Below are 57,671 nucleotides of genomic sequence, written 5' to 3' on the forward strand. Positions count from 1 at the left end.
GTAGAGATAGGCTGCGGTGATCACTACCTTCTCCTCGTCGCGGCCGGAGACTTGGCGGCTGCCGATTGTTTGCGGGCTCCCTAGCAGGAACTTGGACGAGGCCTCGACCCGCACTCCGCCCCGGGCCTCTGCCCGATTGTCGAATTTGTAGCCGAGCTGGACGAAGGAGGGATCATCCAGGATCGGCTCGATCTTGAAGCTCATCTCCTCGCCATCGCGCGTGCCGTAAAGGGCGGCGCTTTCCCCGGATCTCGCGGTCAGGCCCCAGCCGCCGGATTCGGGATTGCTGGAGAGCCATACATCGTTGCGGATGTAACAACCAATCCCATCAACAAGCAGTTCGAAAAGATCATGATCCAAGGAGGCCCCGAAGAGGAGGACGCTGTGCGTGCGCGGGTTCATAACCGCAAAGTCGCCCTCACGGTCGAGGCTCATGCCTTTGCCCTTCATCACCGCGCGGAGATCAATGAACTCGCCCTGCAGCCATCCATCCCATCCACCGGGCAAGGACGGAGCTCCAACCTGTGGAGTAGCGGGTGCTTCTTCGGGGCCGAAGGGGTCCGGCGCGGCAGCCCCGCCCGCTTTTTCAATCCCTGCACTGGGTCCCGCGAAAAAATCCGGAGCCACATGGTAGATTCGCAGGTTCGGCGAATCGCCCGCCTTGGAGGCTTCGAACCCCTCCCTTCCAGCTTCAAGCGGCCAGCGCTCGATCCCCTTCTCCGTCTCCCGCCCGCGCGACTCGGAGACCGGGACGCCGTGGAAGAACTCGCGTGTGATGGTCGCAAATAGCTCCCAGCGTTCCTCGCCTGTGCCATGTGCGGCGATCCGGGTCCGCTCACCGTAGTGCACGGTGAAGCTCGTCTCCACGGCCCATCGCTCTCCATTCACTTCCCAAGCCCCCTTGAGGGCCGCATCGCCATAGCCGTGATGCCCGGGATCGAGCAGTCTTGCTTCCATCTCCAATCCCTCGCCCTCCGCAGTGGCCTGCTCCCCGCTCTGAGCTGCGAGTGCCACCGTCCGCAGCTTCTCCGCAGAACCGGTGGAAAGCTCAAAGCGTGCGCGCAGGGTGACCGGCAGATTGGCGAAGTTCATCAGCTCCCCCGCCATCAGGATGTCCGTCTCCGAGCCGCGGGCGACCAGCATCCCGGAGCGGGCATTCCATACCAGCCACTTGCCCGGCCACTTGCGGAAGCCGCGGAGGTCTCCGGGCTCAAAGCGTTCAGGCCGTTTATCGAGAATGCCTTCACCATCGTCCGGCAGCCTCGCACCCATGAAACCCCGTGAGAGATCCCACAGCTCGTCCCCCGGCTGGAAAAAGGCGGACTGGCCCGGCGGCTTCTTCAGCTTGGGAGTATTCCCCCACGACTCGTGGCTTGGAGCCACGTAGTCCAAGGGCACGCTCCAGGCGGCTGTGATCTCCGCGGCCTTCAGCAGCAGCGGGAAGATGAGCAGCACAAGCGCGAGGAGCCGGAGCTTCATGATCGCATGGTGGCTTTGCCGCGTTTTCCGTTCAAGCCGCGCTTTTGCGAGGCGCTCCCTGCATTTCGAATGTCCCGACGGAGGGTGTGAAACAGGGTCCGGGTTGCCAAAGCAGGAGCTTAGGCCGTGGAACAAGCGCGGAAATCATCCCAGTGGAAGGAGCTTGTGGCCGTGGTCGGGCGCGCCGTTCAGCGTGGACCAATCATACGCAACGCCTTTGGCGTAGATGGATTCTCTTGGCCGTTACCCGGGGTAGCTCGTTCCTCGCACCCCCCCGGGCTTTGTTAGGTAGTTCCGTTGGGACAAAGAGAGTCCACTCCGAGAAGGTCCCAGCTACGTAAAATCCCGCATGAGGCGGCAGGTGACGATTCCTTACGCCAACAATAAAACGCGGAATCGAGTTGTTAGACAGATTTAGACTAAACCCTTTTGGTTCGGCGGCAGTATAGAGGCCGACCCGGGTGGACAGCGTCCACCGATAAACCCTCGCGGTCTGATTCCGGGCATTTTGCAGTCCGGTCTCGACCGAAAACCTCGACCTCGACAAACCCCGAAAAACCCATGCGACACTTCCGCTCCCGGATGGTGCCATCGCCGCGTACTGCGCTGGCGGCACTGACCTTTCTAACCGCGTCGGCCCATGCCGGCACCTACAGCAATGATTTCAGCTCGGATCCCTTCTCGGCGGCCCTCCCGGCCAGCCAGAAGCTGACCGTCTTCTCGAACCAGGCGGCCGCCAGCCCGGACCGGCCGAGCTGGGTAGCCACCAATGGCAATCCCGGCGGCTACCTGAAGCTCACCGATGCGATCGGCAGCATCCGCTCGACCATCGTCTTCCCGGACTTTGAGCCCGGTTTCCCGGTCGCTGGCTTCCACTTCGCCATCGACTGCCGGATCGGCGGCGGCGGCGCGGCCCCCGCGGACGGCTTCAGCATCAACTTCGCCCGCGCGACCGACCCGGTCATCACCACGGGCACGCCCTATGCCGGCACGAACAATGTCGGCCACACCGAGGCAGACCGGCATGAGGAAGGCACCGCCAGCGGCTTGGGCATCGGCTTCGACGCCTACAACAGCGGCGGCGAGGACGTGATCGGCATCAGCGTGCGGGTGGACAACAACTTGCTCATCCAAGTCCCGGCGACGACCCTCAACGGTCTGGTCACCGATGCCACCTCGCTCCAGACCGGCCCGCTGATCACCGGCACCGCCGCGGAACGTGTGGCCGCGCTCGGCTGGGCCCGCTTCGAGGCCAATCTGGACCCCGTCACCGGCAAGCTCGACGTCTTCTGGAAGGGCACCAAGGTCATCGATGGGCTTGAAACCAATTTCTCTCCCAGCCCCGGCCGCCTCGTCTTCGGCGCCCGCACCGGCGGCCAGAACCAGGTCCACCACTTCGATAACGTCGAACTCCAGACCTTTCCGGTAGAGAAGGCCGCTGTCACCTCGTCCCGGGTGGGCCATGACGGCTACTTCTTCGAGATCACAGACTACAACACCACCTCGGTGGTCACGACTTCGGACATCGACTTCCTGCTGATCAACGGCGAGGAAGTCTCGCCGACCCAAGTGAGCAAGACTGGCGCCGTCACAACGGTGAAGTATGTGCCGCCGACGCCGCTCGCGCCCCACGCCTCCATCCCCTTCACGATCGAGGCCTCGGACCAGAACGCGAATCCGGTGACCCTGAATGGCACCTTGGTCACGCCGGTCTTCCCGCAGACCTTCTTCATCACGGACACGCCTACCCTCAACCAGTGGAACGTCCGCCAGCTCCGCGGCGGCACGGTATCGGGCAATCCCGTGATTAATAGCGCCCTCGCCATCGCGACGACTCCCCCGGGGACCGTCACGAATGTGACCGCACCCTACTTCAACTACTCCGACGACGCGAGCTTCGGTGCCCGCGGCTTCTTCAAGCGCGACGCGCTGATCCCGGCCAACGTCGCGGGGAACGAAGACAACATCGTCACCCTCGGCAAAACCAAGATCCAGATCACCCAGCCAGGCGACTACACCTTCTGGGTGCAGAGCGACGATGGCTTCGCACTGCGCATCAATGGCCAGACCTTCAGCAAGGTCGCCGGGAACGGTCTCATCGATCCCTCGGATTCTTCCACCATCGCCTTCTTCAATGGCACCGGGAACTCGAACACCCGTGGCGTGGTGAGCCTTGCCGCCGGAGAGTATGTCCTCGATTTCCTCTGGTTTGAAGGCACCAGCGACTCCTACGCGGAAGTCGCTTGGGCTCCCGGCGATCAAGCCGCGGATCCCGCCACCGGCAAGTGGTCGCTCGTCGGCGGTGCCGGCGATACGCCCTACTTCCCTGCTGCGCCGCTCGCCGCTCCGGCGACCGTTCCGAACGCCTGGGCAGTCCGCAACTACTACAATGCGGGTACCGTGGCGAGCCTCCGCGCAGCCTTCACCCTGATCGCAAGTCCGGGTGCCGCCAGCGTCACCGATGCCACCCCCCCGATCGTCAACTTCCGCGATCCGCAGAATGCTGGTGCCGATGGCATCTTCCGCAATAACATCCCCTTCCCGATGGAAGCGTCGGTGCCCGGAGTGGATGACAACCAGTTCGTCACCGTCGCACGCTACGAGTTCACGGCTCCGGCAGCAGGTGATTACAGCTTCGGCGTCACCGCGGACGATGGCGTGGCCTTCCGCATGCTCGGCGGCCCCTACCTGATCAATGGTGCCGGCCCAACGAACCTCAACAGCGGAATCGATCCCCTCGACAGCACCGCCTTCCTGAACTCCGGCGCCAGCGGCGAAACCAGCTTCGGCGTTTACCGGATCGCTGCCCCCGGCACCTACACCATCGAGGTCGTCCAAGTCGAGCAAACCGGCGGTGCCTCGATGGAAGTGGTATGGACCCAAGGGAACTTCGTGACCGTCAACTCCACCTCATCCTGGAAGCTGCTCGGCAATGCAGCCGATCCTTCCGTGCCGGTGGCCGCGCCGATCCTGCCTGTGAACCTGTTCGATCCGCTGGGTCTGGCACCCGCGAATAACTGGGCAGTCCGCTTCTACTACTCGCCGACCACGATCGCCAGCCTCACGGCAGCGATCACGGCGATCCAGACTCCCTCGACGCCCTTCCAGTCGGGCACCACGCCTGCGCTGAACTACCGCAATTTCGTGGCGGCCGGACAGACTGAGGGGACCTGGGTGAGTGGTATCTTCTACGCCACTAGTACTACGGTCGCCTATCAGACTCCGCCGGAGACCCAGTTCATCGGTGCTCCCGGACTGGTCGACAACGCCGCTGCCATCGCCACCTCGCGGATCGTGATTCCGACCACCGGGCTCTACACCTTCGGGGTCAACTCGGATGACAGCTTCGCCCTGAGGATCCTGAATGCGCCGACCGGCTTCATCAAGACCAACGGCAATGCCACCATCGACTCCGCGCAGACCAACACGGTCTACCGCTTGACCGGCACTTCCAACGCCCGCTCGGTGATCAACCTGCCGGCTGGCCAGTATGACCTGGAGTTCGCCTACTATGAAGGCACGGGCAATGCCCAGTTCGAGCTCTACGCCGTCGCCGGGGATGTGACGAACGATGCGGATACCACCAACTGGCGCCTCATCGGTGGCACCGGCGGCCTGGCCCTGGTGGCCCAGCCCTCCGACACGCCTCCGACCATCGGTACCGTCGGAATGAACGCCCAGACCGGAGCCTTCAGCTTCTCTTGGAACTCCCAGGCAGGCGCGACCTACAAGATCCAGTACTCGGCCAACCTGAGCGCTTGGTTCGACTTGGAAGCCGCTTACCCCGGCCAAGCGGGCACCACCACCTACAGCGGCAACATCTCCGCCCTCACCCAGACGCCGGACAAGCAGAAGATCTTCTTCCGCCTCTCGCAGAACTGAGCTGAAGCGCTAGAGACCAAGTTCCCATACATCCCCGATCCGCCGAAGCGCGCGGGTCGGGGATTTTTTTGCCGCACCTCGCCCTTCACCGATGCTCCTTCTCTTTTTCCTCTTGGGTCTTGTATCGGGCCACCAGCGTTACCTTTTGCTCCTCCTTTCCCGGCAGCACCAAGCCGGCGATTGGCAGCGGCTGGTCCCGTAACAAGCTAGCGGTGGATTCCAAACGCTGGAACTTGCCGGGGCTCATCTCGATATCGCTGCGAAAGCGGAGGTCCACGATGAAATCGCCACTCCCGATGGTCGGCTCGATCTCGAAGACACGCTCCTCTTCCCCCCGCGAGCTCATCAGGGTAGCCTTCTCTCCCGAGCGGCTTACCACCCCACAGCTCTCGCCTCCGCTGGCGCTAGCTTCGATCCAAAGGACGACGGGCAGATAGTGGCAGCCACCATCAACGAGGACTTGGAGAAGCTTCCAATCCTCCAGATTCGTTGCCGTGAACAATCTACCGCTCGAAGTCTGGAACCCGGCAAATGCACCTGGTTCGCTGAGCTTGAACCCCTTTTCGCGCAAGGGATTACGGGCATCCACCACCGGTTCCTTCGCCCATCTGTCAAAGAATGCTGGCACTTCAGTCGTAGGAAGCTTCCCACGATCCGCACCAAGGCGCTCCAACCAGTCCGGTGCCAAGTGGTACATCCCCACCACTAACCCGTTTTCATTCAGCTCGGGCGGATCTCCTCCCGCGGGCCGCGGCCAGATAGCGAGAGCCCCGGCACTTTCCTGCCACCGGCTGCTGGCCACGGGCACGCCGTGCAGGTACTCTACCGTAGGAGTGGCGAATAGCTCCCAACTGCCCGTCGCGTCCGTATGACGGGCAATCCGCACACGCTCGCCATCCCGCACGGTAAAGGCGCAATTGAGAGTCCAATTCGTTTCGCCCGCCGACCATTTCAGCGCCAGCCGTTCATCCACGTAATCGGAATCCCCGATGGTTCCCTCCACTACCATTTCCGAATGATTGGAGATCATCGAGCCCTTCTCTCCGCTCCGCGATGCGAGGGAAGCGCTGGCAGTCTTGCCATCCGCTCCGTTCACCATCTCCACCTTGGTGCGCAGCAGCTTCGGCAAATACCTCGCCTCGACGATCATATCGATCATGCCGAGATCCGGCTTCTCGCCACGCGCGACGATCATCCCTGAACGCGCATTCCATACCACCCACTGTCCCGGCCACTTCTCAGGCTCGGCGGGTTCGGCGTCAAAAGGCTCGGCATTGATATAACCCAGCGATGATCCCTTGATCACACCCGAGAGATCCCACAGCTCGTCGCCGGGCCGGAAGAAGGGGGAGGCCGAGGGAGGTTTGTCGAGCTTGCGGACCCCCTCAGTCTCATTGGGACTGATGCCAAAGGCCTGAATCGGCAGCTGCCAGCCTGCCGTCATCGCGGCGTGTACGAGAGCGCCCGGCAGGAGGAGCAGCGGCACGAGGAGGCTTGGGACGCGGAGCTTCATGCTCCCATCCTTCAACAGCCGTCAGCGTGAAGCAAGCAGCGGCTCGAGGCCCCGTCCTGGTCTTCAGCCGTTCAGCTTGGCCAACGACTTCGGCAGGAAGACGCCGTCCTTGCGGATCACCTTGCCGTCGAACTTGATCTCGCCGCCGCCGTAGTCCTTGCGCTGGATGCAGACCATGTCCCAGTGGACCTGCGAGCGGTTGCCATTGTCGGCTTCCTCGTAGGCTTGGCCGGGGGTGAAGTGGAAGGAGCCGCCGATCTTCTCGTCGAAGAGGATGTCGCGCATCGGATGCTTGATCGCGGCATTGTAGCCCAGTGCGAACTCACCGATGTAGCGGGCGCCCGGATCGCTATCCAGGATCTTGTTGATCTCCTTGGTCTTGCCCGGGGATTCCGCGGCCACGACCTTGCCCTTCTCGAAGGTCAGCTTGATCGAGTCGAAGGGGATGCCCTGATAGATGGTCGGCGCGTTGTAGGAGATCACGCCATTCACGGAATCCTTCACCGGCGCGGTGAAGACCTCGCCGTCGGGGATGTTGTGCTCGCCCGCGCAGACGATGGCGGGGATGTCCTTGATCGAGAATTTCAGGTCGGTGCCGGGGCCGGTGATATGGACCTCGTCGGTCTGGTCCATCAGCTTCTTCAGCGCGGTGGCGGCGGGGACCAGACTCTTGTAGTCCACCAGGCAGACGTTGAAGTAGAAGTCCTCAAAGGCCTCCGTGCTCATCCCGGCCTGCTGGGCCATGGAGGGGGTCGGCCAGCGCAGCACGCACCACTTGGTCTTCTTCACGCGGTGGTCGATCACCTGGCGCATGTGCTTCATCGCCAGCTTCATGTTCGCCGCCGGCACATCGGCGCTTTCGGCGATATTGTGGCTGCCGCGGACGGCGATGTAGGCGTCCATGTCCTTCATCTCCGCCAGCAGATGCTTGGAGATCAGCTTGTACTGATCCTCCTCCGCGCCCTTCAGCATTTCGCGGGTCAGGCGCGAGCTGTGGATGCGCAGCACCGGAAAGGCACCCTTCGCGCGCGCCTCGCGGACCAGCGCCAAGCCGATCGAGTCCGGCACGTCGTAGAGATCCAGCAGGATCTTCTCCCCCTTCTTCAGGGCGGTGGAGTAACGGACAAGCTGACGGGCGAGTTGGTCGATGCGCGGGTCGTGCATGCGTGTGCTTAAGCAAAGCTCCCCGAAACGCCCAATCCGAAAAGCAAGGTGCTTGGTTTTTAGATCGTTCCGGGCGAATCCGGCGGGGGCATCAGCCGGGAGATTGGCCCCCACAGCTTGCGGTGCCGGGCCACCCGTTCGGCTTCAATCTCCTGCTTAAGCCTCTCTCCTTCCTCTTTTGACAGCCCTTTGCCTCCTTGGAGCCATTCGAGAGCACGCAACGGGGATACCCCGCGGCGGTTCGGATCCGGCTTGTTTTGCGAGGGATCGATGGAGGCTTCTTTATCAGCTCCTCCTCAATCTCTCAAGCAACCTAGTCGCGGCCATGGAATCTCTTGGGAATCTTGGGGCCGACGTGATATAAAACCAAGGTGGCGCACGAACCCGGCAAGTGAGGTGGAGCAAGGCTCGGCGCGGCTATACTGGTGGGCTGCTGGCTCATCTCACAGCTGGGGCCTCTTTCCTATGTGGGCGCTTTTCTCCCTTTCGTTCTGGCCGCCTTGCTTTGGAGAAACCATCGCCGCTTGGCTTGGGTCTGCGCCCTGATCAATCCGCTGGCCTTGGCCACCGTGGTCCCGCTGGCGGGCTATTTCATCGGAACGGCTGCTCTCGGCTTCCATGGACTGCCCGGGATCTCTTCCTTCAACTTGGATCGGGAAACCTTCCTTCCAAGGCGGGGCGGTGGATGTGTGTTCAGCGGCGGCGAATGGCTGAGCGACGGATGGGGGAATCAGGTGCTGCGGACCTGCGTTTCGGTCTTCGGACCGATGCGGGGATCACCGAGCAGCTCTTACCCATCGGACGGAGAACTCATCGGAGCATGGCAGAGTCCGGAAGAGCTTTCACCGGCAGACCTTCAGAAAGGAAGCTTCTCCATCGGGGGCGTCGCCCGTGATGTCCCTGCGGACGAAAGGCTCTTGGAGAACTTCGCGCCATGGGCCGCGAGCGAAATCGACGAGCCAGCTACGAGGATCCTCGCCAAAGACTTTGGCGGCAGCGCTTTCGCCATTCGGATCGCGGCTCCCGCCGACGGGTTCAGGGAAGGTGAGATGACGATCCTTTTCGGAGACTCGCCTGCGAGAATCATCGGCTATTTTCCTTCAAAAGAGGCTCGCTCTTGGCGCCGGTTCCCTCCGGTCCAGCCCGGCGCCAAGGAGTGAATTCCCGGGTTTGGCCCTTGGCAGAAAGCGTCAGCCAAGGCTTCCTCCCGCCATGCGTCTTGGGATCCTTGGCTCCGGCTCCGGCACGAACATGCAGGCGATCCTGGATGGGGTCGCGGATGGGTCGATTCCGGCGGAGATCGCGCTGGTGATGTCCGACAATCCGCAGGGTTACATCTTGGAGCGGGCGAAGAAAGCGGGGATCCCGACGGCCCTGATCGATTGCCGGGGTTTCAAGTCGAAGTATCCGGAGGAGGCGCAGGCGGAAACCGCTGAGACTCTGAGGGCTGCGGGAGTGGACCTAGTCTGCCTGGCGGGCTTCATGCGGCTGGTAAAGGCACCGCTGCTGGAGTCCTTCCCGGAGCGGATTATCAACATCCACCCTGCGCTGCTCCCCGCATTTCCGGGTCTGCAGGCTTGGCGGCAGGCACTGGAGGCCGGGGTTCCGGAGACCGGCTGCACGGTCCACTATGTGGACGGTGGGATGGATACAGGCCCGGTAATTTTGCAGGGCAAGGTGCCGGTTTTAGCCGGGGATACGCCGGATTCGCTGCACGAGCGGATCTTGGAGCAAGAGCACCGGATCTACCCGGAAGCGATCCGGATGGTCCTGGCCCGCCTCGGGATCTAACCCCATTTCTCCCGGCTTGAAAGGGGGGCTGGGTGCCGCTAGCGTCCGCGCCCCGGCCTGCCGGCTTCTCAGTCTTACAAGCACTCTCGTTTGAAAATTAGTGCTTAGTAATTAGTAATTTACGTCCAATGCCAAAGGTCTTCATACGTACTTACGGTTGCCAGATGAACGAGCGCGACTCCGAACAGGTCGCGCAGATGTTCACGGAGGGCGGCTACACGGTTACCGGTGAGGAAGCCGATGCCGACGCGATTCTGGTGAACACCTGCTCGGTGCGCGACCAAGCGGAGCAGAAGGCGCTGGGCAAGATGGGCACCATGGGCAGCTACCGGCGGAACAAACCGCACGTCGTCTTCGGCTTCATGGGCTGCATGGCGCAGAGCCGCGGGCCGGAGCTCTTCGAGCGGATCCCGCACCTCGATGTGGTGGTGGGCACGCAGAAGTACCACAAGGTTTTCGAGTATGTGGACACCATCCTGCAGCGGCGCCTGCACCGGCGGATGGATGAGCTGGAGCTCTCCCTCATCGGCGAGAGCGTCTGCGATGTGGAGGAAGAAGCGGGATCCCAGAACACGATCCGCGATCACATCCCGAAGGATCTCAACGCCTCCGCCTTCGTCTCCATCATGCAGGGCTGCAACATGCGCTGCTCCTTCTGCATCGTGCCGGACACCCGCGGCAAGGAGCGCGGCCGGCCGATCGCGGAGATCGTGGAGGAAGTGAAGCGCCTGCGCGATCACGGCGTGAAGGAGGTCACCCTGCTCGGCCAGATCGTGAACCTCTACGGCCGCACCGAGTTCGAGAAGGTGGATGGCAAGTCACCCTTCGTGCAGCTCTTGGAGCAAGTGCATGCAGTGGATGGAATTGAGCGGATTCGCTTCACTTCGCCGCACCCGATCGGCTACCGCGATGATCTGGTGGCGGCCTTCACCTACCTGCCGAAGCTGTGCCCGCACATCCACTTCCCGATGCAGAGCGGCTCGGACCGGATCCTGAAGGCGATGCGGCGGCCGTACAAGAACGAGAAGTTCGTGGAGATCTGCGAGAAGATGAAGGCCGCGCGGCCTGGAATCGCGATCACCACAGATATCATCGTGGGCTTCCCCGGCGAAGAGGAGGAGGATTTCCAAGCCACGGTGGATACCGTGCAACGCCTGCAATTCGACAATGCCTTTGTCTTCCGTTACTCGAAGCGGAAGGACACTCCCGCCGCGGAGATGGAGGGCCAGCTCGAAGAGCGCGTGAAGGAAGAGCGCAACCAGCGGCTGCTGGATGTGGTGAATGAGATCGCGAAGGCGAAGCACCAGGCGCTGGTCGGGACGGTGCAGCAGGTTCTCTGCGAAGGACCGAGCAAGACCAACAAGCAGCGGCTGAGCGGGCGGACGGGGACGAACAAGATTCTCATCTTCGATGGCGATGCCCACAAGTTGACCGGGAAGATGCTGGAAATCCGGGTGGAGGAGAGTACGGGCTTCACGCTGTACGGCAGCGTGTTGTGAGGCAGGGTCGAATCATCTCGACCTTCAACTTCCGCTTTGCTAGAAGCGTGACAGTTTGCTCCCCGCGACCGCTACTTGGCATATCATCCAAGGGCGTATCCCGCGGGTGGCGACCGAAGCCATGCGCAGCTCCCCCGTATTCCTCCGCCCGGGCTTCCGCCCGGTGATCTCGAACAGGCTCCTGTCGGCCGCAGTGGTGCTGGCCTGCGGATTGGCTATTGTGGAGGTGGCCGGCGCCGCCGCCAGGACCGCCACTTGGATCGGCGGTGACGGGGACTGGGACAGTGTCTATGGCGGCGAGAGCTGGTCGACCGCCGCCTCGCCCGACACCGACGACAATGCGATCTTGAACACCGACCACACCGTCAGACTCATCATTTCGAAGCCGTGGATCCTCACCCACATGGTCGGCTCCATTAACATGTCCGGCAGCTGTACGCTGAAGCTCAACAACCGGAGTATCAACGTGGCCGGGCTCACCAGCGTCAGCGGCAATGGAACCCTCCTGGATGGCGCGGGTCTCAGCAGCCTCTTGTTGAGCCGGATCATCACCGTGAGCAACGGCGGGACCATCTTCCTGGATGGCGGGACTATCATGTTGAGGTCGGTGACCGACAGTTCCAGTTTGACCATCGGCACCGGCAGCATGCTTTCCGGCAATGGCGTCATCACCACGGAAGAAAATTACAGCCCCCCGCTGTCCTCCAACATCGTCAACAACGGCCTTATCGCTGTCAGCAAGCCCTCCGTTCTCCCCACGACTCCGCCCGAGCCAGGGGAGCTGCGCATCGCCCCTAGGAGTTACTATGGTTTTGGCCACTTGGACCTCGATGGTTCCACGGAAGCCGGCGTGGTCACCGTCGGCCGTAACCAGACCTTTATCACCGATCTCCCGCTGGCGGATGAGTTCAATGGAAGCCTCTCGATGTTCCATGACAGCCATCTTGAGATCGGGAGCAATTCGAATCCGATCCACTGGAGCCTTGGCAGCGGGGGAACCATCGAAATCGACAACGGAGCCACCACTGGCACCGGTGGCGCTCCTGCGGGCACCGCCACCATCGTCGGCGCGGGCTTCACGCAAACCGGCGGGACCATCAGCGTGGCGGATGCCGATGGCACGCTGCAGCTCGACGTGCCGTACACTTTCAACGGCGGCCTGCTCAACAACCAGGGGCGAGTCATTCTCAAGAAGAATGCCAGCATCGGTGCGGGTGCCAGCTTCGTCGGCACGGGCACGCTCAGCATCGCGGAGGGCAGCGAGGTGGTGACGGAGGCGGGAGCCAATACTGATACCGCTCTCGAGCTGCAAGGATCTCTCCGTATCGGCAGCGCCAACACCATCGCCGAGGTCACCGTGCAGAAGCTCCAAATGGGGCCTAGCGGGAAGCTCAACGTGGACATCACCGGCACCAGCCCCGCCCAATACGACCGCGTGACGGTCAATGGCGTCGCAGAACTCAATGGCACCCTGAGCCTGCGTTTCGGCGAGGAGTCACCGGGCGTTCCCTTCGTTCCCGCGGTCGGGCAAAAATTCAACATCCTCTCCGCCAGCGGCGGAGTCACGGGTACCTTCAAGACGCTGGATACAAGCGCCACTCCCAGTGGGCTCGCCTTCAGGATCAACTACCTTTCCACCGGCGTGGAGGCCGAAGTCGTCAGCGACGACAAATACGAACTCTGGATCAATCGCTTCCCCGCGGTCGCCAGTTCCTCCGATCGCCTCTATACTGCGGATCCCGATCAAGACGGCTTGAATAACCTCATGGAGTTCGCTCTCGATGAGGACCCCTCCAGCGGCAAGCTCAACGGCAAGGTGGTCACCAAGATCGCCTCCGTGAATGGCGAGAAGGCGCTCACCCTTACCTTCCCCGTCCACAATGCCGGTGCAATTTACGACTCGCCCGAAGGCGAGTTCCTGGTAATCGGCATGATGGAGCCTTATCTTCACTACAAGGTCCAAGCTTCCGACGACCTCGTCACCTTCCCCATCAACGTGGACCAGGTGAGCGGCGCGGATGCCACCGCCATTCAGGCCGACCTGCCCGCGCTGGGTGCGGGCTGGAGCTATATCACCTGCCGCAGTCACGGTCCGCTCGCGGGCAACCACCTTGGATTCCTGCGGCTGGATATTTCCGAAGGTCCGCTGCCGCCTTAAACATTCTTGGCCTTGGCCCAGAGGCGGATGTCCTTCTTGCCTAAAGCCGCCGCCATTAAGTCGGGGAAGCGATCCGGAGTGCAGGCGAAGACCGGGATGTCCATAGCGGCGAACATGGCGGCGTTTCTCTCATCGGAGAAGGGCTTCCCCTCATCGCTCAGCGCCAGCAGCGAGATGAAGTTCACCCCGGACTCCTTGATCCTTGCCGCGGCCTTCATCATCCCCGGCACACTGCCGCCCTCGCAGAGGTCGGAAACGAGGATCATCACCGTATCCGCGGGCCGCGTGATCAGCCCCTCGCAGTAGCGCAGGGCCTTGTGGATATCCGTGCCGCCGCCGAGCTGGGTGCCGAAGAGGAGGTCCACGGGATCCTTCAGATCCTGGCTGAGATCGACGACCGAGGTATCGAAGAGGACGAAGCGGGTGCTCAGCGCAGGCATGGAGGCCATCACGGCGCCGAAGATCGAGGAGTAGACGACGGAGGGGGCCATCGAGCCGCTCTGGTCGATGCAGAGGATGACGTCGCGCAATGAACTACGACGTCTGCCGTAGCCGATCAGAGTCTCCGGCACAATGGTGCGGTGCTCGGGCAGGTAGTTGCGTAGGTTCGCGCGGATCGTGCGGTGCCAGTCGATCTCGGTAAGGCGGGGGCGGCGGTTGCGCAGGCTGCGGGAGAGTGCACCTTGGACGGCCTGGCGGGTGGGCTGCTCCAGCTTGCGCATGAGTTCATCGACCAGCTTGCGCACGACCATGCGAGCGGTCTCGCGGGTCTTCTCCGGGATGATGCGGTTGAGCGAGATCAGGGTGCTGACAAGATGAATGTCGGGCTCAGCTTGGCCGAGCACTTCCGGCTCGAGCAGCAGTTGCTTGAGGTCGAGACGCTCGATCGCGTCCTTCTGCATCACTTGAACGACCTCCGCGGGGAAGTAGCGGCGGATATCCCCAAGCCAGCGAGCGACCTTCGGGTTCGAGCCGCCGAGGCCACCGCGCTTCCCTCCCGCATCGTAGAGAGCCTCCAGGGCCTCATCCATGCGCTGGTCTTCCGAAGACAGGGAAATGCCAAGCGAGGAGGCCGGCTCCGAGCCCAACACCAAGCGCCAGCGGCGGAGACGTTCGGAGTCGTTCATAGGGATAAGGGCAGGCCGAGGAGTTTGGCGACCGCTGCGGCGGCGGGCAGGGCGCGCTGAAGATCGAGATCGCTCGTCACCGATGCGGCGGCGGGAGCATGCGCGCTGATCCCTTGTGCGACCGAAGCGGCAATGCGCGAGCGCTCAGGCGGGGCGAAGGTGCCGAAGGTGCGGCGCACGAGAGGCAGGATGGTCTGGAAGGCATCGGCATCGAGCGAGGCCAGCCAGGAATCCACGAGACCCAACAAGGCGCGATCGTGAACAAGGAAGCTGCCGCCACCCTGTAGGAAGCCTTCGAGCCAATTGGCAGCGGCAAGAGCAGGCATACCGGGCGAGAGCGCGAAGCCCAAGTGGCGCGCCGCGGCTTCATCATCGAGATGCGCGGCATCCCGCAAAAGGCGCACGGCATGACCGCGCATCTTGGGATGGACTTGGGTGGACTCCGTGAGCTTGCCGAGGACGGCGTGGAAGTCTTCGATGATGGCGGTGTCTTCCAGCATCGCGAGGGCCGCACTGAACTCGCGGACCGAAGCGGAGAGCTGGTTCGCGGCATCGTCATCGATCCCACTCGCGGCAGCGGGCAAACCGGCATGAATGCGCGCGGCGAAACCTGCCAAGAGGCGCGAGACCGCAGCGGCATCGGTCGCGCGGACATCCCCATAACGGGAGATGCGGGCTAGGGACGGCACCGCATCCAACAGCTCCGAAATATCGTGCGTGGTGGCAGCCGCCGCATCGAGTTGCCGGAGCAAGAACTCAACCGCCAAGGGCAAGGCACCGAGCAGGGCAAGATCGAGGCGTTCGGTGATGGCATCGAGGCCGGCCTGGCCTGCGACTTCATTCACCAGACGACGCGAGGCTGCGGTCTCGATGGTGTTGCCGAAGGCCGAGGCATCGATAACCGAGACTGCCAGTTCAGGCTTCCACTGGAGCGACCAGCGCTCCTTGAAGGTGCCGCGGGTGCGGGCGTTCTCCTTCCTGCCCCAATGGATCTTCAGGGCCAGCAAGCGGTGGAGGAAGATACTGCGGGCCCTCCCGCCATCCTCGCGGAGGTCGAGCTCCACGGGCGTTACGGAAGCGGCGGGCTTGAGGCGGAGCTTGCGCTGTGTGGCATCGATATCCTGCTGCAGGGGCAGCGATGGCAGGCCCTCGGGAAGCTGGCCCAAGCGGGTGCCGATCAAGAGCGGCGCGCGCAGGAAATCCAGCGGCAAGGGATCGCCCTGGCAGAAGACGGATTGGATCGACTCCAGGGTTTCGTCGAGACCGGGCAGCGGGCGCCCACGCATGCCGGCAAGGGAATTGGCGAGCCGCACGGCTTCGATCACTGAAGCGGAGGAAGCTTCCTGACCTTCCTTGCGCAGCACCCGTGCAGCACGGGTGAGCCAGGAAATGATGGGATCTTCTTCATTGCGCCAGAGGTGCGCATACCACCCGGGCGAGCGGATCCCCGCAGCATAGCCACTGGCCACCGCGAGACGCTCGTCGGTCCATGGGATCCAAGTCGCGGCGACCTTGTGCTTGGGCAGCGTCTTCAGCAGCGCATTGTCATCGGCGACCTTGAAAGCGCCTTTCAGAACCGGTGCGTGCCAAGCACCGCAGACCACGGCGATCTTTTCGGGGCCTTCCTTCTCGGCGGCGCGCAAGCACTTCCGCATCCACGCCTCGCGCAGCAAGGTCTCGCGAGATTCGGGTATTGCCAGATCGCCACGCAGGGCAGTGACCGCTTCAAGAATGGCCTCGAAGAAGTCCGACTGATCTCGCCGCTCTTCCACGCGGTCGTTCCACCAGCGCTCTCCATCGGTGTAGCCATCCGCCTTGGCAAACCACTCAAAGGGATCGGTCTGCGGAGGAATGACTTCTTCTTCCTTCCCTTCCTCAGGCTCTTCACTCTCCGCTTCTTGCTCTCCGCTATCATCCCGTAGCGCGAACATGTGCGCGGAGGGCAGATCAAAGCAACGGATGGGAACCCCGTTCTGAACAGCCCAACGCACCGATTGCCATTCCGGCGAGAACTCTGCGAAGGGATAGAAGGCGGCCTTCTCCGGAAGGTCACTGCGATGGAGGAGGATGGCCACCGGGGGCTTCATCGCCTCATGCGCGGCATGGACGAGCAAGGGCTCGGCCTCGGCAGGCATCTCGATGAGGAGCAGCTCCGGCTGCAATGCCTCCAAGGCGGCCAGCAGGCTGCGCGCGCAACCCGGGCCGTGGTGACGGATGCCGAAGATCGTCGTCATATCAGGCTCCAATGATTGCCTTCAGATCCGACATCGTCTCGGAGAAGACCACGGCGGGGACTTGGTCGAAGCGCAGCACGCGCGGATCGTCCTTGTTGGGTTCATCATAGGCGTAGCTGCCACGATCAATGCTCCCCGTCTTCACGAAGCAGGCAGACTCCAGCTCCACGTTGTCCATGGGATCGATGCCCATGTAGTAGTTGTTCGTGGGCAGGATGGCTTCATAGCCGGCACCGGGGAAGGGCTTGTAGATACTGCTGATGCCGCCGGCATCGATGACCGAGCCGCGGAACCAGCCGCGCTTCTCGGAGCGGGACTTGAATGTGCCCGCGCCGACTTTCTTGTCGCTGGTCAGGGTCATTTCGCGGCGGTTGCCATGGAGCGGATCGAGCAGCTCCACCGGGCGATCGATCTGCGGGAAGGGCTGCTTCACCTTGAAGCGGGCAAGGTGGGCGCGCCAGGCATCCAGGGCTGCGGCATCGAGTTCCAGCGGATGAACCATGCCGATCTGGGTGTCGGCCTCCGGCAGTTCCTCAAGATCGCCGGCGGCATTCGCCAGTAGGCCGTTCGGATAACGGCGGAAGCTTCGCAGCAAAGTACCAGAGGTATCGTAAATTCCCCACACCAGACTACTGGCGAAGGATCGCAGCAGCGGATGGTTCTCGTAGAGTTCACGCCAGCGGGCGACGGGCCAGCGGCGCTGGCGCACGAGGGTCATTTCCAGGCGGGCGGTCTGGCCCTTGACCGCTTCCTTGAGAAGCTTGGTGAGGGTCTTGAGTTCGGTCTTTACTGACTCCGATGCCGAGGCAGGGAGGGCTTTCCAGGATTTGTCCGAGTCGGGATCGGACCAGGAGAGCTTGAAGTCGGGACCGAGTTCGGCATTGGCCTTGCCGCCTTCCCACTCGAAGAGACGGATACCCTCGGCATCGAAGCCGAAGTCCGGGACGACCATGTCGCCCAGCTCATCCGGGGTAATGCCACGCGCGGTGGCCGCGGCGGAGAAGGCATCGGCACAGGCCTTGCCGACGTTCTTGAACTTGCTGCGGTAGCGGTTGGCAAGGGTATCGAGGACCATCAGCGGCTCGTTGCCGGGGAGCAGGGAGATGGCCTGCGCGGAATACTCGGCGAGCTTGTGGCGCGAATTCTCGCACCAGTCGTTGATGCGCGAAAGCAGGGGCGGGATGACCCGGTTGTCGCCTAAGAAGCCGCCGAGAGCGAGAGCCCAGCGGTCGGTGGCGGCTTGCTCGGAATTGAGGAAGCCTTCAACAAGGGCGAGGCCGAAGGAAGCGCTCTTGGTGCGATCGATGTGGGCGAGCAGCGGTAGAATATCCGGTGCCGCCTCGATGGCCTTGTGCTTCGATTGCTTGGAGAGGAGGAAAGCGATGGCATTCGCGGAGAGTGATGAGCCGTCGGTGGCAAAGAGAGGCGGCAAGGTATCGGCCTTGAGCCAAGAGGTGGTGGGCAACTTGAGCTTCGATGCCTGCTTCGCGAAGGAGAGCTCCAAATTGGCAAGCGTCTCCCCGCTCACCGGACTGCCGCCGGACCTTGCCTTGAGGCCTTGGTGCAGCGTGGCCCTTGCTTCTTCGTTCTTTTCATCCGCCAAGGCGGACTCAAGCAGCTGCGGCGAGCCGATGGCGGGGAGTTCGGCAAGCATTTCCGCCACGCCGAGCCGCTGCTTGGTCTTGCCGGACTTCAGCGTGCCTTCGACAGCCGCAAGCACGGCCTCAGCCGGATAGTGGCGCAGGCCTTCGATGGCGAGTCCGCGAAGCTGTTTGCGGTCGTCCCCCAGAAGTCTCACCAAGGGCTCGAAGAAGCGACCGCGGTCGCACTCGATCAGCTCGGACCAGATATCGTCGCAGAGCTGCGTGCGCTGGGACGCGGAGAGCTTGGCCTTGTCGAGGCTTTGCAAAACGGACTGCGCCCAAGCGCGGACTTCATCCGGGGTAGCGACGGAGCTTGCCGCCAAGAGGCAGGGGACGGCATAAGTGGCGAGCATGAAAGGGAAGCCGCCAAGTTTCCCGGCTTTTTCCGCATCGGCACAACTTGCCGAGCAATCCAGCAGGGCCTGATAGAGCGCCTTGCCACCCTCATTCCAGCGCTGGGCGGCGACCTTGAAGGCATCGGAGACGCCGTTCCCCCAATAGCGCAGTTCGGTGAACTTGGGTTCGCCGCGGAGAAGGGTAGTAAAGGCGGCGAAGAAGTCTGCCGGGAAGTATTCCGCAAGGTAGGCCATGGCCTCTCCGAGGCAGTCCTGCTCCGGATCCAAGGCGGCTTCCCGCGCGGCTTCACTGGCCTTGCCCGGGCGGAGTGTTTCCAGGTAGGCCAGGGCCTTGAGCCTGGGACCTACAGGAAGTTTCGGCGACACCTCCACAAACTCCCGATCCCAACGATCCGTGACGCAGAGAACGTATTTCCATTCCTCCCCCTTCAAACCACACTCGCCGCGCAGGGATGCTTCGACCCATGGCTTGAGGGCTTCGGGCCGGTGAGCGGCGATGGCCGCAAGCAGCTTCGGCGCTTGGCCGATCGTACCCCAATTGGTGCGGGCCTTCGTCATCGCCACGGCTGACAGCGCGGCGTCGTCCAGCTCCATGACGAAGCGCTCGAAGCTGCTTTCCGTGATCAATGCAGCGGGCGGCAGCGCGCTGTGACGGTAAGGCACCCAGAGATCGCCCCACTTGCGCCGGGTGCGCAAGGTCGCCTTGCCCGCCACAGACTCAGAGGTCCAGCCGAACTCGAAGCGATAACCCACCTTCGCGACAATGAGCTGCGCCAGATTACCATCGGGGACGCCATGGGTCCGGGAGAAGGCAAGGAGCGGCTCCTGAAGCTCAGGCTGCTTCATCGCCAAGTCGAGCAGCGCTTCGAAGTAGCCGGTGACCAGCGGCGACTGGTACCAACCCATCATCAATGAGTGGGCGGCAAGCGCCGGCAGGGCGGGCATGCCCAGGTCATCGGGAAAACGATGTGCCATGAAGCCGCCCAGCTCCGGCACGAGCTTTGACTCTCCCGGCCCTTGCGGCAGACGACCCAAAACCCCGCCGCCAGGATCGGCGGCGTAGTCCTCAAAAGCCGCCAGATAAGCGCGGTCCACCGGGCCGGGTGCGGCGGGCATGCGACGCTTGATGAAGTCTTCCAGTTCGGGGTGCATGGTGAGCCGAACTGTTAGATCTGCTCGCGGCAGGCCCTGTAGAGATCCTTCCACCCCTCGCGCTCCTTCACTACCGTTTCCAGATATTCCTTGAAGACCACGGGGTCTTGCACCGGATCCTTCACGATCGCACCGACCATGCCGGAGGCAAGGTCGTGGGCGGAGATGGTACCGCTACCGAAGTGGGCTGCGAGGGAGAGTCCATTGGTCACCACCGAAATTGCCTCGGCGGTACTGAGCGTGCCGGAGGGCGACTTGACCTTGGCCTTGCCATCCTCAGTGGCGCCCGAGCGGAGTTCGCGGAAGATCGTGACGACGCGGCGGATTTCTTCCAGCGCGGGCGGCTCAGCAGGCAGGGCGAGAGCCTTCGACATGGAAGCCACACGCATGCGGACGATGTCCACCTCATCCTCCAGCGAGGAAGGCAGCGGCAGGATCACGGTATTGAAGCGGCGCTGGAGGGCGCTGGAGAGTTCGTTCACCCCGCGGTCGCGGCTGTTGGCGGTGGCGATGACGTTGAAGCCTTCGGTGCCTTGGACTTCGGTGGCGAGTTCGGGGATCGGCAACACCTTCTCCGAAAGCATCGTGATCAGCGTATCCTGTACGTCCGAAGGGATACGGGTGAGTTCTTCCACCCGGCAGAGCGCGCCTTCCTTCATGGCGCGGAACATGGGACCGGGAACCAAGGCCGCCTCGCTCGGGCCTTGGGCGAGGAGCATGGCGTAGTTCCAGTTGTAGCGCAGCGCCTCTTCGCTGGTGCCGGCGGTGCCTTGGATCAGCAGGGTGGAATCACCGGAGATGGCCGCGGCAAGGTGCTCGGAGACCCAGCTCTTCGCCGTGCCGGGAACGCCTAACAGTAGCAGTGCCCGGTCGGTGGCGAGGGTGGCGACGGCGATCTCGATGATTCTACGATCCCCGACGTATTTCGGCGTGATCACGGTGCCGTCCTTCAGCGTGATGCCGAGCAGGTAGTCAGTGACTGCCCATGGCGAGAGCTTCCAGCGCGGCGGGCGCGGGCGTTCATCGTGGGCGGCAAGGGCGGCGAGTTCCGCGGCGAAGGCGGTCTCGGCATGCTGGCGGAGGACAGGAGAACTCATGGCGATGCGAAGTGAGAGAGAAGCGAACGGCGGAATTCCAAGGTGGTGGCGAATTCCTCGGCGACGGAGGAGAGCTGCGGCAGGCGGGAGAGAGCTTCGAGGCGCTGCTGGATCGCATCCGCTGGCACACAGATCGCGAGCGCTCGGGCCTGTGGCCGGACGAGCGGCGTGGAGGGATTGGCGAGCGCCACATCCAGCACTGCCAGAATCGCGCTCCCACTGCCCGGCGGCGGAGATTCCGCGACGGAAGCAAGCAGATCCAGGGCAAGAGCCGGTGGAAGCTCGCGGGCAATCTTGTCCAGAATCCCAAAGCGCGCGGCAGGAACAAGCGGTGCCAGCAAGAGCATGAGCAAAGCACCCAGGCTGATGCCAGAAGCAGCAGGCCAAGAGCTGAGCTTCACCAAAAAAGGAACGAAGTGCTCTGCCAAGGCATGTGCAGGACTGGAACGCGCGGAGTCAATCCAGCCGGCCGCAAGCTCCGTCTTCCAATCCGGATCGAGGGTGCTGGCGAAGAGATCTGCCGCGCTCACATGGAAGATCGCCGGCCATGCATCAAGCGGCACGAGGGCGATGATCTGGCGCAGCCACCACGCCCTCTCGCCACTGCCCTGCGGTGGCTTCTCCTTCAGCCCGTCGGCCGCCCACGTTGGGTCGAAGACGGCGGGCGGCGTGACGAGAATGCTTCCGCGTTCAAGCTTCACGCAGCCTTGCAAACGGACGATCGCCCGCTTGCGAAAGGCGGAGCTTTCGATATTGGACAGGGCAGCCGCCGCTAGATCTCGAACCACTTGGCGACGATCCTTGAGCGCGAGGCTTTCCAGCCATGCCTCATCGCAAGCCAGAGGCTGTGGAGCGATAAGCCGCAGGATCGATTCTCGGAAGCCGCCTTCCTCCTGCGCCCAATGCGAGGCGATGGTTTCTGCTGCGAGCTCGGGCTTGGCCGTCCGGGTCTGCCGGAGCCACGCAAGTCGCTCGGCGGGCTGGCCGACGGACCAAGCGTCGTCCGCCACCGCGGCATCTTCTAACAGCCAGGAGAACTCCCTGTGCCGACGGGCGATCCACAGTCCCCGTTCACCTACCAAGCGCCGGATCGATGGACGAATCGCCTGGTTACGGGTCGCGGCTTGCAAGAGCTCGGGCAGCGCGCGGCCACGCAGAATACTGGAGGATGCGGAGGCGAGACGCAGCCACTCCGGCAGGATCTCGGGGAACTCTCCGCGCAGAAGGCGCAGCAGGGACTCTACCGCCAGCGTAGGCAGGTAGGCTTGCTCCTCCGCGGGGCATTCGTCGCCACCTGCGGAGCTCTCCAAGGTGCGTCCCCCAGCACGCCGCATCGCCCGCATGAGCCCGAGCGCTTGCAGGACTGCGGCGGCGGGGTTGTCCATCGGGATGGCCTGCCACGATGCCTCCAGCGCGGCATCTGGTGGCGGCGGCAGAGCCGCAAGGCGCGAGGTCCCCAACAGAGAGGCGGCTATGAGCGGGTCGGTCGTCATGCTTGCTGGGACACGAGGGGAATCCACACACCGCTATCTTCCATGGCGAGCGGGCGAAGGAAGCGGCCGTCCCACTCCCCGCAAATGCTGACCAGCCTGCCACCGCTGATGCACTCGATCTTGAGGGCCAGATCGCCACTAGCGATCCACGGCAGAGCGCGGCCGGCAGCATCACAGAGAAGAGATCCATCAGCACTAGGACGAAGCCGGATCAGAAAGGGCAGCACCCGGAGAAAGGGGTTCGCGGCCAGCGCTGTGGCGAAGCGATCTAACAAGGCATCCAAACTTTCCTCGTGCGCTCCCGGCGAACCGGACATCAGCGGGAAGCCCTCGCTATCCGGCCCGACTCGCAACGGATAAAGCCCCGGCTGGAACTTCAGCGCGGCCTTCACCGTGGAACCCAGCGGCCACGGCTCGGCAATCGTCTGCGGCACCGGCGCGAAGCGCAGCAGTCGCGCCCACCGCTGGCTACGCGTGCCGTAAAGCCAGGTGCTTGCCGTGATCAGGCGATCCCTTTCCTCGACTCTCCTTCCCGCCACGAACCAATCATCTTCCACCACCTCCGGAGCCAAGGCTTCATCGCCGGACTTGCCGCCAAGCTGCGCCTGCAACTCGGCACGCGTCAGCTCATCGAACTCGTCCCGGCGCGAATGACCATGAAGCAGCAGATAAAGCCGCCCGAGTTCGAGCGGCAGTTCGTCATCCACCTCCGGATCCCGCAAGACAGTATCCGCCACATGCCGCAGCGCACCGGCGAGCCCGGGTGCCTGCGAGTCAATCATGCGCCGCGCCAGATTCTCCCATGCCGATGCATCCCTTGCTCCCGGTGAAGCCAGCCCTTCACGGGTAAGGTCGAGGATCGCCTGCTGCAGCAGCGCGATGCCTTCCTCCACGCGACCCTCACGCTTGGCTCTGCGCTTCTCCGCGGCCTTTTCATCCACCGGCTTGGAAGCCTTCTCCTCTGCACGCGCAACCGCCTTCTCCTCGCGGGCGGAGCGCGCATCGATCCACTCGCTGACCCATGGCGGTCGCTCACCCTGCTGGAAACCGCCGGGATTTCCCGCGGCGATGAACATCAACCCGAGAGCATGCTTGCAGGGAAACTTGCGACTCGGGCAAGAGCACTTGGTCGCCAGGTCTCCCAGCGAGACACGCGTTTGATAGGGCTCCTTCCCGGAACCCATGGCAAGGCCCCAGAGCACCTCCGCATCTCCCCCCGTCACTTGCCACTTTCGCGGCGTAGCGAGATCCCGCCCCGCCTTGAGGGAAGCGGCATCAGGGGCAATGGCGGTGATCTGGTCCGGAGTTAGCACGCGATAACATCCGAGTGTTAGCGGAGCCCTCCCGGAGATGGCACGGATTTTCGGAGCGCGGAGGCAAGATTGTCACTCACCCCATCACTCGGCCAAGCCGTTCTCGCGTGCAAACTTCGCGGCCGCATCGGCATCTTTCTTCTTCCACTCGCTGTGAATGTTGCCGAGCAACTCGCTCCGCTCCTTGCCTTCCGGCAGAGTCAGCGCCCATTGGGCGGCGCTGTCCGGCGCGTAGGGTGCCACGGTGCTCGCATAGGAGCGCACCGCGGAATCCTTCACCGGGCCGGCCTTGCAGTCGTCGATCCATTGACCGGCAGCCTTGTAGTCCTGCTGGGTCCACTGGTTCACGAGGCTCGTCACCTTGTTGGAGAGGTTCTCCGCGGGAAGCTTCCCGTCCAGCCACTCGATCCACTTGCCGGTATCGGACTTCGCTTGCCAATACTGAATGCCATTGGCGAAGGCCTCGCGCTCCTTGTCATCCAGCTTGGCGGAGTCCAGCCACTTGGAGCCCGCATCGTAGCCATCCTGCATCGCCTTGCCAGCAAGCGATCCCATCGTGCTCGTGATCATGGAGGCACTGGCCTTCTCATCCAGGCCCTTGAGATAGTCGTGCATCGCGGAGAGCACCGCATTCCGTTGTTCGGGAGTATTCGCACCTTCCGCGATCGAGCGCCCGAAGGACGATCCATCCTCAAGTTCCAGGTCCTTCGCCAGTGCGAAAGCTGTCCTCGGATCCTGCCGCGCCGCACCGCTCAGAATGCTCAGCTTGGTCTGCTCGTTGACCAGCTCCGGATGAGCCTTGGCGTTCTTCTTCATCCATTCGATCGCCGCCTTCGGGTCGTCTTGCGCCCACTTCGACAATGAAGCACCGACGACATGGGTGTTCATATCACCATTCTTGAGCAGATCGGACGATTCGGAAAACAAGTTCAGGGCAACGGCCGGATGGTCGTTAGCCAGCATCATCACCGCGAAGCCGATCATCCCGCTGCGCATCTCGTCGGTGAGGTCCGGTGCAGCGCGGAACTCCGCTAGCAGGACTTTCAACTGCGCGGCATCCAGCGACAGCATCTGGTCCATGATCTCGATGATGCGCTTCTGCATGTTCTCATCGGGCTCGGTCCGCTGCTTCTGGGCCTCCTCCATCTCGCGGGCAAAGGCGATGAGCTTCGCGGCAAAGGCCTTGGCGTCGGCCTCCTTGGATTGCGTGTTATCACGGCGGTTCTTGGCGAGGGCCGCCTTGTCGCCACCGGCCGCGAGCGCAGCGGTATCGATGCCGAGTTCCCTGGCCTCCTTCTCGAGCCGCTCATGTTCTTGGCGCGCGGCGGCGAGACTACCGTTCTCCTTCCAGCCGAAGAAAGAAGCCGCAATCAGAATGAGCACCGCAACAAAAATGGAAATCTTCATGGCAGCAAATTATTGGGATTCTTCGGTGGCACGTGTGGGCTGCGGAGAGATCCGTTTCCGCAATTCTTCGCGCTTCGCGGGATCGGAGATCTTCTCGAGGATCGGCAGGGAGATATCCTGGTGACCGTAGGCATAGGGACCTTCCAAAAAGGCGACGAGAATCGCGTCACTGTTGCTCTTCTCATAAAGGGACAGCGCGATCTCGGAGGCCTGCTTGAAGTTGTGCATGCTGCCGAGCGCATTTCCGACCGTCCGGTCGCCGGAGCCGGGTGCCTGGGCCTCCGCCCAGACGCGGCCCTCTTCAAGCGCCGGCACCAGCTTCGCCGCATCCATCATGGAATTCCTCACCTTAGATTGCACCGATTGCGAAACGATCGCCTCACGCTCCGCGGAAGTGGCATCGATGTCCTTCAAATACTGGGCCACCCGATCGTAGCCGCCCTGATGCACCAGCATCGAGCCGGACTGCGCCAGGACCGATGCCCGCTCATTCTCGGGAAGCTGGCTGCGGACGAGGTCCGCGATCGCCTTCTCCGAGCCGGGCTTCATATTGAACATCAGCCCGCTTTGGAAAATCTGCACCCGCTGCTCTTCCGGGATCTTCGCCAGCCGCTCGATCGCCGCCGCGGGATTGGTGGCAATCAGCGACGCGATCACGCTGCCTTCCAGGCGCTGGCGGATGTCGCTGCGGCCATCAAGCGACTTGCTCTCGAATTTCCCGGCGGCGAGCTGCGCATCCAGCCAAGCCACCGCGGCAGCCGAATCCTTCGTTGCCCATTGCTGGAAGGCATTCGCGATCTGCCAGGACAGCGTACCGTTACGCTCATCGTTCATGCGGTCCGCAAAGCGATCCAGCACCAGCTTGGGATCCTTCTGCGCGAGCATCCCGATCAGCATGCCCTGAAGCCCCGCCTTCGCCTCCGCGGAGATGTCGAGACCATCGATCTCGTCGAGCTGTGCGATGAGCTCCTCCGTGGAGAGGCCGAGCAAGGTCTTCTGGATCTCGATCATGGCGCGCATGTCGGGAATGCTCTCCCCGCGCTCCATCTGCTTCTGCTTCGCGGCCAGCTCCTTCCAGTTGATCTTCTTGGCCGCGGCGGGCTTGCTGTTGTTCTTCCCGGATCCAGCGGGCTTGGCGGTGGCGGCATCCGCCCCGCCGCTACGCACACTGGCAATCTGCTCGCGCAGGGTGGTATTCTGGTCTTGAACGGCAGACAGCGAACGGTGCTGCATGCCGAGCCAGATGGCGGCGGCGGCAAGCGCCAGCGCCGGAGGCAGGAGGATGGTGGGCTTCATGGCGGATGGAGGGGGCGATCGGCTTGGGGCCTACTCGGTATCTTAAGGAAAAGTCCCGCGATGTTACACATGCACCATCGCGCGGGCCCTCCTCCGGATACGCCTGCCACCCTAGGAAGATTTCCCGCCCTTCGTCCGCTGGAAATCGGTCTCCCGTTTGGAATCGGCCCCTTTCACGGCGCGGGCACCACGGTCTGGCTCACCTTTCCCACCGGGCGTGGCACGAAAAGGTAGAGCCGGGAGCGCCGGATGCTTGCCTGCTCATCTTCAGCCGGACGGCTATAATGCCTGTCGATCTGAATGATGCCATTGCGCCAGCCATTTGCCATGAGCCTGCCGGTTCGCGCGGTAGCCACGCGAACCTCGCCACTCACAGGATCTCGCAGTAGCGCAACGGGCTGCCAGCGAGGTTCCTCTCCCAAGTAGTCCCTGCGATATTTCCCCTGAACCAGCCAAGGGACGATAAGCCGGAAGCTTAGCGAGGTGGTGTAAAAGCTCGTGTAGGAGGCAAAGACGCGGATCGCTCCGCCCGCGGGCAATCGATACCAGCCGCCCTTGGCGAGATCGAAGTTGCCCGCCTCCTCCATCCGGAAAACGGTTCCCCGGACTTGCCATGAGCAGGCATCCATCTGCGGAATGGAGAGCCGCTTTTCATCCACTTGAAGCAGGTTAAGATACGCCCACGGCGATGTATCACCGCCCTGCTTGCCTGGGTCGAACTCATGCGGAGCAGGCAGGCGACTGATCAGGGATTCCAAAATGAGCCTGCGTCCTGACTTCTTCGGTGATTCGCGGCCGGTGATCACCACCGCTTCATCCCCGTAGCTCATGCTGGAAAGATCACCGAGAGCCATGGATCCCCTTCCATAGCGGACCGGGGATCGGTCCATTGTCTCGGCTGTGAGCGGAGTCGGCACCTTCAGCTCGATGAACTCATCCTCGCGGAGACCCAAAATCCCGATACGGCCATCGAACAGCACGGAGGTGTAATCTTGGTCGCGCTTCCGCAGCTGGCTGTCCTGCAAGCGGGCCTCGTCCGGATCTCCTGCCGAGGGTCTACGAGACATCGTCACTGCCATATCCGGCAGGACGGGCAGGGAATATTCCAGTGAGCCGAGCTTCGTGGCTGGTGGCAGAACCGCACCGGTGAGGCAGGCGAGGCACAAGGCAACACGCGGACGCCGGGCTCCGGCGGCGAGCCACCAAGCAATGCCGTAGCCCGCCGCGCCCACCACGCTGAGCCAAGCGAGAGGCGGGAAGTATTCGATGCCGGAGGTATGCAGTTCCTCGCGCGGCCGCTCCATTTCCTTGAGCACCAGATAGACCACGAAGGGCGGGGCCAGCAGCAACATGAGCACTCGTAACGTGGAAGAGCCATTGCGCCTCGAAAGCAAGGTAGTCGTGGTGCCCACGGCAGCGACGAAGAAGAGGAGCGGGACGAAGGCAGCAACGGACCACCAGAGCACCAAGCGCAAATCCAGGTTGTAGATCAGGCGGTGGGCCATGGTGAGCACGGTCATCGCCGCTGCCAGGCCCAACAAGGTCAGGGTCGCATTCCGGAAGGCACGGGACTCGCCACCCGGCCGGGTCCGGTGGAAAGCCTGGTCATCAAAGGCCGCGCCATCACGTACGACACATACCGTACTTGCCAGCACGAGGACCATGGTGACACCGAAGCAGAAGGAAGTCATCGCCTGGCCGGCATCCAACCATATCAGGTGGCCGACGAATGCGAGCAGCGTCAGAACTAGCAACAAGAGGGTAAGCGGTGAACGGGGCATCGCGGCGGGATTAGGGGATTTGATACTTGCGGGTCTCCGGATTGAAGCGGAAGGCCGCGGGATCCTGGGCGAGGAACCAATCGTACGGCGCACCGCTTGCGGCGGCGGGCGGCAGCTCGAAGTTCTGGCGGAGGTACTTCCGCACGCTGTCCGTGAAGATGCTCTCCGGCGTTTCCTTTCCCCTCAGCACGAAGACCGGGCGCTTCTTCCAATCGCGCGCCCATTCCTGGAGCCAGCGCGGCCCTTCCTCCCGCCCGCGGAGCAGGGCAAGCTCCAGAAGCGAGTTGAGCTCGGTGTAATAGGTCTCGTCGGAAAGCGAGAAGTTGCGGTCGATGATCCGGTCCGTCTCCTCATCGAGCATTGGCCCCGGAATGAGGTTGCCGCGCAGCGCCCGGTATCCTTCCGGTGATGGCTTCAAGCGGAACAGCGCCAGCCACTCGGCTTCCGAGAAATCCACAGCCGAGGGATTGGCGAACAAGAGCTCCGCCAAGTCCAGGCTCATCCCCAGCCGGATCCGTTTTGCGGCATGAGCAATGATATCGCCACCCCAGCCCTTCTCCACATAGATGCGCAGAACCTTCGGATCCTCCCCGAGCTTCGGAAAGCGCTGGACTGCATCACGGGACAAGAAGCTCTCAAGCGCGGAGTCCAGGATCTCGTCCGCAGGATCGAAGACATATGCATTCCGCCGCGGCGCGTCGTGAACTTGATCCGGATGAGCCGCCACCAAGCCTCCCACGCTGTTGAACAGCGTCCGGTAGTCCGGACTTTGACTGCTCACCTCGCCGATCCGGGGCAGAAACTCGGCGAGCCATGCCGAAACTTCCTCAGCGCTGGATGGCTGCGCCGGTGCCGGATGGGTCTTCAGCCACTCCATCACCGTGCCGGCGCGAGGGTCGGGCTTTCGTTTCGATAGCGGTGGCACGGGTGCCGGAACCGGAGCCGGGCTCTTCCAAGTGTAGTCGGTCTGCGAGAGCGGAACCGGCTGGAGAATCACCAGGCGGCTGCCCTCCGGCCAGTCCATGGCCATCGCGGGAATCTCCGGCGGCTCATATTCCGCGCCAGCCCCATCGGCCCTCATCACGGTCTCGTGAATCGATGGCCGATGGAGAGTCAATCGGCGCTCGCGAAGCGTCGAGCGGCTCCCGGATTCAGTGATCGGCCAGTAATTCTGGATCGCCATGACCCGTCCGCTCGGGAGAATGCAAAAGAACTGAAAAGTTGGCAGGATCGGAGCCTTCGGCGAATCCAGCCAGAGCGCGGGATACTGGTGGCAGAGCGTGAGCTCACTGCGGATATCGCCACTTCCACCCGGCCCTTGCCGTCCTTTCAGACTCCAGCGCAGATCGCCTTGCCGCAAGCTGGCCCCGGCCACGAGCGGAAGATCACCGATCACATCCCAGCGGATCACCGTTTCGCGAACAGCAAGATCGAAGCTGAGAGCGCCGGAGGCATCACGGTCAAAAGACTGACTGGTGGATGCACCGGGGTTCCCCGCGAATTGATTGGCAGGGAGCTGGATCCGGCTGCCGTAGTGCGCTCGCAGGGCCTGCTGGAGCGGCAAGGAATTCAGGCTGACCGAACCCTGCGAGCCAAGCATCGGCAGATCCCACGGCGAAAGATCGCGTTGATTGACGACCAGCCTGCTGAAGCTCCGCTCAACCTCAAGTTGCCGGTCCACGGCAGGAGCTGGCGGCAGCACGGAAAGCTGATCCCACGGCTTGGGATCACCCCCACTTGTATTCAGGTCCACTGACACCAAGACAGCAGGCTGCGGATTCACCAAGGCCAGCGGGCGCGTAGCGCACCAGACCGCGAAGGCGGCACCCGCGCAGCACAAGGGCAGATAGAGCAGGGTCACCACCGTCCGGCGAAAGCGACCGCGATAGAGCAAAAGGCAACCTAACAGAATCGCTATCGCCGCCAGTGCCAGCATCATCACCGGGGCGTAGAGCAAGGGCACCGACCTGCCCCACGATAGATCGCTCAGGCGGCTCTGATGCCGCAAGAGGTATGGCAAAAACCACAGCATCGTCACCGGTATCGCCAAAACGCCGACGACCGCCGCAATCCTGCCGCGCCACAGCCAAAGAATCGGAAATGAGGCCACGACCACCACCAGCCCGAAGAGCGCGATCTGCAGGGTGCCCAAGACGACCACCCTCGCCGACATCCCGGCCGCTACCAAGCTGGCGAATTCCACGGCCACGAAGGGGAACGCTATGAGCACTAGCAAACCAGCGAGCTTCGCGGAGTGGAAGCTCAAGGACCTGATGGGGCGCGTCGCGATGAATCTCGCTTCGCGGGAGGGAGAATCCGACCACACGGAAGGCACCAGGATGAGCGCCGCCAGAAGCCACGTTCCCCATTCGATCCAAAACGCCAAGCGGTCTGAAATAACAGGACCGACGCCACTGCGGACGCAGAACATCAGGACCTGCGCCAACGCGACCCAGGGCAGCAAGGGCAGGGCACGCCGAAACTCGGCTCGGAAGATGGCAAGCCAAGCACTCATGATCCCTGGCTGCGTTGGCTGCGGTAGTTCTTCGCCAGCGCGACGAAGACTTCACGGAGGTTGAGAGGCCGGACCTCGTGGCGGACCAGATCCGGGAAGAAGGCCCGGATCTTCTCATTACTGGATTCCTCGTAGTTGGAATCCGTGAAGCGGGCATTACGGCCGCTGGTCTGGAAATTCAGCCAGGTGGCGGGCAGCCCCCGCGGTTCCTTGGCCTCATTGTCGAGCACCAGCTCAACGCCACGGAAACGGGCTTGGATCGATTCAACATCCTCCGCTAGGTCGACACGGCCGCTGTCGACGATCGCGACCCGATCGGCGAAGCGTTCGACCTCCTCCACATCGTGGGAGGAGACCCAGACCGTCCATCCCTCGGTTTCGGTAAGCTCTAACAGACCTGACAGGAATTCCTCCCGCACCAGCGGATCCAGGCCGGAAAAAGGCTCGTCCAGCACCACCAGTTGCGGCCGGTAGGCCAAGCTGGAGACCAAGGCGGCCTTCATGAATTGGCCGCGCGAGAGCGAGCGCAGCTTGGTCTTCATCGGCAGCTCGAAGTCCGCGAGCAGCTTGCGCTCGAAATCACGGTCCCAGTGCCCGCCATACATCGGCCGCAGGTAGTCCAGCAGCTGCGGCACGGTCATCCAGCCGGGCATCTTCTGGTTCTCCGAGACGTAGCCAATCCGCTGCCACTGCGGCGGACCGAGCTTGCGGGCATCCGTGCCGAGCACTTGCACGCTACCCTCATCGCGCTCGATCAGGTTCATCGCGCACTTGATGGTGGTCGTCTTGCCCGCGCCGTTGGGCCCGAGGAAGGCGGTAACCTTGCCCTGCGGGATATCGAGGTCGATGCCGTGCAGGGCTTCATTGCCCCGGAAGCGCTTTTTGAGACCGCGGATGGTGATCATGGTGGAGAATCGGGATTTTGCAGGCGGGTGAGCAGCTCGTGGAGCTCGCTGGCGCTGAGGTGGAGGGCGCGGGCCTCCGCGAGGAAGCGTCGGGCAGTAGGCTCGAGCATCTCGAAGCGCTGCTCCAAGGAGGGCAGCAGGGGTGCTTGGACCACCATCCCGATCCCGGGACGGCTGACCAGGAAGCCGAGGTCCTTGAGTTGCTGGATCACCTTGAAGGCCGTGGTAGGGGAAATCTTGAGTTCCTGCGCCAGCGCCCGGACCGAGGGGAAAAGGTCACCTTCCCGCAGCTCACCGCTCGCCAGGGCGCGGTGGGCGGCGCGGACGATCTGGTCGGAGACCGGTTCGCCATCGCGAAGTTGGAAGGAGAAAGGGAGCATCGGCTAGGTGTTTTATGTGTTACAGTATCTATGTAACACCGCAAGGGATTTCTTTTCCTGCTTCGCAAAGAGGCTCGCCGCCCCCCATCTTCCGCCGCGTGAGCCCCGCCTTGGAAACCCTGCTGCTGCCTTTCTCCCGGGGAGAATTCACGGTGCCGAAGCAGGCCTTGTTTCTCGGCGCGGAACCCCACCCTGATCTCAAGGAGTGGCCCGAGGTCACCGGCTGGCAACCCTCCAAGCCACTCGCCGACGCTTGGGAGAAGGCGGGCTTCGGGCGAATGGAGCAAACCGGAGAAAGCTGGCCCTTGGTGATGCTGTTGCCCGGCAAGTCCCGCGAGGAAACCCTGGCGGCCTTCGCGCGCGGCTACGATTTGCTGAGGGACGGCGGTTCGCTGGTGGTGGCCATCGCCAATACCGCAGGTGCCGCACGCTTTGAGAAGGATTTGCAGGAGGTCGCCGGCAAGGTCGATTCGGTGCAGAAGCATAAGTGCCGCTGCTTCCGCGCGGTGAAGACCGCCGCTTGGAATGCGGCCACACTCGCGGAGTGGCGGCAGTTCGGCGAGCCCCGGCAGATCCCAAGTACGGAATTCATCGTGGAAGCGGGGATCTTCAGCGCGGATCATATCGATCCGGGCTCAGCCCTGTTGGCGGAGCATCTGCCAGCGAATTTCCGCGGCAGCGTGGCAGACCTCGGCGCAGGCTGGGGCTTCCTCTCGCGGGCCGTGTTAGAGAAGAACCTGAAGCTGAAGGCGCTGCATCTCTACGAGGCAGACGCGCGGGCGCTGGCCTGTGCGCGCAAGAATCTTCCCGAAACCGCGGTGCCGATCGAATATCACTGGCACGACGTCAGCGCCGGCCTGCCTAACAAGTACGAGAACATCGTCATGAATCCGCCCTTCCACAGCGGGCAATCAACGGACATCTCCCTGGGCCGCGCCTTCCTCCGCACCGCGGCGGATTCACTGCGGACCGGCGGACGTTTGTTCATGGTCGCCAACCGCCAACTCCCCTACGAACCGGAGCTGGAACGCTTGGGCCTAGTCTGGCGCAAGGTGGCGGAAGATTCAGTCTATAAGGTGATTTTTGCGGAGAGGAGAATGCTGCGATGAAACTGGTGAAGCTATTGGCAAATCTGGGCTACGGCTCGCGCAGCGAGGTCAGCCGGCACCTGCGGAAGGGCCACGTGACGGATGTGAATGGCCGTGTCCTCGGCGAGAAGGACTTCCTTCCGCACGCGGAGATCCGCTTCCAAGGTGAGCCCTTGGACCCCGAGGGCCCTCTCACGCTGATGCTACACAAGCCGGAAGGCTATACCTGCAGCAGTGACGATCCGGGCAATATCATCTACGATCTCCTGCCCAACCGCTATGATCTCCGCAATCCCATGCTGAGTCCGGTCGGCCGCCTCGACAAGGACACCACCGGCTTGCTGCTGATGACCGATGACGGCCAATTGCTGCACCGCCTGATCAGCCCGAAGCACCACGTCCCGAAGACCTACCGCGTGACCCTCGACCGGGTCTTGGAAGGCCACGAGCAGGGACTCTTCGCCAGCGGCGAACTGGTGCTGCGCGGCGAGGACAAGCCATTGCTACCCGCCAAGATGGAAGCCATCTCGGAGAAGGAAGCCTTCATCACACTGGAGGAGGGCCGCTACCACCAGGTGCGCCGGATGTTCGCCGCAGCGGGTAATCACGTGGTCGCATTGAAACGGATCAGTATCGGCGAACTGCTCCTCCCCGACGATCTCGACGAAGGCGAATGGAAGATCCTCTCGCCCGAAGAGATCGCCCTAGCGAAAGGCAAGTGATCCAATCGACGCGGCGCAGCCGCCTTGGACTGCGCGCAACCTTGTTGCCGCTTTCGGCAGGCAACCCTGTTGCCGTGAAGCACCGGAGAATTTCCACCTCACCGGAGATTTCCCCCAAGCCCACCTCAGCGGCCCTCCGCTCGTAGCGGAGCGGCTGCGCCGTTCGGCAGAGTGAGTCCGTCCCAAAAGACCGCCATGATGAAAAGCTGACACACGGACACCGCCATGAAAGCGGCACAGCCGCCCTCGGACTGCTGCGATAATTCGCAGCTCTCGAATGCAGGGAGAGGCATGCTCAACTCACGGGTCCGAATCGATCCTCACTCGCTTGCTTTCATCTTGCCACCCCCTCGAACTGCTACACCGCAGTTCCTAGTCTGCATGCCAGACGATTTCTACAACACCTCCCAAACAGCAACAAACTCGCGGGCCTGCGCGGGATCATTAATCAGAATCACGCCACCCTGTAGCGAACCCCCGCCCTCAGGAATCTCCTCCCGCCCCTTGCGCAGAATCCGAAAACGCCCCTGGCGATTCGGAGCCGACTTCTGCAGAAGCTCCAGCGCAACACGCCCCATCGTCATGCGAACGTTGAGCTCGACCACATGCTTCAGCGCCAGCGGGCCATCCGCCCTGCGGTAAACCATCGCATCAACCCCCAGCGGCCCAACATAACCGGGGAGCAGCTCCGCAAAGACCGCGGGGATCTTCTCCTGATACCAGGCCATGACCTGGGCATCGCGGTGCAAGAAGGCCGCAACTTCAGGATCGAGCATACTCGCCCACTTCGGCGAAACACGCGTACCCAGGAAGCGACCGGCCGCATCATTGTCCATCAGCGTTAATCCGATCAACTCCGCACACCCACCCGCATCCATCTCATAAAGCGCGGAAAAATCGATCACCCGCTCCAGCCAAGGCTCAATGATCACACAGCCATGCGCCGCGATCGTATTCGCCAGCCAATTGCGCGTCGCCTCGATCGGACTCTCACGATTGATGCGCCTATGCCCGCGCCCCGCATGAGCAAAGGGTGCCTTGGCCAGTGCCTGACCACTGAGAAGCAGGGCATCGATGGCCGACTGCGCCTCCTCCACCGAACGGCAAACACATCCGCGCTCCATGAGACCAAGCCGTTCCTCCAAGCGGATCCCGATCTCCTTCGAAAACCAATCGCGCGGTGCCTCACGCCACTGCCACGCCACACCCGCCGAAACCTCGGCAGCCAGTGGCTTGAGATAGCGACCGGCATCCGGCGACCACGCCCATGGCCTGAGCCCACCGAGCTTGCGGCCCCGCAGCTCGTCCACCGTCGCAATCTCCGGAAGCTCAAAGCCAGCCCGCTTCAAATTCATCAGATGCTCGTGACCGGGCCGTTTGCGCAACAGCGCCACGTCATCCTTCCGGCACCAAGTCGCAATCAGCATCTCCAGATCCTCCGCCAAGGCCACCGCCGTCTTGTCCGGCTGATGGCGATCGGACATCGCATACGACTCCGCCGATGGATTGAACCAATGCACCACCGGCGTCCGCCCCCGCGATTGCTCGCTGACCTCAAGATGGCGGATAAAGTCCTCATCCAATCCCGCGAGCCGTCGACCCTCCACGTTGAAGGGCGCCAAGCCCTTCGCACGGTTCGGCGTGAGCGGAAACACCAGCGCCTTGCTGTAGGCTTGCCAGTCACTGCTTCCCCGCTCTTTCCAGTGACGGAACCACTTCAAGCCATGCCCGACATGGCCGATCTCGTCCTGATAGATCTTCTCCAGGACCGCCGCGGTCGCGGTGTCCCCGACTTGCCGGAAGAGCCCGGCATAATGCTTCGAGAAATCAAGATTCGCCTGCTCAAAGGTCAGGTTCAGCCGCGTGACGAAATCCACCGGCGTCTCCATCGGCGCGATGAGGCGCCAGAAGTAATCATTCACCGGCAGCTCGCCGAACTGGATCCCGCACTCCCGCATCCGCCGCACATACATCAGCGTGTGCATCTGCTCCTCGCGCATCGCGGCATAGACCCCGGCGCGATATTCCGCAGGCGCATCGGGAAACTTCAGCAGCACCAGCGCCATCAGCTCCGCCGCGAGCAGCTCGTGATTCGCCAGGAAATGCAGCATCACGCCGCGCTCCCGGTCATCATCGAGCCGGTGAATCCCCGGGAAGTCCACTCGCACACCCTTCGCATTGATCCGCAGCTCCTGCGGTCGCCCCGGCTTCTCCGGCGTGAGGATCGCAGCCCCCGGCGCATCATCCGCAAGCTGCGCCGGCGCAAGCAGCAGCTTCTCCTCCAGCGTTTCCGCAAAAAGAAGTCGTTCCGCTGCTTCCCGCATCTGCACGCGGGAGAGAATGCCGGGCAGAGCGAGGGATGGAAGCCCAAGCCGTCAATGCGTCTGCATTACCGGCGCCGGCCTGGATTCGATCAGCTTGCCGGCGGGATCGAGCTTCAGGCGGAAGTAGCGGCGGAAGAGTGTGACCCCGCCTTCATATTCACCCACTCCCCAGAAGATATCCACGGTTCGCGCACCGCTCTCGGGATCAGTGGAAATACTGACGCCGGTATCCAGCTCTGCCCCCTGCCCTGCCAGATCCAGCAAAGCCTGGAAGTCCGCAATGGAGGCACCTGCCTTCAAACGCGCGGCGATCTCCAGCAAGTTCCTTTGCAGCGCTTTTTGGAGCGCCGAAATCCTCTCTCGCCGGTGCTCGAATGCCGCATCAGGCGCGACACCGCGCTTAATCTTCGGGGCGGCTGCGTTCTGCGCATCGACCATACCCTGGAACTCTCCCTCCTTTTTTGTGAGACGCTTCACCGAGCCCACTGCGGATTCTGTCAGCTCGGCATGGCTTTGAACTTTAGCTTCAGGCTCAGCGGCGAACAAGGTGAAGCCCATCAACATCAGCACAGCCGTGATCCAAGCCCTTTTCATTGCTCCCGGCTAAGGGAACGGCAGTCGAATTCAAGTGGTTTCCGGGAGTCCACCGGCGAATTCACACAGCCTTCACTTTCAGCTTCTCCGCCTTCAACTGCCCGCAACCCGCCGCCACATCAATCCCGCGGCGCTGGCGGAAGGTGCAGGGGAAGCCGGCATCCAGCAGGATGCGTTGGAACTCGAAGCCGGATGACTCCGCGGCGGCGGTGCCAGCGAAGCCATTGGTCGGATTCAGCGGAATGAGATTCACATGCCCATCGATGCCCTCAAGCAAGGCCGCCAAACGGCGTGCGGTATCCGGCGAATCATTCTTCCCCGCGATCAGCGTCCACTCGAAGAAGATCCGCTTGCCCGTGATCGCGCCATACTCGCGGCACGCTGCGATCAATTCCGCCAGCGACCACTTCTTGCTCGCAGGCACCAGCGCCGAGCGCTCCTCCTCCGTTGATCCATGCAGGCTCACCGCCAGGCGGTAGGGATGCCCTTCATTCGCCAGGCGCAAAATTCCAGGTACGACACCCACCGTACTAATCGAAATCCGCGACGGCCCGATGCCGATCCCGCGAACATTCGAAATGATCTCCAGTGCGCGGATCACCGAGTCGAAGTTGTGCAGCGGCTCGCCCATGCCCATCAGCACAAGGTTCCGCAAGCGCCGCCCCGGCATGGTCGCCTCCAGCACACGCCGCGCATGCAAGACCTGCGCCACGATCTCGCCCGGCCGCAAGTGCCGCACAAAACCCATCTGGCCCGTCGCGCAGAAAACGCAACCCATCGCGCAACCCGCCTGCGTGCTCACGCAGGCAGTGTGGCGGCCATCATAGCCCATCAGCACCGTCTCGGTCGTCTGACCGTCGCGCTGCTTGAGCAGGAACTTGCGGGTCATCCCGTCACTGCTGTGCGTCTCGCTCACCACCTCCGGTGCATCTAGAAAGAAGGCCTTGCCCTCGCCCACATGGTCCTGCACCCAGCGCTTCAGCGGTGGCGAGAAATCACGAGCGGCAAGATCGAGCTCGTTTTCGCGTTGCAGGGCCCGCCACAGCGCCTTGGCGTGGTGCGGATTGATGCCTGCCGCCGACAAATGGCCCGCGATCTCGCCGAGCGCGAGATCGTGCAGGGATTGGGGCGGCACCGGAGTCATGGTCGCGGGAGGCAAGCAAAGCGCCCGGGTGGTATCAATCCCAATGCCGCAGGCGACCCCGGATCGCAGCCGCAGAAAATCCGCGTTTTTCCCGTCCGCTTTCCACAGCTGGTTCCGAATGAACACTGAAGAGCCTTAAAAAGGCTCTTTTTCTCCCGCCTCACCGGGTCGGCGGCCGATTTTAGATAAATTTCATCAAATTTTTATACAAATTATGCCGGTTATGTCGTTTCTCCCGGCCCCACCAAACCCGCCTGCCTGCCTTTTGTTCCCGCATGAGACCCAAAGTTCACCCCTCCGTTCTTCTCGCCGCCGTCTTTATTTTCAGTGTTCCGGGCACGGCGCGGACCTGGACCGACACACAAGGAAGAACCCTTGATGCCTCGCTGGTAAAATCCAGCGACAGCGAGGTCACGCTCCAATTGGACTCCAACCATAAGGTTGTGACCTTGCCGCTGAGCCGCCTTTCCCAAGCCGATGTCGACTTCATCAAGTCCGAGTCCAAGAAGTCCACAGCCGGCGACAAGACCTCGGCCCCGGACAGCGAACTCAATTTCGAAGCCCCCTGGCCAAAGGCGATCCACTTCGACGAGGACCCGGAGATCCAGACCGTGGAAGAGGACAAGGAGAAGAAGCACTTCGTGTATGAAAGCACGAACTACCGCTTCACTTCCGACGTGCGGCTGGCCCAGTCCGTGGTGAAGGGCTTCGCCGTGATGTTCGAGTCCACCTACCTGTATTGCCGGGCGCTGCCGCTGGCAATCTCGGGCGGCGGCAAAACCGCCGGGAAGTACCAGATCCTGCTCTTCGAGTCCCATGACGATTACGTGAAGGCAGGCGGCCCGCCCTCAAGCGCGGGCGTCTTTGTCAGCGGCAAGAATGTGGTGATGGTGCCGCTCACCAGCCTCGGGGTGCGACAGATGGGCAGCGGCTACATTCTGGACCGCGACAAGGCCAACGGAACCCTGGTGCACGAGTTGACCCACCAGCTCACGCCCGAGTCTTATTTCAAGGCGGGCGCGCTGGGTTGGTTCAGTGAGGGGCTCGCCGAGTATGCGACGGCGACGCCCTACCGCGCCGGGGTCTTCAAGGTGAAGTCGAATTTCGACGACATCGTGGCCTACGCCACCGCCTACGGGAAGGACAGCACCCATGGCCGGGCCCTGGGCGAGAAGATCAAGGCACCGGCACTGAAGGATTTCCTCACCATGTCCTATGCCCAGTTCGCAGGCCCGTCGGGAAACTTCAACTACGGCTTCGGCCTGCTCCTGACCACCTACTTCCTGCATCTCGATGGCGAGGGTGACGGATCACGGATCAAGCAGTTCCTGATGGCGCTGCGCGCCGGCAAGTCAGGTCAGGATGCCTTGGCAATCCTGCTTGATGGCCGCAGCTACAAGCAACTCGAGGACGATATCTCGAAAGCTTGGAAGAAGAAGCGGGTGGACATCGAATTCGCCGGCGCTAGCTCAAGCACCACCGACGACGGCTAGCCAGCCGACCCGCTCCACGAACCAGAAGAGGCCGGCCAAGGCGAGCGCGACGCAGCTCCAGCGCCGGAAATGCGGCCATGCCTTGCTGCGGTGCCAACCCATCGTGAGCAGCCAAGCCGCCAAGAGGACCAGCACTTGGCCCGCCTCGACCCCGAGATTCGCCGCGAGGAGGGACACCAGAAATCCTTCTCCCGGGTGAATCCAAGTGGATAGCGCGCCGGCAAAGCCGAGACCGTGGACGAGCCCGAAAAAGAAGACGAGAATCAAGCGCCAGGGCCGGGCCTCGGAGATAAAGAGATTTTCCACCGCGAGCGCGGCGATGCTAAGCGCGATCGCCGGCTCGACCAAGCTGGCCGGTACTGTCACCCAGCCAGCGGAGGCCAAGCCCAGGGTGATCGTATGCGCGGCGGTAAAGGCAAGCGACTGCGTAAGCAAGGGGCGCCAGCGGCGCTGCAGGAGGAAGATTCCCAGTACAAAGAAGATGTGGTCGAGGCCATCCGGCACCACATGCAAGAGGCCTTGGGTGAAAGCTAGCCCCACAGGATGGTGGCTCTCTTCCGCAGGCGCCGCCGGTCCACCGCTCACCAACTCCATCTCGCTGCCGGGAGCGACACTGAGATAGCGGCTCTCCCCGCCATCTTGGCCAGGCAACTTCACCACCAGAGTAGGATGATCGCCGCCCGCCATGGCCACTCTTACAGCGCCGTTCTCAGGCGCCGCGGGCTCAATCAGCACGTGGAAGTAGGCACCATCATTGAGTAGCGAGGGAAAATCCGGCGGCACCGATTGGAAGTCAGGAAACGAAACTTTCCACTCGACCGGCCCTCGCTCTGTGCGGAAGGCGAGCGCTCTCCGCAGGTAGGATTCCGCTTCTTTGCAGAGCCGGCGATGCTCGGATTCGGGTAGCTTGGCCAGCCAGTCGCGGGTTGGTTGTGGAGCGGCGAGATCGCTTCTCGCGGCCGGATCGGCGTAACCGGCGTCGAATAGGATCTCTACCTTCCACGCGCCCTCACCACCGCTGAGTTCCCCATAAAGCTGCGATACCGTGTGGCCGGTCAAGCGTGTGACGGACGCTACCAGCAGGCACAGCACGACCAATACAAGGCCCGGTTTGGAGTGAGAGCGGATCAACGGAGCGATGCTTTAGCCACTTTCGAAACTCATTCCAGAGCTTTAAGCCGCTTCTTGCTTCCCAAGACCCGTGGCGGGCGACATTCATTCCCGGCATGAGAACCGTGCTGCCCCTTCTCTTCCTCACCCTCGGCGCCGCGGTCGGCGCCCCCCTGGAGATCCGCTACGACAGCCCAGCCAAGACATGGGAAAACGACGCCCAGCCAATCGGCAACGGCCGCATCGGCGCGATGATCTTCGGCGACCCCGCGAAGGAGCGAATCCAGTTCAATGACATCACCCTCTGGACCGGCGGCGAGAACCTCTCCGGTGGCTATGACATTGATGAATTCGGCTGCTACCAGAATTTCGGCGACCTCTGGATCGAGACCAAGGGCAGCAAAAGCACCACCATCCCCGCCGGCACCTGCACCAGCGGCCAAAAGCCCTACTACGATCAGGAAGGCCCCACCGCCGCCGCGGATGGCAATGCCGGCACCAAGTGGTGCATCGAGCACCACGGCAACGATGTCATCTGGCAAGTGGACCTCAGTGACCCCCAGGCCATTGCCCGCTACTCTTTCACCACCGCGGCGGACATGCCCGCACGCGATCCGCGCACCTGGCGCTTCGAAGGCTCTCCCGACGGCGCCACCTGGAAGACCCTCCAAGAACTGAAGGACGTGATCGCCGTGGCCCAGCGCGGCGCGGTGCTGCCCTTCGATTCCAAGAACACCACCGCCTTCGCCCACTACCGCCTCGTCTTCACTCCGAACAAGGAAGTGCCCCACTTTCAGGTCGCGGAGATCGCCTTGGGCGATGCTCCCGCAGGCGCGGGCGCGACCACGGAAGCCTACTCGCGCAGCCTCGACCTCACGACTGGCATCCACACCACCACTTGGAAGGAAGGCGGAGTCACCTACAAGCGCGAGGCCTTCGCCAGCAAACCCGATGATCTCATCGCGATCCGCATCAGCGCCGACCAGCCGGGCAAGCTCGCTGGCAGCGTGCGTCTCGCACCTGCACAAAAGGCAACCATCACCGGAGCCAAGAGCGCGGGCGAACATCCATGGATCGGCTTTGAGGGGACTCTCTCCAATGGCCTCCGCTTCGCGGCGCGCGCCAATGTCATTCTCGAGGCCAGCGACGGCGGATCCGTGATGTATCCGGTGGACAACAACGGCCGCATTGCCTGGGACTCCGCGGGCACGGATGCCAAGAGTGTCACCATCCTGCTCGGCGCTGCCACCGACTACTCCCTCGATCCCGCCAAGAAATTCCGCAGCGGACTCGATCCCGCCCAGCTGGTCGCCAAGGGCACCCAAGCTTCCACCAAGTACGAGGACCTCCGTAGCCGCCACACCGCCGACTTCAGCAAGCTGATCGGCCGCGTCTCCTTCAACATCGGTGAACCGAAGCCCGGCGACATCCGCGAACGCCTCAAAGCCTACAAAGCCGGCGCCCAAGACCCCGCGCTCGAGGCGCTGATGTTCCACTACGGTCGCTATCTCCTGGCTTCCTCCTCGCGCGGCCCCTTGCCCGCCAACCTCCAGGGCCTCTGGAACGACAGCAACAAGCCCGCTTGGTTCGCCGACTACCACACCAACATCAATATCCAGATGAACTACTGGCAGGCCGAGCCTGCCAACCTCGCCGAGTGCGCTACGCCCCTTCATGACTGGGTCATCGCCTCGATCCCCGGCAGCCGTGCCGCGACCCAAAAGGCCTTCGGCGCGAAGACTCCTGGCTGGACCATGCGCACCTCGGTGAATCCCTTCGGCGGCAATGGCTGGGAGTGGAATCTCCCCTCCTCCGCCTGGCTGGCGCGCCACTTCTGGGAAGCCTATGCCTTCAATGGCGACATGAAGTTCCTCAAGGAAGAAGCCTTCCCGATCTTCCGCGATGTCTCCGAGTTCTGGCTCGATCACCTGATCGAAAAGGACGGCAAGCTCGTCGTGCCGAAGGGCTGGTCCCCGGAGCACGGCCCGCGCGAGGACGGCGTCGCCCACGACCAACAGCTCGTCTGGGATCTCTTCAACTTCACCCTCGCCGCCGCCAAGGAGCTGAAGATCGACGACGCCTTCACCAAGAAGGTCGCCACCGCCAAGGACAAGCTGTTAGGCCCGCAGACCGGCTCCTGGGGCCAGATCATGGAGTGGACCACCGAGCGCCCCGATCTCGAGCAGAGCGGCCACCGCCACACCTCGCACCTCTACGCGGTCTATCCCGGCAATCAGATCAACCTCAGCAGCACCCCGGATCTCGCCAAGGCCGCTGCCATCTCCCTGGAGAAACGCGGCACCTCGGGCGACTCACGCCGTTCCTGGACTTGGGCATGGCGCAGCGCCCTCTGGGCCCGCCTTGGCAAGGGCGACAAGGCCCAGGAAATGATCCGCGGCCTGCTCAGCTACAATACGCTGGATAACCTCTTCACCACCCATCCGCCCTTCCAGATCGATGGCAATCTCGGGATCACCGCCGGCATCTGCGAGATTCTACTGCAGTCCCACGCCGGCGAAGTCGCCATCCTCCCCACCCTGCCGCCCGGCTGGCCGGATGGCTCCTACACCGGCCTCCGCGCCCGCGGCGGCTTCGAGGTGGATGCCGCATGGAAGGCCGGCAAGCTGGAGACTGCCTCGGTGAAGTCACTCCTCGGCAAGGAACTGGTCCTCCGCTTCCCCGGCAATCCGCCGAAGGTCAAGGTGACGCGCGGCGATGGGAAAACCGTGGATCTCACGGCGAAGGAAGGAGTCTTCCGTCTGCCGACGGAAAAGGAACTCGTCTACCGCTTCTCACTTTCCGGCGAGTAGAAGCACCCCTAGCGCCCGATCGGCGACGACACCCCATCGCCGTCCGTCATCACCACCGTCTTGATCAGCCCCTTCGCATCGTACTCCACCTTGTCGATCGCCAGCTTCCTCCCGCCCCGGTACGGCGGGTCCTTCCGTGCCGTCTCCCAGCGGTGATACACGATGAACCATTCCTTCGTCCGCGGATTCTCCACGAAGGAATGGTGCCCCGGCCCCTGGTGCTTCTCATCGCTCTCCAGGATGCAGCCGCGGTAAGTCCACGGCCCCGTCGGCGAAGGCGCCGTGCAATAGTGAACCGAGTAAGTGGAGTCGTTCCACTTCCCGTGGCTATAGGAGAGATAGTAGGTCTTGTCCTTCACGTGCATGAAGGCCCCTTCCGTGAATTTCTCCGGCTGCGTGATCTCCACCTCCCGCTTGAAGGACACCATGTCCTCCGCCATCTCGAATACCCGCAGCTTCGAGCCCGCACTGCCACCCGCATAGAACCACGCCTTGTTGTCCTTCGGATCGACAAACACCATCGGATCGATCGCCTCAAATCCATCCCCGCCGGTCAGCAGCGGCTTGCCGCTATCGACAAAAGGCCCCGTCGGTGAATTCCCCACCGCCACCCCGATCCGACTCGGCGTCGGCGTCTGCGGCCCCACCGAGTAATAGAAGTAAGCCTTCCGGTTCTTCACCGCGATCGCCGGTGCCCAGGCCCCGTGCCACGGCGCCTTGTCCTCCTTCACCCACGGCACCTTGTCCAGGTCCAGGACCGTCCCCTCCCGCTTCCAATTCCGCAAATCCGTCGACCGGTAAGCCGCGAAGATCGCGTCCCGCGTATGCGCCTCCGTCGGATAGATCCAGTAATCCTTCCCGAATACCACCGCATGCGGATCCGCCCCATCCATCACCGGATTCGCCGCAAGCCAAGACGGCAGCGACAGCAAAAACAGGGGGACCAGCAGGCGGCGACGCATCAAGAGTCAATACCGCCAGACCCACCCAAAGTCTCGCGCGATCTCGCCACAAACCGCGTCACCACCACCCCGAGGCTGGCCCCAAACGACTTGGAGCGCTCTCCGAGCGGTCAGGCTGGTGGCACTCCGAATCAACCCAAAGCTCCCAACCAACCACCACCGCGCCCGCGTCACCCGCCTCCCCGATCCCGAAGGGATCACAGCAGCAGTAGCCGATGGTTGAGGCGCAGCCGACACCACCGGAAACGGCCGGAAGCAAATACTCGATCCCGAAGGGATCGCAGCGATCCCCGCTTCACCACAGCGCCTCCGCCCCTCTGATTCACGCCAGCCTTCTCAGACCTTTCCCCTTCCTCCTCACATACACCGCCACCCCCACCGCAAGCACCCCAAGAGCCGCCCACAAAGGCCATCGCCGTTCCTGAGACGGATCATCTACCCTCGCCTGAGCCACCACCACACCGGCAGCCTCCTTCGGCGCCGGAGAAATACCCGGCCCGGCCGGCACTCTCGGCCCTTGCACTTGGGATACCGCCGTCTTCGTCGGCCCATCCAGATTGTATTCCCGCGGATCGCCTTCGAATCGAAAGGTCCGCTTGCCGCTTTTCACCTGCTCATACCACAGGCGCCAGGCGTCGATGTCTGAATCGTAGATCGTGGCATTACCCTTCCGCCGCGCCACGGGCGGCGCAACCAAGGGAAGATCCGCGATCGCCATGAGCGCATAGAAAGAGTTGGGAGTGAAGTTGGCATCTTGTTGGCGGGCCATTCTGTCGTCTTTGCTGCCCGGTGGCGATGGAGGGACCCGACCCGTTTCATCGGAGAGGTATTCACCTAGGATTTTCACGGATTCAGGCCCCGGCACCAACCCCAAAATCTCAAACGCATCAGCCTGAGTGTCCATCAGCTTCGCTTTCTGGATACTCCTCCTTGATGGGGTTTCAGCACTGTCAAATGCTTGCCGTGCTTCGCGGATTTTGGCGCTGAAGTAATCGCCATAACCGCCCACCGCTAGCATAGCGTTCTGAAGGACGATATGGACCTCTTTTCTTTCGGGAGACGGGTAGACATCATCCCGCGAAGTCTTTATTAGTCCCACTGCTAATCTTTCGATCGCGTCACCCTTGGGACCTTGCGTGGCAGATTCCGCCACTTCTCGCCATTCCTGAAGCGCAGCAGCCTCCCGCCCGGAAGGCTGCTGCCCCAAGCCAAGACAAGGAAAACCCAAAATGAAAATAAGCCAAAACTTCATTTATTGATCAATTGATTCAAGCCACCTCTGCCTTATCCCATTCAGCCTTCACTAAAGGTCGCCCCATTTGTCGGCCCCAACCGAAGAAACCATCAACCTCTTTCTAACGCACCAATCTCAATCAATGGGTCAATGGGGTCAGTGCAACTGCTCGAAATTCCTCTCGGGCATGACCAATCGCGATCATGGCGAAGCGGACTCGATGCGCATCATTCGCCACGTCCTCGTATTCCTCCGGACCAGCCTAATCCCGAGAAACGAACCAGATGTTAAAATGCGACGACTGATTCCATTCTGGTTATTAGATCCTGCTCCGAATGCCACGTGATTAAGGCCGTTTTCGTCGCTCCCGGTTCGCTTGCGGAGTGCATCGCTCTAAGAACGGCAACGCCGTTCCCTCATAAAGCCCAGGGTAGCGCCAAACCAATTCGAACCCGGAAGCGGGTTTCCCTCGGTCCGGATTCACGCGATATTCCTCCCAACGACCGATCCTCGCCGTCTCCTCCCACAAGACGATCCACCAAATGGATCATAATCACGTGCCATTCGTCCTGCTCCCTTTATTGTTCCTCAAGCTCATGAAAACAATCATCCCGTTTCTTTTGAGTGCTTCGATGTGGTGCATGGCCTGCGCCAGGGCCGAGGAGGCTCCTGCCCTCACTCTTGCGATTCTGAACCCGCTGGCAGGGGAGTCCGTCCCCGCTGGCGTCATTCCAGTAAGCAATATCAAGCGGATCGACGTGGAATTCACCTTGGACAGGAAAATAGAGGAGGACTTTCGTGAGTCGGGGGTATTGCCGGTAAACCCGGCTCAAGGGCAGAACCCCAATGAGTACATCACGATCAAGGTTTCCGACTTTGCCTCCGGGGCTCCGGTCCCAGTGAAAGTTTCCTACTACGGCAGTGGAGGGGAAGACGGCAAAGAGGCCGTGAAATACTCGATGGAGATCCTGCAGCCGGCGGAGGTCCGGCTTGGCAAGATCCAGGCATGGGCCACTGAAGTGCTAGCCCAGCAGGCCGCGATTCCAAGTGAGGAGCGCGATCAACGTCTGAACAAGTTGGACGAAAAAAGAGCCGAGATAGTTGCCGCAATGGACAAGCTCTACTTCGAGAATCCTTTGGGAAAATTCAAAGTGATCGCCGAGTATCATTCCAAGGCTCCTGCAGCATGGGTGGGAACCACCTCGAGTCAGGAGCTTGTTGTGGAAGTGAAGAACAAAGGGACATTCTTCGATACGCTCAAGAAGCCGTAGTTGGGAATGAAGGCCCAGCGATGGATCGCCGGATTGGCTTTGATGGTCGTCCTCAGCCTGACCTCTCGGACCGGGATCGATTGTATGGAGGGAATACAGAAGGTCTCCGGCTCCGGTTCTTCCGGCATTTCAACCCTAGCCATTCCAGCCGTCTCGGTCCCAAAAAGAACCCTTACCGCAACCCGATCAGCCATCCAAAGCAGCCCTAATCACCTGCCATTCCTCGAACCGAATCTACATTCGTGTCGATTGGTCTTCATTCGTGGTGCCTCCTGCCTTTGCCAATCGTCACGCAAATCCCGGAACAGCGACCACATCGCGACGACCCCAGCCAGCTCCCCGGCTGTTCAAATTTCGCGCCCTTTCGCGTTTTTCGCGGTGAAAATCCAGCGTCCTCAGTGAACCATCGAAGGCGCCAACACCCCTGGCGCACGCAGGTGCTCCAAACGGTCGATCCCATCCCGCACCTCGCGCAGCAGCTCACCCAGATTGCGCCGCTGGACCTCGCTCGTATCCGGATCATTCCAAAGCCGGAGCAGCACCCGCTCAAGCCGCCGGTCGCTGCGCTCGCATTCGCGCGGCAATCCCTCGCGGAATGTCGGGAAGCGGCGGCTTACCAAGCTCATCCAGATTTGCTGGAAACCAGCCTCGCGGCTGAAGCCGAAGTCCGGCCGCTCGCCCGCCTCATCGATCCACGCCGCAATCCGGTCCGCCTGGCTGTTCCGCTGGATCGCCAGATCGTTGCAGACTTGGGTCAAAATCCGGGATTCGGAAATCGAGGCGGCATGCAGATAGGCACTCACCGCATCCAAGGTGCGGGTCAGGGCGGTCTGGAGAGTTACGGAAGTCGCTTGGGCAGGCAGACGTAGCTCGTTCATATCCCTTCCTCTTCGCAAGCAGCGTGCCGCTTTTAAAAAATCTCTGCCGCGCTTGATGCTGCGAGGTCTTCGCACATCTTGAAAGAAGCTGGCGGATTTTGCGTCTCGCAAACTGCAAATTCCGCAGCTTCCACCGTGGCGCTTTGCAACGGTCAGCGCTGCGCTTCGATCGCCTCCACCGCTCGCAGCCAAGCCTCCGCCAAGGTTGGATGGTAGTGGGGAATGGCGAGGTAATCCGCCGCGCTCATTCGCAGCTCGATCGCCATCTGGAGCAGGTGCGCAGTCTCCACCACCTCCGGCCCGAGACCCGCCGCGCCGAGCAAGCGCCCGCTCTCCGGATCCGCCAGCACCTTCACGAAGCCATGGCGCGCACCGCTGATCATCCCCTTGCCATGATCGGCATAACTCTGGCGGCCAACGAGAACCGGAATTTGCTCTTCCTTCGCTTGCGTCTCCGACAAACCGATCCGCACACACTGCGGCTCGGTGAACCACGCCGACATCGCCGAATGCCGATTCCACTCCGCCCCCTCCGCGAGGTGATCCTTGCGGATCAGGCGCGCCGCATTCCGCGCCGCGACTTTCCCTTGGATCACTGCCAGATGCACTACCGGCACCGGACTGGCGCAGTCGCCCGCTGCGAAAATGTGCGGCCGTGAAGTCGTTGCCCGCTCGTCGATCAAGATCCGCCCCTCCTCCATCGCGATCCCAATCTTCTCAAGCTCAAGCCCCGCCGTCGTCGGCTTGCGTCCGGTAGCCACCAATAAGGCCTCCGCTTCCAGCGCTTCCGCCTCACCTCTGAGCCTCAAGCGGAACAACCCTTCCCCATGCGCCACTTCCTTCACCTCGGTCTTCTTCAGGAAGCGGATCCCGCGCTCGCGGCTCTCCGCCTCCATCGCGATCGCAATGTCCGGATCAGTGCCTCCACCCATGATCGACTCCCCATGGGCAATCACCGTGACCTCGCTGCCGAAGCCCTCGAACAGGTGCGCGAATTCCATCCCGATCGCACCCGCGCCCAGGATCGCGATCCGCTTCGGCACGCTCGGCAGCCGCACCACATCATCACTGGTCCAGAAGGGCGTCCCATCCAACCCCGCAATCGGCGGCACCGTCGGATGCGAGCCGGTGGCGATAACAAAAGCATCCGCCCGTTGCGGCGTGACCGTCCCATCCGCCGCTGTAAGCTCAATCTCATGCGGCGAGCTGAACCGCGCACTCCCGCGCAGCAGCTCGTAGCACCCGGATTCCATCGACGTCACCCGGTCCCGGCGGAAGTCATCCAGCAGGGACTCAAGCCGCGCCCGCAGCCTCTCCGGATCCAGCACCGGCACTTGTGCCCCTATCCCGAAGCGCGCGCCATCGCGCATGATCCGCATCCGATTGGCTGTCTCGATCAGGGTCTTCGACGGCATGCAGCCCCGCAGGATACAGAGGCCTCCCAACTCCGGGGCGGCCTCGACTAGGGCCGCACGCAGACCCAGAAGGCCCGCCTTCCGGGCCGCAGCATGGCCGGCACTGCCACCCCCGATCACCAACAGCTCATATGGCCCGGTATCCTTCATGCGATCTTGGCCTCCTCCCGCCGCGTGGCGGTATCGGCACTCTCCCAGCCCTCCTCCACCCGCGTGAAAGTGAAGGTCTTCTCCAGCTCGAAGTTCTCCCCGCCATAGACGAAGCGCTCGATCTCTATCAATCCGCCCTCCACTTGGATCATATGGAAACCCTGCGGCTCGCCCTGTAGCCGCGTCGAGCAGACCGTCGCAGCCTGCGAAACCACACAGTGCCAAGCTCCTTGGGGCCCGATCGCCGCCATGTGCGAGCAATGGAAGTGCCCGCAAAGCACCAGATCCACCCGATGACGGGCGATCAGCTCCTGCAATTCCGCCAGCGGCTGGACGACATCCCGCTTGTGGCCCTCCGGCGCGATCAGCGGATGGTGGAGCACCAGCACCCGGAAGCTCCCCGGCGCCCCCGAGAGCCGCTGATCGGCACGCCGCAGGTTCTCCGCCGAGAGATGCCCCAGCGACCAATCCAGCTTGGGGTTGAAAGCCTTGTTGCTGTTCATCCCCACCACATGCAGGCCTGGCGCGGTGTGCACCGGTTCCAGCTCCTGGCCGAAGACTTCCCGGTACCTCTTGAAGGGCGCGAACAAGCGGTGAAAGGGCTGGTTCAGCGCCGGGATGTCGTGATTCCCCGGAATCACCAGCCGCGGCCGCGGCAGTCGCTCCACGAAGTTGCGTGCCTCGATCAACTCGCGGCGGCGGGCCCGCATGGTGAGGTCACCGCTCAGGACCGTGAGATCAGGTGCCAGCTCCGCCGCCTGCGCCAGAAAGCGTGCGGCGATCGCTGGGTCGGCGGCTCCGAAGTGGGGATCGGAGAGGTGGAGGATTCGGATCATGCGGCTTCTTCCCTTTCATCGGCGATGTTTTCGGGGGTGGTGAGTACAAAAAGGTGTCCGGGCTTGATCTCCAGCTCGATCGGGAAGCCCATCCGCAGGATCTCGCCATCCAGCATCAGCATGCAGTCGCGGCGCGATCCGTCGCGCAGTTCCAGCTTGGAAGACTTGAAGTGGAGCAACTCCGGATTTTTCTCCTGGCGGCCGAAGACGTAGTCGAGCATCCCCCGGACCGCCGCACTCGCATCCTTCTGGGTGGCGATGTAGGCGCTCAGCTCACCCGAACGAAACTCGGTGCGCGCCGGAACAATGCCGGCGGCGGCCTTGTAGCGCCCCGGCACGAAGGCGGAGAACTTGGTCTTGGCGCTGCCCTCGCCGTCATCGCCGCGCCACGAAAGCTGGAGCGGTCGCGCCCGCGCAAAATACTTCGGCAGGCCCAGCACCAGCTTCAGCGTCTTCTTCCACCAGCGCCCGCCGTGGTCCCGGCGCTCGAAGGTCTTCGCGAACTCCGGATAGAATCCGAGGATCGTGGTGCACAGGCAGGCTTGGCCCGAGACGTCGAGGATATCGATCGGCAGCGGCCGGGCAGAGGCAAGAAAACGGGCCGCTTCCTCCATCTCCAGCGGCACCCCAAGATCCCGTGCCGCCAAGTTGAAAGTCCCCATCGGCAGGATCCCGAGGGCAATGGAGCTGCCGCCGAGATGGCGGGCCGCGGCGGAGACCGTCCCATCACCGCCAGCGACGACGATGGCGTCCGGCTTCTCCGCAATTGCCTGCTTCAGGGCGCGCTCGATTCCACGCGGCTCGACGAAGCGGGAACTAACCTCGTGACCCGCCTCGCGGAAGATCTCTTCCACCTGTCGGGCTACTTCCTGGGCGTCCAAGCCCCGGTCATTCCCACCGGAGCCACGATTGAAGAGGAGGATATGGCGCGCCATTGGTTCAATCATCTATCAGCCGCCGTGCCCGGATTGTATGGAGATATAAGGAATTGATGGTGAATTAACGAAGACTCCCCAGCGCAGGGTTTCCAGCATTCACAACGTGCAAGTTGCGGCCCAACCTAGGACCCGAATGCAAAATGCACCGTCATGCACAAGTTCCCGCCCGCAGGTGCAACTTGCACCAACTCCGGAGAACTCCCCACCCGCACAAATACCTACAATTCACTCACTATCAATAGAATACCTCCCCATGCCAAGTTTGGTTCAGCTCCTGCAAAAATAGGGCTGCTATGAATCCAATCCTTTTGCGTAAGTGCAACGTCTGCCGCCTTCCGGACAAGGCCGTCGTCTCTTGGCCCGCGTGGGTGGCCGCCTTGCTTCTGCTCGGCGCCTCCTTCGGCCTGAACTCCTGCGGCACCGCCCGCGGCTTCGGCGACGACGTCCAGACCGCCGCCCACGGCGTCCACAAGGCTGGCGAAAAGATCGAGGATGCGGCGACCCGCTGAGGTCACACCGCTTCCTTGAAGCAACAAGCCCGCTACGGTCCGCACGGACCGAGCGGGCTTTTGTTTTCTATCGATATCGTCTCAATCCAAGAAGCTCCGCAGCATCCAAGCCGTCAGCTCATGCTCCTTGAGCAAATCAGTGAGGAAGTCGGTGGTACCTGCATCACCCGCCTTGTCCACCGCATCCACCGCCTTGCGGACTTCGCGAGCGGCAGCCTCGTGGTCGTCACGGAGAGCCACAATCGCGTCTTCTCCGTTCAACAAGGCCCCTGGAACCTCCTTCAGGGTCGCTTGGCTGAGGAACTCCTTCATCGAGCCCGGACTGGCATATCCCAGCTGCCGGATACGCTCCGCGGTCTTATCGATAGCCTCGGCGAGGCTCCCATACTGCTTCTCGAAAAACTCATGCAGCGTATGGAAACGGTGCCCGGTTAAGTTCCAGTGAAAGTTACGGGTCTTCGTATAAAGGACATGTTGGTCGGCCAAGATCGCCGACAGGTGCTTCACGACCAAGGCCCGGACCTTGGAGTCCAAGCCGATGTGGATCGCTTCAGGAGAGGATGACTTCTCGGTAGCAGGGGCGGATGCGTTCTTTTTCATGGTTGCACCTCCTCTCTAAGCAAGCGGCAAGCCGCTGTGACGCAATGCCGATAATTCACTGATTACCAGACGCTCAGGCTCACAGGAGAAAACCGTAGCACGAATCGTCAAATGCGTTTTGCACGATGGAAGGCTTCGCTATGAAGAATCCGACATTTTTTTGACGCAAGAATGCTGGTTTTAAAAAAGGTCGGGCAATGCCAAGGATTTTCATTCCCTTTAAAACACCTTCCATATAGCAAACCGACGCTCCTCCGAGTGAACCCAATCCGGAACCCGGAAAACCCACGTTACCCGGGAACATCTCCCACCTGCCTTCCCTAACCCAGGAGCGCCTATTCGGCACCCCCAAGACCGGAGGTCTGTACCCCCGGCTGTACCTCGATCGACCCCTTGATGAAGCCCATGAATACCCAGAATCAGAATTCCGTAACCCGAGCCTCCCTCGTGGCGACGGCCTCCCACAACGCCCGCTGGTTCGCCGGCCTTCTCGCCGGCACCGCTCTGCTCGGCTCCTCCGCCCTCGCGGTGAACAACGTCTGGGACGGTGACACTGTCGCCAGCGACTGGAATACCGCCGGCAACTGGAGCCTCAACCGCGTGCCCGCCCAACCAAACGGCGCACCGAGCGGTGACACCTATGATGATGCGATCATCAACCTGATCACGCCGAACTACCCGATCATCACCACAACGCCGACGGTCGCTCCACGCGACATCCGCGTCGGCACCAACGGCGCGGTAACCGGGCGCGTGGACCACCTCGGGGGAACCCTCTCCACCGGTAACACCAACTGGTTCTTCGTGGGCACCGGCAATGCGGCCGCCAATGGCACCTACAACCTCGCCGATCCCAGCACACCGGGCGGCCCCCTGACCGGGATGGGCCTGAGCGCCGGCACCGTAAAGGTGGGCGGCACCAGCACCACCAACGGCCGCCTTTACGTGGGCGGTGATGACGCGGGCGCTGACGCCGGCACTGGGGTCTTCAACATGAACACCTCCGGTGGCCTGACCCTCGGCAACGACCTCGTCGTGGGAGCACAAGGCGGCACCGGCACCTTCAATCTGGACGCTGGCACCGTGACCGGCGGCGGCTGGCAATTCATCGGCCAAGCAGGCGGCAACGGCACGCTCAACATGAGCGGCGGCCTCATCAACCACAACGCCGGCTCCCGCACTTACATCGGCCTGGGCAACTCGTGGGGTAAGCTGGTGATGTCCGGCGGCACCTACACGAACTCGACGAACGACGGGAACTCGATGTTCGCGATCGGCGTGCTCAATACGGCCAACGCGAACACCTCCAGCGTCTCGATGACCGGCGGCACCATCAACGCCATCCGGCGCTTCTCGGTGGGCGGCATGGACGTGGGCAATACCGACAACAATGCCTCCTTCGTCGGCACCGGTAAAGGCAGCCTGACGATGAACGGCGCGAATGCCCTGGTCGCCGTGAACGGCGAGTTCTGGGTCGGCCAAGGTGCTGGCAGCACCGGCTCGGTCACCCTGCAGTCCGGCACGATCACCGTGAACAACTGGATCGCGATCGCGCGCGGCGGCAATGCCACCTTCACCCAGTCGGGCGGAACTGTGACCAAGACCGGCGGCGGCAGCGTCTCGATCGCAAACTTCAGTGCCGCCAACGCCACCGTGAACATCAGCGGTGGTCTCTTCGACGTCCAGACCGGCAACCTGCTGGTCGGTGAAGGCGGCACCGGCTCTGCCAACCTCACGCTTTCCGGCACCGGCCAGATCAAGGCTCCGCAGGTGCTGGTCGGCGCCGGTGGCACCGTGGTCGCCGATCTGAATCTCGATGGCGGCACCCTGACCACCAACATCATCAATGGCGCTGGCGGCGGCACTTCCAATGTCGACATCAACGGCACCCAGCTCATCGCCACCGGGATCCAACCGACCTTCATCACGAACTGCGACACCCTCGACCTCGAGTCGGGCGGCCTGCTGCTGAACAGCAACAGCTTCGCGATCGGCATCGCCCAGGCACTCAACGGTGCCGGCGGCGTGGTGAAGTCCGGCGGCGGCACGCTGACCCTTTCCGGGGCCAATACCTACAGCGGGCCCCGCAGCATCACCGGCGGCAAGCTCGCGATCAATACCTCGGAAACCGGCACCGGTGCCCTCACCGTGGCGGATGGCGCGGGCTTCGCGCTGACGACCACCGCGGCCAACCAGCTCCTGACCGTAGCGAATGCCACCTTCGGAACCACGGGCGCGACGACCCTCGACCTGAACCTCGGCAACTTTGCCGGGAACTCCACGGTCGCGCCGCTCAATGTCAGCGGCACCCTGACCCTGAACGGCGTCACCACCATCAACGTGACCGACGCGCTGCCCTCCACCGGCATCATGCCGCTGCTCAGCTTCAATGGCGCGATCGCCGGCAGCGGTTCCTTCGCCCTCGGCACCTTGCCGAACGGTGTCTTCGTCAGTCCGAACGTGCTGACCATCGACCCGAACTTCTACGGTCCGGGCATGGGCCTGGTCTATCTGGACGTGGACAGCGCCTCGCTGCCGCGCTGGACGGGGGCCACGAACGGCCAGTGGGACACCACCACCACCAACTGGTTCGACCAAGTGGCAAGCGCTCCTTCGACCTACGCCGATCCGGCACCGGTGCTCTTCAATGACACCGGCGTGGTCAACCCGAACGTGGTGCTGAATACGACGGTCGCGCCGAGCGCCGTAACCTTCAACAACGCGACCACTACCTATGACCTCAGCGGAAACGGCAAGATCACCGGCACTGCCAGCTTGCTCAAGCAGGGCACGGGCACGGTCCACATCGCCACCGCCAACGACTACAGCGGCGTGACCACCCTCGCGGCCGGCACCTTGAACATCGACACGATCGCCAATGGCGGCGTGGCGAGCTCGCTCGGCGCCTCCAGCGCGGCTGCGGCCAACCTGGTCTTCTCCGGTGGCACGCTTGCCTACAACGGCGCAAGCACGAGCAGCGACCGCGGCTTCACCAACAACGGCGCGGACAACACGATCAGCAGCGCGCTGACGATCACCAATGACCTGACACTGAGCGGACCGGTGAACACCGTCCTCGGCAAGTTCGCCAAGCAAGGCACCGGCACGCTGACCCTGAGCAATCCAGGCACGAACGTCCTGGCCAATGGTTCCATCGTGGCACCCGGTGCCTTCCGGGTCGAGCAAGGTGGCCTGGTTCTCAGCGGTGGCGGCACCCAGGTCAACACCGTGACCGGTGAGTTCTGGATCGGCTCCACGACCGCCTTCGGCGCAGCCGTGACGCTGAACAACACCACCCTCAACACCAATACTTGGCTCTCCGTGGGCCGCGGTAACGGCAGCACCGGGCTGGTCTCCAGCTTCACCGCCACTGGCTCCACCATCACCACCGGGAACATCTCCCTGGGCTATGCCAACGCCGTGGCCGGTCACCTGGCGACTTCCGCGGTCACGCTGAACAACTCGTCCTTCACCACCGGCACCACCTACGTCTCGGAAAGCGCCGGATCCACCGCCAACCTGACACTCAACAGCTCCTCCTTCACGGCGGGGCAGATGATCGTCGGCCGCTTGTCGGGCTCGAATGGCACGATGACGATGAACGGCGCTTCCACCGCCAGCTCGACGGAACTGACGATCGGCCAGGATGCCACCTCGCTGGGTGCGATGATCATCGACGGGACCTCGACCTTCACGACGAACAACCGCTTGCTGCTCGGCAACGTTGCGGGAGCCAACGGCTCTCTGACCATCCAGGGCAACGGCGTCTTCAACCGCACCGGCGGCTACCTCTCGATCGGCACCAACGGCGTCGGCACCGTGACGGTCAAGGGCAACGGCCAGTTCCTCAACACCTCGAGTGACTTCAACGTCAGCGACGTGGGCGTTTCCCAAGGAACGCTCAACCTGCAGGACAGCGGCCTCGCGAACAGCAGCGGCACGGTCTTCATCGGCAAGAACACCGGGACCACCGGCACGGTCAACCAGACCGGGGGCACCTTCAATGCCGCCAGTTGGATCAGCATCGGCCGCTACACCGGTGCCACCGGGGTGGTGAATATCAGCGCGGGCGCCTTCAACCAGAACGGCACGGGCCAAGCGCTCTTCGTCGCGGAAGAAGGCACGGGCACGCTCAACGTCTCCGGCACCGGCGCGGTCAACGTGAACGGCGTGGCACTCAACGTCTCCACGATCAACGGCGCGAACGCCGGCACCGGCGTGGTGAACCTGGACGGCGGCACGATCACCGCCAAGCAGGTGACTGAAGCCGGCGGCGGCGGTGGCAACGGCACCTTCAACTTCAACGGCGGCCTGCTCAAGGCCGGCACCGGTGCCAATGCCACCTTCATCTCCGGCCTGAATGCCGCGAACGTGAAGGCCAACGGTGCGAAGATCGACAGCAATGGCCAGACCATCGCGATCACCCAGGTGCTGCTCGACGGCACCGGTGGCGGCGGCCTGACCAAGTCCGGCACCGGCACCCTGCAACTGAATGCCGCGAACACCTACACTGGCACCACCACGGTATCCGCCGGCTCGCTCGGCGGCACCGGCTCGGTCGCCGGTCCGCTGGCGGTCTCCGCCGGAGCTGCGGTCGCCCCGGGTGTCACGGTGGGAACCTTCACCGCGGGTGCCACAACGATCGCAGGTAGCTATACCTGCGATGTGGACGGCGCCACGGCTGACAAGCTGGTAGTGAACGGCACGCTCGACGTGAGCGCGGGTAAGCTCGACATCAACCTGGGCAACACGCCGACGGCTCCGGCCCTGGTGATCGCGACCTACACCGGGACCACCCCGGTGCCGTTCGCAACCGTCAGCGGCCTGCCCGCCGGCTACGCGCTCAACTACGCCTACAACGACGGGCTGACCTCGACCAACATCGCGATCGTGCCTTCGGCATCGGCGTATGATTCCTGGGCCAGCAGCTTCGGTCTCGATCCGCTCACCGATGGTGCCCCGGGCTTCGACAAGGATGGTGACGGCCAGATCAACAGCGTGGAATTCGCGCTGGGCGGCTCGCCGATCAGCGGCAGCGACAATGCCAAGATCTACACCCTGACCGCCGACAGCGACGATGCGGACTCCGACAAGGAGCTGCTGCTGACCATCGCGGTGCGCAGCGGGACGCCGGTCTTCGCCGGCAACCCCTCGCCCACGGCCATCAAGGACGGCTATACCTACACCGTCCAAGGCTCCCTCGACCTGTCGGGCTTCACGGCCCCGGTTTCGGTGGTGGCTCCGGTAAGCACCGGCCTGCCCGCCGCTCCGAGCGGCTACGAATACCGGACCTTCAGCCTGAACGGCACCAACGGCCTGCCCGCTGGCACCGGCTTCATGCGCGTCACCGTCACGCCCTGAGCTGAGGCAGTCCCTTGATTGACTATTCCATGGGCCCCGGCCGCTTC

The 57,671-nt window shown here is 62.7% G+C and carries 37 protein-coding genes (1 of these 37 only partly in view); 11 read left to right on the plus strand and 26 right to left on the minus strand.

The features are described from left to right. Positions 1 to 1,479, minus strand: the 5' portion of a protein-coding gene (locus BV071_RS16635) for a hypothetical protein (protein ID WP_035609467.1). 6 nt of this gene lie to the left of the window's left edge; only the first 1,479 of its 1,485 coding nucleotides appear in the window; the start codon lies at positions 1,477 to 1,479; the stop codon falls past the left edge of the window. Between the two features lie 561 nt (positions 1,480 to 2,040). Between BV071_RS16635 and BV071_RS16640 the strand changes: the two genes are divergently transcribed. Beyond that, on the plus strand, positions 2,041 to 5,361 hold the full coding sequence (locus tag BV071_RS16640; protein ID WP_081886049.1) for a hypothetical protein: 3,321 nt from the start codon (positions 2,041 to 2,043) through the stop codon (positions 5,359 to 5,361). 85 nt (positions 5,362 to 5,446) lie between these two features. Here BV071_RS16640 and BV071_RS16645 read toward each other — a convergent pair whose 3' ends face one another. Next, entirely contained in the window at positions 5,447 to 6,874 is a 1,428-nt protein-coding gene (locus tag BV071_RS16645; RefSeq protein ID WP_035609472.1) for a hypothetical protein, read from the minus strand. A 63-nt stretch (positions 6,875 to 6,937) separates the two neighbouring features. Then, complete coding sequence (locus BV071_RS16650; RefSeq protein ID WP_035609475.1) at positions 6,938 to 8,038, minus strand: aminopeptidase; 1,101 nt, start codon at positions 8,036 to 8,038, stop codon at positions 6,938 to 6,940. A 1,212-nt stretch (positions 8,039 to 9,250) separates the two neighbouring features. Between BV071_RS16650 and purN the strand changes: the two genes are divergently transcribed. The 3 genes from purN (at position 9,251) to BV071_RS16670 (ending at position 13,486) form a co-directional block, all read left to right on the plus strand. Next, positions 9,251 to 9,829, plus strand: a complete 579-nt coding sequence (gene purN / locus BV071_RS16660) for a phosphoribosylglycinamide formyltransferase (protein WP_035609481.1) — start codon at positions 9,251 to 9,253, stop codon at positions 9,827 to 9,829. Between the two features lie 128 nt (positions 9,830 to 9,957). Beyond that, entirely contained in the window at positions 9,958 to 11,328 is a 1,371-nt protein-coding gene (miaB, locus tag BV071_RS16665; protein ID WP_035609484.1) for a tRNA (N6-isopentenyl adenosine(37)-C2)-methylthiotransferase MiaB, read from the plus strand. Between the two features lie 121 nt (positions 11,329 to 11,449). Then, on the plus strand, positions 11,450 to 13,486 hold the full coding sequence (locus BV071_RS16670; RefSeq protein ID WP_265594526.1) for a hypothetical protein: 2,037 nt from the start codon (positions 11,450 to 11,452) through the stop codon (positions 13,484 to 13,486). On the opposite strand, the gene BV071_RS16675 is transcribed toward BV071_RS16670, so the two are convergent. The 12 genes from BV071_RS16675 to BV071_RS16730 form a co-directional block, all read right to left on the minus strand. After that, positions 13,483 to 14,613 (minus strand): VWA domain-containing protein, encoded by a 1,131-nt coding sequence (locus BV071_RS16675; RefSeq protein ID WP_035609493.1) that lies wholly within the window; start codon positions 14,611 to 14,613, stop codon positions 13,483 to 13,485. The two genes, BV071_RS16670 and BV071_RS16675, sit on opposite strands and share 4 nt — an antisense overlap. Then, on the minus strand, positions 14,610 to 16,847 hold the full coding sequence (locus BV071_RS16680; protein ID WP_035609496.1) for a DUF5682 family protein: 2,238 nt from the start codon (positions 16,845 to 16,847) through the stop codon (positions 14,610 to 14,612). Before BV071_RS16680 ends, BV071_RS16675 begins: the two co-directional genes overlap by 4 nt. A 1-nt stretch (position 16,848) precedes the next feature. Continuing rightward, on the minus strand, positions 16,849 to 19,998 hold the full coding sequence (locus BV071_RS16685; RefSeq protein WP_035609498.1) for a DUF4132 domain-containing protein: 3,150 nt from the start codon (positions 19,996 to 19,998) through the stop codon (positions 16,849 to 16,851). Between the two features lie 14 nt (positions 19,999 to 20,012). Continuing rightward, on the minus strand, positions 20,013 to 21,095 hold the full coding sequence (locus BV071_RS16690) for an AAA family ATPase (protein WP_035609500.1): 1,083 nt from the start codon (positions 21,093 to 21,095) through the stop codon (positions 20,013 to 20,015). Further along, positions 21,092 to 22,588 (minus strand): DUF5691 domain-containing protein, encoded by a 1,497-nt coding sequence (locus BV071_RS34845; protein ID WP_035609503.1) that lies wholly within the window; start codon positions 22,586 to 22,588, stop codon positions 21,092 to 21,094. Before BV071_RS34845 ends, BV071_RS16690 begins: the two co-directional genes overlap by 4 nt. Further along, complete coding sequence (locus BV071_RS16700) at positions 22,585 to 23,901, minus strand: SWIM zinc finger family protein (protein WP_052573458.1); 1,317 nt, start codon at positions 23,899 to 23,901, stop codon at positions 22,585 to 22,587. The genes BV071_RS34845 and BV071_RS16700 overlap by 4 nt, the downstream gene beginning before the upstream one ends. Positions 23,902 to 23,985: 84 nt before the next feature. Continuing rightward, a complete protein-coding gene (locus BV071_RS16705) occupies positions 23,986 to 25,308 on the minus strand; it encodes a hypothetical protein (RefSeq protein WP_035609505.1) in 1,323 nt (440 codons plus the stop codon). 9 nt (positions 25,309 to 25,317) lie between these two features. Continuing rightward, positions 25,318 to 26,604 carry a hypothetical protein gene (locus tag BV071_RS16710; RefSeq protein WP_035609508.1) on the minus strand — a complete coding sequence of 429 codons (1,287 nt, stop codon included), beginning with the start codon at positions 26,602 to 26,604 and terminating at the stop codon, positions 25,318 to 25,320. Positions 26,605 to 26,777: 173 nt separating this feature from the next. Further along, the gene (locus BV071_RS16715; RefSeq protein ID WP_265594527.1) at positions 26,778 to 28,385 is read right to left on the minus strand and encodes a hypothetical protein; all 1,608 of its coding nucleotides are present in this window, start codon (positions 28,383 to 28,385) and stop codon (positions 26,778 to 26,780) included. 10 nt (positions 28,386 to 28,395) lie between these two features. Further along, the gene (locus BV071_RS16720) at positions 28,396 to 30,900 is read right to left on the minus strand and encodes an ABC transporter permease (RefSeq protein ID WP_035609514.1); all 2,505 of its coding nucleotides are present in this window, start codon (positions 30,898 to 30,900) and stop codon (positions 28,396 to 28,398) included. Continuing rightward, positions 30,897 to 31,805 (minus strand): ABC transporter ATP-binding protein, encoded by a 909-nt coding sequence (locus tag BV071_RS16725; protein ID WP_035609516.1) that lies wholly within the window; start codon positions 31,803 to 31,805, stop codon positions 30,897 to 30,899. Before BV071_RS16725 ends, BV071_RS16720 begins: the two co-directional genes overlap by 4 nt. Next, a complete protein-coding gene (locus BV071_RS16730; RefSeq protein WP_052573459.1) occupies positions 31,802 to 32,185 on the minus strand; it encodes a GntR family transcriptional regulator in 384 nt (127 codons plus the stop codon). The genes BV071_RS16725 and BV071_RS16730 overlap by 4 nt, the downstream gene beginning before the upstream one ends. Positions 32,186 to 32,283: 98 nt before the next feature. Between BV071_RS16730 and BV071_RS16735 the strand changes: the two genes are divergently transcribed. Together BV071_RS16735 and BV071_RS16740 are read left to right on the plus strand one after the other, a co-directional pair. Then, on the plus strand, positions 32,284 to 33,294 hold the full coding sequence (locus BV071_RS16735) for a methyltransferase (RefSeq protein ID WP_052573460.1): 1,011 nt from the start codon (positions 32,284 to 32,286) through the stop codon (positions 33,292 to 33,294). Then, positions 33,291 to 33,995: a pseudouridine synthase gene (locus tag BV071_RS16740; protein WP_035609519.1), complete on the plus strand. Its 705-nt coding sequence runs from the start codon at positions 33,291 to 33,293 to the stop codon at positions 33,993 to 33,995. The genes BV071_RS16735 and BV071_RS16740 overlap by 4 nt, the downstream gene beginning before the upstream one ends. A 395-nt stretch (positions 33,996 to 34,390) precedes the next feature. Here the strand turns inward: BV071_RS16740 and BV071_RS33135 are convergent, their stop codons facing one another. The 3 genes from BV071_RS33135 to rlmN form a co-directional block, all read right to left on the minus strand. After that, complete coding sequence (locus BV071_RS33135) at positions 34,391 to 36,319, minus strand: DUF455 family protein (protein WP_052573461.1); 1,929 nt, start codon at positions 36,317 to 36,319, stop codon at positions 34,391 to 34,393. Positions 36,320 to 36,370: 51 nt separating this feature from the next. Further along, positions 36,371 to 36,883 (minus strand): hypothetical protein, encoded by a 513-nt coding sequence (locus BV071_RS16750; protein ID WP_265594528.1) that lies wholly within the window; start codon positions 36,881 to 36,883, stop codon positions 36,371 to 36,373. Positions 36,884 to 36,974: 91 nt separating this feature from the next. Then, a complete protein-coding gene (rlmN, locus tag BV071_RS16755) occupies positions 36,975 to 38,057 on the minus strand; it encodes a 23S rRNA (adenine(2503)-C(2))-methyltransferase RlmN (RefSeq protein WP_035609524.1) in 1,083 nt (360 codons plus the stop codon). A 275-nt stretch (positions 38,058 to 38,332) separates the two neighbouring features. On the opposite strand from rlmN, the gene BV071_RS16760 reads away from it, so the two are divergent. Then, positions 38,333 to 39,550 carry an SHD1 domain-containing protein gene (locus BV071_RS16760; protein ID WP_075090936.1) on the plus strand — a complete coding sequence of 406 codons (1,218 nt, stop codon included), beginning with the start codon at positions 38,333 to 38,335 and terminating at the stop codon, positions 39,548 to 39,550. Here BV071_RS16760 and BV071_RS33140 read toward each other — a convergent pair. After that, a complete protein-coding gene (locus tag BV071_RS33140; protein ID WP_265594529.1) occupies positions 39,527 to 40,681 on the minus strand; it encodes a HupE/UreJ family protein in 1,155 nt (384 codons plus the stop codon). The genes BV071_RS16760 and BV071_RS33140 overlap by 24 nt on opposite strands. Before the next feature lie 95 nt (positions 40,682 to 40,776). Between BV071_RS33140 and BV071_RS16770 the strand changes: the two genes are divergently transcribed. Next, positions 40,777 to 43,470, plus strand: a complete 2,694-nt coding sequence (locus BV071_RS16770) for a glycoside hydrolase N-terminal domain-containing protein (RefSeq protein ID WP_052573463.1) — start codon at positions 40,777 to 40,779, stop codon at positions 43,468 to 43,470. Positions 43,471 to 43,478: 8 nt separating this feature from the next. Here the strand turns inward: BV071_RS16770 and BV071_RS16775 are convergent, their stop codons facing one another. Together BV071_RS16775 and BV071_RS16780 are read right to left on the minus strand one after the other, a co-directional pair. Then, entirely contained in the window at positions 43,479 to 44,432 is a 954-nt protein-coding gene (locus tag BV071_RS16775; RefSeq protein ID WP_052573464.1) for a family 43 glycosylhydrolase, read from the minus strand. A gap of 322 nt (positions 44,433 to 44,754) precedes the next feature. After that, on the minus strand, positions 44,755 to 45,684 hold the full coding sequence (locus BV071_RS16780; RefSeq protein WP_035609529.1) for a hypothetical protein: 930 nt from the start codon (positions 45,682 to 45,684) through the stop codon (positions 44,755 to 44,757). 578 nt (positions 45,685 to 46,262) lie between these two features. Between BV071_RS16780 and BV071_RS16785 the strand changes: the two genes are divergently transcribed. Then, positions 46,263 to 46,937 carry a hypothetical protein gene (locus BV071_RS16785; RefSeq protein ID WP_265594530.1) on the plus strand — a complete coding sequence of 225 codons (675 nt, stop codon included), beginning with the start codon at positions 46,263 to 46,265 and terminating at the stop codon, positions 46,935 to 46,937. A 395-nt stretch (positions 46,938 to 47,332) separates the two neighbouring features. On the opposite strand, the gene BV071_RS16790 is transcribed toward BV071_RS16785, so the two are convergent. From BV071_RS16790 to BV071_RS16810, 4 genes are all read right to left on the minus strand, one after another. Next, positions 47,333 to 47,815, minus strand: coding sequence for a hypothetical protein (locus BV071_RS16790; protein ID WP_035609533.1), 483 nt, complete (start codon positions 47,813 to 47,815; stop codon positions 47,333 to 47,335). 152 nt (positions 47,816 to 47,967) lie between these two features. Beyond that, positions 47,968 to 49,380 (minus strand): NAD(P)/FAD-dependent oxidoreductase, encoded by a 1,413-nt coding sequence (locus BV071_RS33145; protein WP_052573465.1) that lies wholly within the window; start codon positions 49,378 to 49,380, stop codon positions 47,968 to 47,970. Then, a complete protein-coding gene (locus BV071_RS16805) occupies positions 49,377 to 50,216 on the minus strand; it encodes a metallophosphoesterase (RefSeq protein WP_052573466.1) in 840 nt (279 codons plus the stop codon). The genes BV071_RS33145 and BV071_RS16805 overlap by 4 nt, the downstream gene beginning before the upstream one ends. Further along, positions 50,213 to 51,151, minus strand: a complete 939-nt coding sequence (locus tag BV071_RS16810) for a diacylglycerol kinase family protein (RefSeq protein WP_035609542.1) — start codon at positions 51,149 to 51,151, stop codon at positions 50,213 to 50,215. Before BV071_RS16810 ends, BV071_RS16805 begins: the two co-directional genes overlap by 4 nt. A 296-nt stretch (positions 51,152 to 51,447) precedes the next feature. Between BV071_RS16810 and BV071_RS16815 the strand changes: the two genes are divergently transcribed. Next, a complete protein-coding gene (locus BV071_RS16815) occupies positions 51,448 to 51,663 on the plus strand; it encodes a hypothetical protein (protein ID WP_035609544.1) in 216 nt (71 codons plus the stop codon). A gap of 81 nt (positions 51,664 to 51,744) precedes the next feature. Here BV071_RS16815 and BV071_RS16820 read toward each other — a convergent pair whose 3' ends face one another. After that, positions 51,745 to 52,263: a DNA starvation/stationary phase protection protein gene (locus BV071_RS16820; RefSeq protein WP_035609546.1), complete on the minus strand. Its 519-nt coding sequence runs from the start codon at positions 52,261 to 52,263 to the stop codon at positions 51,745 to 51,747. 405 nt (positions 52,264 to 52,668) lie between these two features. Between BV071_RS16820 and BV071_RS16825 the strand changes: the two genes are divergently transcribed. Further along, positions 52,669 to 57,624 (plus strand): autotransporter-associated beta strand repeat-containing protein, encoded by a 4,956-nt coding sequence (locus tag BV071_RS16825; protein ID WP_035609549.1) that lies wholly within the window; start codon positions 52,669 to 52,671, stop codon positions 57,622 to 57,624. Positions 57,625 to 57,671 lie beyond the last annotated feature (47 nt).

The sequence above is a fragment of the Haloferula sp. BvORR071 genome (assembly GCF_000739615.1).
Lineage (GTDB): Bacteria > Verrucomicrobiota > Verrucomicrobiia > Verrucomicrobiales > Akkermansiaceae > Haloferula.

Coding starts and splice junctions, on each gene's coding strand:
- purN (WP_035609481.1), top strand. CDS start 9,251: ATGCGTCTTGGGATCCTTGGCTCCGGCTCCGGCACGAACATGCAGGCG.
- BV071_RS16685 (WP_035609498.1), bottom strand. CDS start 19,998: ATGCACCCCGAACTGGAAGACTTCATCAAGCGTCGCATGCCCGCCGCA.
- BV071_RS16825 (WP_035609549.1), top strand. CDS start 52,669: ATGAATACCCAGAATCAGAATTCCGTAACCCGAGCCTCCCTCGTGGCG.
- BV071_RS16690 (WP_035609500.1), bottom strand. CDS start 21,095: ATGAGTTCTCCTGTCCTCCGCCAGCATGCCGAGACCGCCTTCGCCGCG.
- BV071_RS16645 (WP_035609472.1), bottom strand. CDS start 6,874: ATGAAGCTCCGCGTCCCAAGCCTCCTCGTGCCGCTGCTCCTCCTGCCG.
- rlmN (WP_035609524.1), bottom strand. CDS start 38,057: ATGACTCCGGTGCCGCCCCAATCCCTGCACGATCTCGCGCTCGGCGAG.
- BV071_RS16675 (WP_035609493.1), bottom strand. CDS start 14,613: ATGAACGACTCCGAACGTCTCCGCCGCTGGCGCTTGGTGTTGGGCTCG.
- BV071_RS34845 (WP_035609503.1), bottom strand. CDS start 22,588: ATGACGACCGACCCGCTCATAGCCGCCTCTCTGTTGGGGACCTCGCGC.
- BV071_RS16730 (WP_052573459.1), bottom strand. CDS start 32,185: ATGCTCCCTTTCTCCTTCCAACTTCGCGATGGCGAACCGGTCTCCGAC.
- BV071_RS16775 (WP_052573464.1), bottom strand. CDS start 44,432: ATGCGTCGCCGCCTGCTGGTCCCCCTGTTTTTGCTGTCGCTGCCGTCT.
- BV071_RS16750 (WP_265594528.1), bottom strand. CDS start 36,883: ATGTTGATGGGCTTCACCTTGTTCGCCGCTGAGCCTGAAGCTAAAGTT.
- BV071_RS16720 (WP_035609514.1), bottom strand. CDS start 30,900: ATGAGTGCTTGGCTTGCCATCTTCCGAGCCGAGTTTCGGCGTGCCCTG.
- BV071_RS33135 (WP_052573461.1), bottom strand. CDS start 36,319: ATGCGGGAAGCAGCGGAACGACTTCTTTTTGCGGAAACGCTGGAGGAG.
- BV071_RS16640 (WP_081886049.1), top strand. CDS start 2,041: ATGCGACACTTCCGCTCCCGGATGGTGCCATCGCCGCGTACTGCGCTG.
- BV071_RS16805 (WP_052573466.1), bottom strand. CDS start 50,216: ATGATCCGAATCCTCCACCTCTCCGATCCCCACTTCGGAGCCGCCGAC.
- BV071_RS16725 (WP_035609516.1), bottom strand. CDS start 31,805: ATGATCACCATCCGCGGTCTCAAAAAGCGCTTCCGGGGCAATGAAGCC.
- BV071_RS16790 (WP_035609533.1), bottom strand. CDS start 47,815: ATGAACGAGCTACGTCTGCCTGCCCAAGCGACTTCCGTAACTCTCCAG.
- BV071_RS16760 (WP_075090936.1), top strand. CDS start 38,333: ATGAGACCCAAAGTTCACCCCTCCGTTCTTCTCGCCGCCGTCTTTATT.
- BV071_RS16715 (WP_265594527.1), bottom strand. CDS start 28,385: ATGCCCCGTTCACCGCTTACCCTCTTGTTGCTAGTTCTGACGCTGCTC.
- BV071_RS33145 (WP_052573465.1), bottom strand. CDS start 49,380: ATGAAGGATACCGGGCCATATGAGCTGTTGGTGATCGGGGGTGGCAGT.
- BV071_RS16740 (WP_035609519.1), top strand. CDS start 33,291: ATGAAACTGGTGAAGCTATTGGCAAATCTGGGCTACGGCTCGCGCAGC.
- BV071_RS16670 (WP_265594526.1), top strand. CDS start 11,450: ATGCGCAGCTCCCCCGTATTCCTCCGCCCGGGCTTCCGCCCGGTGATC.
- BV071_RS16705 (WP_035609505.1), bottom strand. CDS start 25,308: ATGAAGATTTCCATTTTTGTTGCGGTGCTCATTCTGATTGCGGCTTCT.
- BV071_RS16650 (WP_035609475.1), bottom strand. CDS start 8,038: ATGCACGACCCGCGCATCGACCAACTCGCCCGTCAGCTTGTCCGTTAC.
- BV071_RS16815 (WP_035609544.1), top strand. CDS start 51,448: ATGAATCCAATCCTTTTGCGTAAGTGCAACGTCTGCCGCCTTCCGGAC.
- BV071_RS16710 (WP_035609508.1), bottom strand. CDS start 26,604: ATGAAGCCCACCATCCTCCTGCCTCCGGCGCTGGCGCTTGCCGCCGCC.
- miaB (WP_035609484.1), top strand. CDS start 9,958: ATGCCAAAGGTCTTCATACGTACTTACGGTTGCCAGATGAACGAGCGC.
- BV071_RS16820 (WP_035609546.1), bottom strand. CDS start 52,263: ATGAAAAAGAACGCATCCGCCCCTGCTACCGAGAAGTCATCCTCTCCT.
- BV071_RS16680 (WP_035609496.1), bottom strand. CDS start 16,847: ATGACGACGATCTTCGGCATCCGTCACCACGGCCCGGGTTGCGCGCGC.
- BV071_RS16770 (WP_052573463.1), top strand. CDS start 40,777: ATGAGAACCGTGCTGCCCCTTCTCTTCCTCACCCTCGGCGCCGCGGTC.
- BV071_RS16785 (WP_265594530.1), top strand. CDS start 46,263: ATGAAAACAATCATCCCGTTTCTTTTGAGTGCTTCGATGTGGTGCATG.
- BV071_RS16780 (WP_035609529.1), bottom strand. CDS start 45,684: ATGAAGTTTTGGCTTATTTTCATTTTGGGTTTTCCTTGTCTTGGCTTG.
- BV071_RS16810 (WP_035609542.1), bottom strand. CDS start 51,151: ATGGCGCGCCATATCCTCCTCTTCAATCGTGGCTCCGGTGGGAATGAC.